The following is a 57671-nucleotide window of genomic DNA, read 5'->3' as shown; positions in this document are numbered from 1 at the left end:
TTCTGTATAGAACCGTTTGTATTCTTCCACCGCTTGTAAATAATGAGTAGAGAAGGGAGGGAGCTCCTCCTGCTCTGAGTAAATCTCAGATTCCTTAATTTGTGGCTGTATTTTCTCTATAACTTCAACTTCTTTCGGCATATACGTTTTTCCATCCTCAAGCTTGGAAGAAACTTCAACTGAATCAATTAAAAATTTATGTAAAACGGTAATATGGTTATCCGTCAAAACAGTTTTTGCCGGCATGATCGGACGACCTGATTTTCCTAGGACATTCTGCATTAGTATACAACCTTCAATTAATTGTGACGGATGTACGCGCATGCCTTCACCTCCAACATAGAAATGGGAAAAGTGACTCAAGTCAAACGAGTTACGTTAAACATGAGTCACTTGAAAGCTTGATTATTCCTCTATATTTTCATCTGTTTCTTGGACGTCAAGTTCCTCTGCTTCTACTTCTTCGTCCAACTCTTTATCCTCTTCCACTTTGGCAACAGTTGCTACCGACTCTTCATCCTGTAGACGGATGAGTCGAACACCCATTGCACTTCTTCCAGTTTGAGAAATTTCTGCTACTGGGATACGAATCAATACACCAGCAATCGTGATCAACATCAAATCTTCTTCTCCAGAAACAGCTTTAACAGTAACAACTTCTCCTGTTTTATCCGTCACTCGACAAGTAAGTACACCTTTACCGCCTCGATTGATTCTACGGTATTCAGATTCTGGTGTTTGTTTACCATAGCCTTTCTCCGTAACATGAAGAATATTTGAACCTGGTTCAATAATTTCCATCGATACTACTTCATCGTCATCACGTAAGGAAATACCTTTCACACCTGCAGCAGTTCTTCCCATCGGACGAATTTGCTCTTCCTCAAAGCGGATGAGGGATCCTTGTTTTGTAGCTATCATCATATCTTTCGTTCCATCAGTTAAACGAACAGAAATAAGCTCGTCATCATCCCGTAAATGAACAGCAATGAGACCACCTTTACGTATGTTGGCAAACAGGGACAAGGAAGTACGCTTAGCAATTCCGTATTTCGTCGTGAAGAATAAGTAAGCATCTTCGTCGAATTCTTTCACCGCAATAAGGGCATTGATCCATTCATCATTTTCCACTTGCAGTAGATTGATGATCGGAATTCCTTTTGCCGTTCTGCTGAATTCTGGAATTTCATAGCCTTTAAGCTTATATACCTTACCTTTATTCGTAAAGAATAACAGTGTATCATGGGTCGAACAGGAACCTAAATGTTCAACGAAGTCATCTTCATTCGTACCCATCCCCTGAATACCCCGGCCACCGCGACGTTGTGTACGGTAAGTTGAAGCTGGCAAACGTTTAATATAGCCTTGGTGGGTGAGGGTGATTACAATATTCTCCTCTGGGATTAAATCTTCATCCTCGAAGAAGCCAATCCCACCTGCAACAATTTCCGTACGACGGTCGTTGCTGAAGCGCTCTTTAATTTCCGTCAACTCTTCACGGATAATCTCCAATACCTTTTCTTCATCCGCTAAGATAGCTTTTAATTCAGCAATCAGAGCCATCAATTCACTATATTCATTTTCAATTTTCTCCCGCTCCAAACCGGTCAAACGCTGGAGTCGCATATCGAGAATTGCTTGGGCTTGTTTTTCCGATAACTTAAATCGTGTCATTAATCCTTCACGAGCAATTTCCGTTGTTTTGGAATTACGGATCAAGCTGATCACTTCATCCAAGTTATCCAGTGCAATCCGCAAGCCTTCTAGAATATGGGCACGGGCTTCTGCTTTTTTCAATTCAAAAGCAGTACGTCGTTTGATTACAACTACTTGGTGATCAAGATAGTGTTCGAGACATTGTTTAATATTTAAAATCTTTGGCTGTCCATCTACAAGGGCTAGCGTATTTACACCAAAGTTCGTTTGGAGGGCTGTAAATTTATATAAATTATTTAAAATCACATTCGCATTTGCATCTCGACGGACTTCCATCACGATACGCATACCTTCACGACCGGATTCATCCCTTAAGTCGGTAATACCTTCAATTCTTTTATCACGGACAAGTTCAGCAATTTTTTCTACAAGTCTTGCTTTATTCACTTGATACGGCAACTCTTTAACAAGGATTGTCGATTTACCGTTGGCATGTTCTTCAATTTCCACTTTTGCCCGCATCGTAATGGAGCCTCTTCCAGTTTCATAGGCTTTCCGGATTCCACTCCGGCCAATGATAATTCCGGCAGTAGGGAAGTCTGGACCTGGAAGATATTCCATAATTTCCTCAATTGTAATATCTGGGTCTTTTGACAAAGCAAGTACCGCGTCAATCGTTTCCCCAAGATTATGAGGAGGAATATTCGTCGCCATTCCGACCGCAATTCCTGACGTTCCGTTTACAAGCAGGTTTGGAAAACGGGCAGGGAAGACTTCTGGCTCCCGTTCAGAACCATCATAGTTATCACGGAAATCAACCGTATCTTTATTCAGATCACGGACGAGCTCCATTGAAATTTTTGAAAGCCTTGCCTCTGTATAACGCATTGCTGCCGCTTGGTCTCCATCGACAGATCCGAAGTTTCCATGACCGTCTACAAGCATATGGCGGTAGCTGAAATCTTGCGCCATCCGTACCATCGTTTCGTAAACTGCAGTGTCACCGTGTGGGTGATACTTACCGATTACTTCCCCAACAATACGGGCAGACTTTTTATATGCTTTATCCGGATGCATTCCTAAATCATTCATCGCATGGATAATTCTGCGGTGTACCGGCTTCATGCCATCACGAACATCCGGTAAAGCCCTTGATACGATAACACTCATTGAATAATCAAGGAAAGATGTTCGCATTTCATTACTAATATTCACTTCTTGAACATTTTTACGTTCTTCGGCCATTCTGTTACCTCCTAGTCGGGAAAAAACAAAACTCCCTATACAGACGAAATGAAAAGAGGGGAATGACCCCGCTCCTCATTTACAAATAAATTAAAATTTGTTTTTCAAAACATACAATCTCATATTCAACGATATTTAGAACTAAATATCTAAGTTTTGTACGTATCTTGCATTTTCTTCAATATAGTTACGACGTGGTTCAACTTTATCTCCCATCAGCATATCAAATACTTGATCCGCTTCGATGGCATCAGTTAACTGGACTTGAAGCAATGTCCGGGTTTCCGGGTCCATCGTCGTATCCCAAAGTTGTTCCGCATCCATTTCACCAAGCCCTTTATAACGCTGAATCGCTGGCTTTGGTGTGTCCGACATATTAGAAAGAGCCTGTTGCAATTCCTCATCACTATACACATATTGCAACGATTTACCTTGTTTGATTTGGTAAAGCGGCGGTTGTGCGATATAAATATAACCATTGTCAATAAGCGGTCGCATGTAACGGAAGAAGAACGTGAGCAATAATGTACGAATATGGGCACCATCAACATCCGCATCTGTCATAATGATGATTTTATGGTAGCGCGCATTTTCTATATTAAAATCTTCACCGATTCCAGTACCAATCGCTGTAATCATCGAACGGATTTCAGCATTGGAGAGAATGCGGTCAAGCCTTGCCTTTTCAACGTTTAATATTTTACCTCGAAGCGGCAAAATTGCTTGGAAATGTCTGTCCCTTCCAGCTTTTGCAGAACCACCGGCAGAGTTACCTTCAACGATGTATAGCTCACTGATAGCAGCATCTTTAGAAGAACAATCCGCAAGCTTACCAGGAAGGTTGGAGATTTCCAACGCACCTTTTCTTCTCGTCAGTTCTCTTGCTTTTTTCGCTGCAACACGAGCACGGGATGCCATCATCCCTTTATCTACAATCGTTCTTCCGATACTTGGATTTTCCAGTAGAAATTTTTGAAAAGCTTCACTGAATATTTGATCCGTAACGGTACGGACCTCACTGTTTCCTAATTTGGTTTTCGTTTGACCCTCAAATTGCGGGTCTGGGTGTTTTACAGAAACGATTGCTGTCATACCTTCACGGACGTCATCACCCGTTAAATTATCATCATTATCTTTTAAAATATTGCTTTTACGTGCATATTCATTAACGACACGAGTCAATGCTGTACGAAAACCGACTTCATGAGTACCGCCTTCGTACGTATGGATATTGTTCGCGAAGGAATATAAATTCGAAGCAAATCCATCATTGTATTGAATCGATACTTCGACTTCAATACCTTGATTGCTTCCTTGGGCATAAAACGGCTCATGAAGCACTTCTTTATTTTGGTTAATATATTCTACGTAGGATTTAATCCCACCTTCGTAATAATAACTGATAGGTTCTCGGTCATCTCGTTTATCTTCCAACGTAATCGTCAAGCCTTTATTTAAAAATGCCAGCTCTCTAATACGCTGTTCCAATATGTCAAAATCATATACGGTAGTTTCAGTGAAAATTTCTGGATCTGGTTTGAAGTGAATTTCTGTTCCTTGGCGGTCTGTTTCACCGATCACTTGAAGTTCATCCACTACTTTTCCACGTTCAAATGCGATGTAGTGGATTTTTTCATCGAGATGCACTTTTACATCAAGTTGAGATGATAAGGCGTTAACGACCGATGCCCCAACCCCATGTAGTCCACCTGAAACTTTATATCCGCCACCACCGAATTTTCCACCGGCATGGAGGACTGTCATGATGACTTCTACCGCAGGACGACCTGTTTTCTTTTGAATACCAACAGGAATTCCCCGCCCATTATCTCTTACGGTGATACTATTGTCTTCTTCAATGATGACTTGGATATGGTCACAGTATCCAGCTAAGGCTTCGTCAATACTGTTATCGACAATTTCCCAGACAAGATGGTGAAGACCTTTTCCACTCGTTGAACCGATGTACATTCCTGGACGTTTCCGTACAGCCTCCAAGCCCTCAAGAACCTGTATTTGTTCCGCATCATAGGATTGGTTGTTTGTTACTTTTTCTTCCATATTTCTTTCACACTCATTTCTTTTATTAAAGAATCATTCTCGATAAACAAATTAGCTTTCTCTTCCATCTGTATGTCCATTCTTGTCCTGTTGCATGAAAACTACATTCACTTGAGAAACTAATTAAAGAGTATTAATATAGTCGATCAGCATACATATTTATAAAAACAATTTATATTAAACATCATAAAGATGGGAATCATATTCCGAGTAGTCGTCGATATGTTTGATTACTGATTTGATGCTCGTGCGTTTTTTCAGTGTTGCGATGGATAGGGTGCTGAAATAGGTTTCTTCTGTTGTAACGACCATGGATTTTACATATCTCCGCGGACCTTTGATATTTTCTTCTTCTTTTTCTTGGTTCACCATCTCTTGTAAAAGTCCTGAAGATGATATTAATTCATAATCGATCATAGCAACAATGGTGGAGGTTTGAATGACATTTCCATTACCAATATCAATAAACATGTAAAGACTCAACCCCCTTTGGTTTTCTCTGTGGTGACCGTTCCCTTTGTGACTCGAAAAATTTCAGCTTTGTTCAGTGTTTCATGATGTATGCCATCTACACTGGTCGTCGAAACAAAGGTCTGGACTTTTCCTTGAATCGTATTCAATAAGTGGGATTGGCGAAAATCATCCAGCTCACTTAACACGTCATCCAATAGCAATATCGGGTATTCTCCAATCTCACTTTGAATCAATTCAATTTCTGCAAGTTTCAAAGATAAAGCAGTTGTACGCTGCTGACCTTGCGAACCATAAGTTTGCACATTGATTCCATTCACGTAAAAAATCAAATCATCACGGTGGGGGCCAGCTAAACTTGTACCACGATCGATTTCCTTGTCTTGGATGCTTGCGAATTTTTCCTGAAAGCGCAGCATGATTTGTTCCGTTGTGTCCTGCTCATCCACATCAATACTCGCATCATACTTTATTTCAAGCTCTTCCAATTCTTGGCTGATTTGGTGGTGGATGGGGGCTGCCCATTTCCGTAATAATTTTAAAAAATGGAATCGTTTATGAAGAATAATGACAGCATGTTGGATCAATTGTTCGGTAAGGATTTCCAGCATGGTGACATCTGTAATTTCCCTGCGTTGTAATTGTTTCAAAAGAGAATTTCGTTGCTTTAATATTTTTTGATATTGTGCTAAATGATAAATATAGGTTGCTTGAATTTGACCAAGCTCCATATCGATAAATCGTCTACGTGTTTGGGGAGGACCTTTTACTAAAGTTAAATCCTCGGGGGCAAACATAACCACATTAAGTGCACCAATAAAATCACTTAGTCTGCGTTGTTCTAAATGATTTAATTTTGCCTTTTTCCCTTTGGATGAGATGGTCATTTCAAGTGGAACGGTTTGATTTCGTTTTTTTACTCTACCTTCTATTTTAGCATACTCTCGGTCCCATTGAATAAGTTCTTTCTCTTTTGGAGTACGATGGGATTTTGTGAAAGCTAAACAATAAATTGCTTCCATGAGGTTTGTTTTACCTTGAGCATTTTCGCCGATAATGACGTTCACCTTATCGTCAAACGTGATGTTGAGCTCGTCATAGTTTCTAAAGTTGGTCAGGATTAACTGTTCAATATGCATGCAGTTAATCCTCGGAACCAACGATATAGGCATTACCTTCTAATTCAACGGTATCTCCGGGGTAAAGTTTGCGCCCGCGGCGATGCTCAAGCTCCCCGTTAACAACAGCACCTTGCTCTTGTAGATATGCTTTTACCATTCCACCCGATTCCAGTACATTCAGAACCTTGATAAATTGACCTAATGTAATATATTCCGTCGATATTTTTACTTCTTCTTGCATGTCATCACCAGTTTTCTTAATGAAAATATTTTATTATTTTGTCTCATGACTGCTTAATAACAGTATTTACCGATAAAAACTCTATAAACCTATTTTACTAAAGTTTTTGCAATTATGAAAGGTAAGACCCTAAAAGTATCGAAAAACTTCTCTCAGGGGCTTATTTTTGTTTATTTCAGCATTCGAGATTCCATTTCCCCTTTGACCAAAAAAATAATGAGAAAGAAAAAACAAGTTTTGATGTTCTTTTTGGATGTAATCCACAGCGGAAAACTTAATTTTCATATAATCAATACAGAAAAACTCTTATCCACATGTGGACAAGAGTTTTCTTGCGTGTATCCAGGAAATTAAATTAATAAGTTCTTACAGGCAGGATTAATTGCAATATGGAATCATCTTCTTTTGGAACAAGTACGAATGGACGCATTGCTCCAGTAAAATCAATCGTAATTTCATCATACTCTATGGATTTTAATGCATCCATCATGTATTTCGAGCTGAAAGAGATTTTCAAATCTTCACCTTCAACGGATTCCACAACAATTTCTTCATGGACATTTCCAACTTCTGGTGAATTACTTGTAATTTCAACAACTGAATTTCCTTCTGTCGTTAATTTGACCACGTTATTTCTTTCTTCTCTAGCAAGTAATGAAGCACGATCGATTGTATTTAATAATTCTTTTGTATTTACAGTGATACTAGTTTTCTTTTCTTCCGGAATCAAACGAGATGTTTCCGGATAATTACCATCAAGTAAGCGTGAGAGGAAGCTTAAATGTTTGGTACGGAATAAGATTTGGTTATTCGTTACACTGATTTCAACTGTTTCTTCTGCATCATCTAAGATTTTACTCAATTCATTCAAACTTTTACCTGGGACAACAACATTATGAAACTCTACTTCAGTTGCTTCGATCGTTGTTTTGCGCATTGCCAATCTATGGCTGTCCGTTGCTGTAAAGTTAAGGACATTATTTTCCAAATGCATATTCACTCCGGTTAAAATTGGACGTGTTTCCATAGTCGATACAGCAAAGACAGTTTGTTTAATCATATTTTTAATTAATGGTATCGGCATTTCGAAACTTTGATCCGCTTCAATTCGTGGAAGGTGAGGGTACTCCTCTGCACTTTGGCCCACAAGTGTGAATTCAGCTTTTCCTGAACTGATTTGAACTTGATGATTGTCATCAACTATAAATTCCACGGTATCTTGCGGAAGTTTACGTACAATATCTGGAAAATATTTTGCTTGAAGAACGATGCTTCCAGGCTCAATATTTTCTACGTTCACATTTCCATTTTCTTCACTAGGAATAAATGATTCGATAGAAATATCAGAGTCACTTCCTGTTAATTTTATTCCATGTATACTTGCTTCAATTTTCATTCCAGAAAGAATAGGGATGACTGCTCGTGATGAGATAGCTTTCATTACATTTTGTACAGCTGCCATCAATAAATCTCGTTTGATTGTGAATTTCATAAAATATCCTCCTAATGGAAGTTCTATATATATTATTTATTATAAAAAGATAGTAATAATAGTAATAGTGCTTGTTGATATGTGGATAAGTTCCTTGATATCTTTTTCAGTATGGTTTTACACATGTTAACAATATGTTTATATGTGTAATTTGTTATGAACAGTTTACACAAGGAAAATATCACATCGATTTGATTGTTTCGATCAATTCATCAATTTCTTGACTAAATGTTGTATCATCTGCAATCATTTTTGATATTTTTTCATGAGCATGTATAACAGTTGTATGATCCCTTCCTCCAAATTCATCACCAATCTTTGGAAGAGACAAATCTGTAAGCTCCCTTGATAAGTACATTGCTATTTGTCTAGGGAAGGCAATTGATTTGGTCCGCTTTTTCGCGGCAAAATCCTGCATGCGAATATTATATTTCCGAGAAACTACTTCTTGAATTCCTTCCACTGTAATTTCCTTTGGCTTATTGCTAGGAATGATATCTTTCAAAGCCTCGGCAGCCAGGGCTGCATCAATATCTTGGTTTACTAAGGAAGAATAGGCAACAACACGAATCAACGCGCCCTCGAGTTCCCTAATATTTGTATTGATTTGATTGGCGATATAGAGCATGACTTCATTCGGAATTTCGAGACCTTCCGCTTTTGCTTTTTTATTTAATATCGCAATTCTTGTTTCAAGATCTGGCGGGGTGATATCGGTTATTAGGCCCCATTCAAATCTGGATCGCAATCTGTCTTCTAATGTCGGAATTTCCTTTGGAGGGCGATCACTAGAGATAATAATCTGTTTACTTTCCTCATGTAATGCATTAAAAGTATGGAAAAATTCTTCCTGCGTAGATTCTTTTCCGGCGATGAATTGAATATCATCTATTAATAGAACATCTATATTTCGATATTTATTGCGGAAAGCATTCGATTTATTATCCATGATTGCATTAATGAATTCGTTTGTGAATTTCTCTGAAGTTACATAAGCGACTTTGGCATCTGGGTTATGTTCTCTGACATAATGGCCGATTGCATGCATTAAATGTGTTTTCCCTAAACCAACTCCCCCGTAAATAAATAAGGGATTATACGCTTTGGCAGGCGCTTCTGCTACAGCAAGGGAAGCTGCATGAGCAAAACGGTTTCCAGCTCCGATAACAAATGTATCAAATGTATATTTTTCATTTAACATTGATTTTGGGAAGTCATTGTAAGTTCCTTGAGGTTGTATTTCCTTTGTAACTTCTTTTGTTTCCTCCAGCTCTTTGGAAGAATCAGGAATGATGAATTTCGTTTCTAGTTTTGAGCCAGTTACTTCTTCAACTACTTCATTGATGACTTTTGTATATTGGTTTTCCAACCAGTCTCTCGCAAATTCATTAGGTGCAGAAATGATTAATGTATTTTTACTTAAATCTACAGCCTTTGTATTTTTTAACCATGTATCATAACTAGGTTTACTCACTTTTTCTTCAATCTTTTCTAAAGCAGCTTGCCAAAGCTCATCAATATTTTCCAAACGGGAAGTCACTCCTTTCTAATGGGATGATTATTACACATAGTGTTGTATTGTAGGGTTATTTGTTTTCCACGCTTTATGTTTAATGAAAGACAGAAAAAAGCCTCCCTCGATCAGTCGAATGGAAAAGGCGTTTAAAGTAAATTCCATAATAGGCTGTGGATGAAACGTATGGAGTCTTTCAAGTTTAACATGATTTATAAACTCTATCCACAAATCTGTGGAAATTTTAATAAAGAAGCTGTGAATTGATATCCACAAAACTATCCACAGGTTGTGAGTAATTTTTAAACTGAATTAGTTTTCCACAAGCGAAACACTATAATAATAACAAAGATAAGCTTATGATGCAACGTGTTTATTTTAGTTATCCACATTACTATCCGTTTGTTTACAAAAAAATATTCACACCCGTTTATGATGTGAGTAAGTTGTCGATAGATGTCGAATAAGTGACAACGGTAAAAAGTGCTACTGTGAATAAGTATATGATAACTTGCTTTCAGGATTTTCTGTTATAGAACAGAGTTAAGGTGAGTTTGGATGATTGGTTATAAAATTTTCATTTCTAATAAAGTGGAGACTAAAAAACTGGGTTGACAGGAGGGTGGAGTTTTACGTATAATTATTGAGACTGTCTACTGGATAAGTTAAAAAATGATATTATATATTAGATCCCATAGGGAGGTGCAATAAATGAAAAGAACATTTCAACCAAGTAACCGTAAGCGTAAAAAAGTACATGGCTTCCGTGCACGTATGGCTACTAAAAACGGTCGTAAAGTATTAGCTCGTCGTCGTCAAAAAGGAAGAAAAGTACTATCAGCATAAGCCACTGAACAATCAGTGGTTTTTTTTCTATTCTAAATACGAAAAGCTGAAGCACGTATAGGGATGACTAAACTGGACTGCGGTGAAAGAAGATAAAGGAAACACGGTGAGTAACGAACCGATGTTGATTTACCGATTGGAGGAGCAGGAAGTTTTTAGTGTTCCTGGTCAATTGAGCTAGATAATACGAAAAGCTGAAGCGTTCGGTTAGGGACAATCAAACTGGATGTTGGTCCAGGGGGATAATGTTCCAACAAGAAAGATCCCATAGACGATAAGCAGTAAAGGTGAAAGTAATGAAAAAAGCTAATCGAATTAAAAAGAACGAAGAATTTCAATACATATTCAAGCACGGAAAATCGTTTGCAAACCGGCAGCTTGTTATTTACTATGCGGAAAAACCGGGACAAGAACATTTTCGGATTGGATTATCTGTTGGCAAAAAAATAGGTAATGCCGTAAAAAGGAATCAAATTAAACGGTATTTGCGCCAAGCTTTTCATGAGATGCAATCTGACATCAGACCGGACATTGATATAATTATTATTGCTAGACAACCGACAAAAAGTATGGGCTTTCATGAAATGAAAAAGAGCTTAAGCCATTTACTATATAAACAGCAATTGCTTGTTAAAAAATAAAACAAGTTAAATATAGAATCTTATCTGCAATTAGGATAAAATAGCTAATAGAGTTTCAAGGTTGACGCTAAGGAGGAAAAATTTTGCGTAAAAAATATGTACTGCTATTTGCGCTAATCGGTTTAGCTCTACTACTCGCTGGTTGTACGGAAATTAACGAACCGATTACCGCAGAGAGTGAAGGAATTTGGAATACAATCTTTGTTTACCCGCTTTCTTGGGTAATTACAAAAATAGCCGTGTTTTTAAATAATAGTTATGGTCTTTCAATTATCATTGTAACGGTACTTATTCGCCTTGCAATTTTACCATTAAGTGTTAAACAAATTAAAAGCTCAAGAGCGATGCAGGAAATTCAACCAAAGCTTCAAGAGCTTCAAAAGAAATATAGTTCCAAAGATGCGAATACACAACAAAAACTGCAACAGGAAACAATGGAACTTTTCCAACGTAATGGAGTTAACCCATTAGCAGGTTGTCTACCGATTTTTGTCCAAATGCCAATTTTAATTGCAATGTATCACGCGATCATGCGTACGACAGAAATTAGTAATTATCAATTCTTATGGTTCGAGCTTGGTTCGCCGGATTACATCTTACCGTTTTTAGTTGGTGGTTTTACATTCTTACAACAAAAACTGATGATGTCATTCCAAAATACATCAACACAGAACCCGCAACTTGCAATGCAGATGAATTTAATGCTTTACATGATGCCGATCATGATCGGTGTTATGACGTTCTTCTTCCCAGCAGCTCTAGGGCTATACTGGGCAACTGGTAATATCTTTATGATTTTCCAAACGTTATTGATCAATAAACCGATGATGACGAAAACCAATACTGGGGGAGACAAAAAGTGAGAGAAATAACTGCTAGCGGTTCGACAGTTGAAGAAGCTGTACAATCAGCTTTACAGCAGTTAAACACGACTGAGGACCGGGTTGATATCGAGATAATTGATGAAGGTAAAAAAGGAATTCTCGGCTTAATCGGAGCTAAACGTGCAATTGTGAGAGTGAAGAAAAAGAAGGATCCGGTTAAAGAAACGGAGAAATTCCTCCGTTCAGTTGTAAATCAAATGAATGTCGAAGTTGATATTAAAACAACCGTTGAAGAAAACCATGTGACATATGAAATGGATGGAGAGAATATTGCCATCCTCATCGGAAAACGTGGCCAAACACTCAATGCCTTACAGTATTTAGCTCATCTAGCAATAAACAAACAAAAAGGAACGTACTATACGGTGACTCTTGATGCAGAAGGTTACAGAGAACGCCGCAGAGAAACACTCGAATCTCTCGCGCATAAAATGGCAGATAAAGCTAAACGTATCAACAAAAAGGTAGCACTTGAACCTATGCCAGCTTATGAAAGAAAAATAATCCATAGTGCGTTGCAAGATGTAAGTGGCGTATCAACTTATTCTGATGGACAAGAGCCCCATCGTCATATTGTTATCAAACCTTAATAAAAAAATCACTCCTTTCTTTTTAAGGAGTGATTTTTTTATGTTTAATTAGGATTAAATATTTTGTTCAAAAGTAATGTATCTTTTAAAATCATACTATCCACATGTGGATAATCTAGTTAAAATGCAATAGAGAAAAAGCGTGTGGATAACTTTATTTTTACGGTAAAATATGTTATTCTTTTTTGTTAGTGACGTTTTAATTATAACATATGAAGAAGATATAAAAGTTGGAGGTGTAGCAATGACAACAGATACAATTACTGCGATCTCAACACCGATTGGTGAAGGTGCAATTGCAATTGTTCGTTTGAGCGGACCTGACGCAATCAGCATCACTAATGAACTATTTACAGGAAAAAACCTTCACGATGTACCATCACATACGATAAACTACGGAAAAATCATCGATCCCGAAACAAACGACATTGCAGATGAAGTAATGGTTTCTGTTATGCGGGCACCGAAGACATTTACTCGTGAAGATATCATTGAAATAAATTGTCATGGTGGCATGGTAGCAGTAAAAAGAGTGTTGGATATTATCTTGTCAAAAGGAGCACGTCTGGCAGAGCCTGGAGAATTTACAAAACGTGCTTTTCTTAATGGGAGAATAGATCTATCGCAAGCTGAAGCGGTAATGGACCTTATCCGAGCCAAAACAGATAAAGCAATGTCAGTTGCAGTGAAGCAAATGGATGGTCGATTATCTAAACTCATTACTGAATTGCGTCAAGAACTTTTGGAAACAGTAGCACATGTAGAAGTAAATATAGATTATCCGGAATATGATGACGTAGAAGAAATGAGTCATGAGATGATGCGGACAAAAACTAGAGAGGTTCACCAACGTATCGTTGAATTACTTGAAGTTGCCAAACAGGGGAAAATACTCCGTGAAGGAATCGCAACTGCAATCATCGGACGTCCAAACGTTGGTAAGTCTTCGTTGATGAATACCTTAGTGCAGGAGAATAAAGCGATTGTCACTGATATTCCAGGTACAACCCGGGATATTATCGAGGAATACGTCAATGTGCGTGGTGTGCCGCTTCGATTAGTTGATACTGCAGGAATCAGGGAAACGGAAGACCTTGTTGAGAAAATTGGTGTGGAGCGTTCACGTCAAGTCCTTAAGGAATCGGATTTAATCCTTTTTGTTTTAAATTATAATGAAGAGTTGACGGAAGAGGATAAAAAGCTCTTCGAAACGATTGAAGGTTTGGATTATATAGTCATCGTCAATAAGACGGATTTAGAACAAAAAATAAATCTTGAAGAAATAAATGAGCTTGCAGCAGGCCGTCCTGTCATTACAACATCCCTAGTGGAAGAAGAAGGGGTGGATGAATTGGAAAAAGCCATTGCAGCTACGTTTTTTGAAGGAGAAATCGATACAGGGGATTTGACTTATGTTTCAAACATTCGTCATATTCAACTGCTTAAGAAAGCGAAGCAGGCCCTTGAAGATGCAATGAATGGAATTGAACTCGGTATGCCGCTTGATATCGTGCAGATAGATGTTACGAGAACGTGGGAATTTCTAGGAGAGATAATAGGGGATACAGCGAGCGACAGCCTCATTGATCAACTGTTTTCTCAATTCTGTTTAGGAAAATAATCGTGTGTATAGCTCTAGTAAATGATTCAATTGTCAATATAGGGATTGGTTATCTCCAGTTCCTATATTGAGCATAGAAAGGGTGAAAATGATGAACTTTAACGCAGGAAACTATGATTTAATCGTTGTTGGTGCTGGGCATGCGGGAATAGAAGCGGCGGTGGCTGCTGCCAAAATGGGTGTTAAAACGCTTATGTTAACACTAAACATCGATATGTTAGCTTTTATGCCTTGTAATCCTTCTGTCGGCGGACCTGCAAAGGGTATTGTAGTCCGTGAAGTCGACGCACTTGGAGGCGTTATGGGCAAGATTATAGATAAATCAGCGATTCAAATGCGTATGTTAAATACAAGAAAAGGACCTGCTGTACAAGCATTGCGTGCACAGGCCGATAAAACTGTTTATATGAAAGAAGCAAAAAGGGTTGTAGAGAACCAAGAAAATCTTACCCTTCGTCAAGGGATGGTCAATTCCTTGATTATTGAAGATGGAGTATGTAAAGGGGTAGTCACTGAAACGAATGCGGAGTATCATGCAAAAGCAGTGATCATTACAACTGGTACATTTATGCGCGGGAAAATTTTAATGGGTCACCTAGAATACGAAAGTGGTCCAAATAACCAGCGTGTTTCTGTTGAACTGTCGAAGAACTTAGAGGAAATCGGCTTTGAACTGAAACGTTTTAAAACTGGTACACCTCCTCGAGTAAATAGCCATACAATTGATTACTCGAAAACAGAAATTCAACCAGGGGATGAAAATCCACGTTATTTCTCTTATGAAACGACAGAAGAACTCGTTGAACAGCTTCCATGCTGGTTGACGTATACGAATGATAGAACACACGGTATCATTAATAATAATTTAACATTATCTTCAATGTATTCAGGTGCGAAGCGAGGAACCGGTGCTCGTTATTGTCCATCGATTGAAGATAAAATTGTTCGATTTGATGATAAACCACGTCACCAAATCTTCTTAGAGCCAGAAGGAAGAGATACGGAAGAGGTATATGTTCAAGGTTTATCTACATCTTTACCGGAAAATATCCAATATGAAATGATTAAAACGATACCAGGCTTGGAAAATGCTGAAATCATGCGTCCAGGTTATGCGATTGAGTACGATGTAGTCACTCCAACACAACTTTGGCCGACTTTAGAGACGAAGAAAATCTCAGGTCTTTACACTGCTGGACAAATCAATGGAACTTCGGGTTATGAAGAGGCAGCAGCTCAAGGAATTATGGCAGGAATTAATGCTGCAGCGAAAATACTGGGCAAGGAACCGATTATTTTGGATCGCTCACAAGGCTATATCGGTGTTCTTATTGATGACCTCGTGACAAAGGGGACCAATGAGCCATACCGTTTATTAACTTCCCGTGCGGAGTATCGTCTACTTCTCCGTCATGATAATGCAGACATGAGATTGACAGAAGTCGGCTATAAAGCAGGCCTCATTTCTGAAGAGCGGTATACGAAATTGGTGGAAAAAATCCGTCTCGTAGAAGAAGAGAAAAAACGTCTTGAAAAAATTATCATCAAACCTGATCAAGTAAACCACTTATTGGAGGAAATTAATTCGACTCCATTAAAAGAAGCGATTAAAGCTTATGATTTATTAAAACGACCGGAAATCGATTATGATTTCATTGATCAAGTGATTGAAACAAATGAAGCGCTAGATAAAGAGGCCCGTGAACAAGTTTATATCCAAGTTAAATATCAAGGTTACATTAAAAAAGCGAATGAACAAGTAGAGCGAATGATTAAAATGGAAGATAAGAAAGTCCCTGAGGATATTGATTATGATCAAATCAATGGTTTAGCTTCTGAGGCAAAAGAAAAGTTGAAGAAGATTCGTCCGTTATCCGTTGGGCAGGCATCCAGAATCTCAGGAGTAAATCCAGCAGATATCTCTATCCTGCTTGTTTATATTGAACAAGGCAATATTGCAAGAGTTGCTAACTAAATGATTTGAACATGTGTTAAAGGAGCCTATTTATATGAATCCAGAACAGTTTCGACTCGCTCTAAAGGAAAAGGGGTTCGAGTTGACGGATGTACAAATGAACCAATTTGACACTTATTATAAGACTTTGGTGGAATGGAATGAAAAAGTGAATCTTACTGCAATCACAGAAGAGAACGAAGTATACTTAAAACATTTCTATGATTCCATCACACCAGCTTTTCACCAAGATCTTACAGGTGAACTAATGGTTTGTGATGTAGGTGCAGGAGCAGGTTTTCCAAGTATTCCTTTAAAAATTGTATTTCCAAACTTGAAAGTTACCATCGTAGACTCCTTACAAAAGCGGATTGTATTCTTGAATCACCTTGCAACAGCTTTAGGTTTGGATGGCGTATCCTTTTATCATGATAGAGCAGAAACCTTTGGAAAAAACGCCAACTTCCGAGAATCATTTGATATCGTTACAGCACGTGCTGTAGCAAGAATGTCAGTCTTAAGTGAGTTATGTCTGCCTTTAGTAAAGAAAGACGGTATGTTTATAGCTCTGAAAGGTGCTCAAGCAGCAGAGGAGTTAGAGAAAGCTAAAGACGCCATTGAATTATTCGGTGGTGAGATAACAGGGGAAGAAACTTTTACACTTCCACAAGAAGATAGTGAACGTACAATCTATTGGATTAGAAAACGCAGAAAGACACCTAAAAAATATCCACGAAAACCAGGTGTCCCGAACAAAAATCCTATTGAATAATGTTATAGCCCGCTATTATCGATGTAGCGGGCAATTTTTTTTGTTGCGGTCTATAAGAGTTTTAAAAGTAATGAGGAACAAGGATTTTATAAATTGCTTGTTTGTCTTTTTAGAAATATAATAAGGATAAATTATTTTTCATTGCACGACCTGAAATATCTGGGTAATTAGCTACTTTTATTATGTAAATATGGTAGAATATTATAAGATAGAGAGAGAATAGAGACTCATAGAGAGAGAAAACTTAAAATGTTCCACGTGAAACATTTTTTATTATGAAGCTAGAAATGCGTAAAAGTTACTAAGGTGGTGTCAACTAGTGGTGAGTCCTTTTAATCGGTTTTTTGGAATAGGGGATAAGTCGAATTCAGAGGCTGAGGAGCCAGAATACCATCCAAATGAAGTTGTTGAAATAGAAGTAAGTAAAATTGAGCCGAATCGATTTCAACCAAGAACCATATTCGATGATGAGAAAATCGAAGAGTTAGCGCAAACCATTCATACCCATGGGATGATTCAGCCTATTATCGTTCGTAAACTGGAAGACGATCGTTACGAGTTGATAGCAGGTGAACGGAGATGGCGCGCTGTAACATCATTGGAGTGGGAACATGTTCCAGCTATTATTCGAGAGATGAACGATAAAGAAACTGCTTCTGTCGCTTTGATAGAAAATCTTCAAAGAGAAGAATTGACCGTCATTGAAGAAGCGAAAGCATATGCCCGCTTACTTGAATTACATTCCTTGACTCAAGAGGCATTAGCGCAACGTTTAGGTAAAAACCAATCAACGATTGCCAATAAATTGAGGTTGTTAAAGCTACCAGAGCCTGTGCAAGAGGCTTTGCTACAAAAGATTATTACGGAACGACATGCAAGAGCACTAATTAAGTTAAAAGATGAAATGAAGCAACTGGAGATTCTTCAACTTATTATAGATCAAGATCTGAACGTTAAACAAACTGAAGAAAAAATTGCTTCACTCGATGCGAAAAATGAAACTCCAAAGAAAAAAAGAGCACAGTTAAAAGGAATCAATAAGGATATTCGTATTGCAATGAACACTATCCGTCAATCTCTATCCATGGTTTCTGATACTGGTGTCAAGGTAGAATCTGACGAAAAAGAGCTCGATGATTACTATCAAATCACTATTAAAATACCAAAAAATAATAAATAAATACGTTCTTATCATTATGTTTATCATTTTATTATGCCCATCTTTGCTATAAGAGATGGGTATTTTTCACAATGGTTTTTTAATGGATACGTTTGGATGTAGTTAGTATTCAATTATTTTTGTTATTACTAGTAAGTTCGAATCAATTTAATATAGATTACAAATTTCATAGTCTATCACATGAAATTAATGATAAAATAAAAAGTATAATTGTTAGGTAGGTGTCAACATGGGAAAAGTAATGTCCATCGCAAATCAAAAAGGTGGCGTCGGAAAAACTACATCTTCAGTTAATTTAAGCGCGGGACTAGCTTCATTAGGGAATAAGGTCCTTCTTATCGATACAGATCCTCAAGGTAACGCAACAAGTGGTTTAGGTATAAATAAAGCGGATGTAACTTATTGTATTTATAATATGCTTGTTGAAGAGGTAGAAGCAGAAGATGTTGTAGTTTCCACTGATACAGTCAACTTAGATATAATACCTGCAACCATTCAATTAGCTGGTGCGGAAATTGAACTTGTGCAAATAATGTCCAGAGAAATGCGGCTGCGCAAGGCATTAGAAAATCTTCAGGATGAGTATGATTATATTATCATCGATTGTCCACCATCATTAGGTCTTCTTACACTTAACGCTTTAACCGCCTCAGATTCCGTCATTATTCCAGTGCAATGTGAGTATTACGCTTTAGAAGGTCTAAGTCAGCTTTTAAACACTATTCGACTTGTTCAAAAGCACCTGAATAAGCAACTCATGATTGAAGGAGTATTATTGACGATGCTTGATGCAAGAACGAATCTAGGGATTGAGGTAGTGGAAGAAGTGAAGAAGTACTTCCAAGATAAAGTTTATAAATCAATTATTCCACGTAATATTAGGTTAAGTGAAGCACCAAGTCATGGACAACCTATTATTAATTACGATCCAAAGTCTAAGGGAGCAGAAGTGTATCTTGAATTAGCAAAGGAAGTGATGCAGAGTGGCGAAAGGGTTGGGTAGAGGTCTCGAAGTTTACTTTCCTGATATGGGTGAACAAGAGGAACAAGCTATTGAAGAAATTTCTATTGATGAGCTTAGACCAAATCCATATCAACCAAGAAAGACATTTCATGCGGATGCTATTGAAGAATTAAAAGATAGTATATTAGAATACGGTATTATACAGCCGTTAGTTGCACGGAAAAGTATCAAAGGCTATGAAATTGTAGTGGGGGAGAGAAGATTCCGCGCTGCAAAAGAAGCTGGATTAAGAAGCGTCCCCGTTGTCGTACAAGAACTTTCTGATGAACGGATGATGGAGCTGGCTTTACTGGAGAATCTGCAACGTGAAGACCTCACTCCAATTGAAGAGGCTCAAGCATATCGTAATTTAATGGACGAATTAAAGATTACTCAAGAGGAATTGTCTAAGCGATTAGGTAAAAGCAGGTCACATATCGCTAATACTGTTCGCTTACTTTCTTTACCTGATCAAGTGGTAGCTTATATAAACAACGGTGAACTCACCATGGGGCATGGGAAAGCACTTATTGGGTTGAAGGATAAAGAAAATATAATTCCACTCGTGAACAAAATTAGAAAAGAAAAGTTAAACGTAAGACAGGTAGAAAGTCTTGTAATGCAATTAAATGATAAAAAACCTAAGCAAAAGGAACAAACGAAAAAAGATATCTTTATTCAAGAACGAGAAGCGATACTTCGAGATCGACTAGGGACTGCAGTTTCAATTAAACGTGGTAAGAAAAAGGGGAAAATTGAAATTGAGTTTTATAATGATGATGACCTGCAACGTCTCATTGAATTTCTTGATAAATAATAGGAAGGACTAACATTGAAATGTTAGTCCTTCCTTGTACATTTACTAAATGTTCCACGTGAAACATTTCAAAAAAGTTCCATGTGGAACAATATAACAATTACATATAACGAAGAAGTTGCTGAAGGAGAAGGCTATGGTATTATTCGGAACAATTGTTAATGCTCTATTAATCTTATTAGGAAGTCTGATTGGTTTATTTTTCACGAAGATACCAGAACGTTATAAGGAAACAGTTATGCACGGAATAGGATTAGCAGTTGTGTTGATTGGATTACAAATGGCTTTCTCAACAAACAATATGGTGCTAGTTCTTGTTTCTTTAATGTTCGGTGCAATAGTAGGGGAGTTTTTGCGTATTGAAGATTTCCTAAATGATTTAGGGAACTGGCTCGGTAGCAAGTTTACAAATACAGACGATTCGACAAGTGTATCCCAAGGATTCATTACGGCGACAATGATATTTTGTATTGGTGCAATGGCTATCATTGGTTCATTGGATAGTGGGATCAGAGGAGACCATGAAGTTCTGATTACGAAGGGAATAATTGATGGTTTTACAGCACTTGTTTTAACGACAACGTTAGGGTTTGGTGTGATGCTTTCTGTTGTACCCCTAGTCTTATATCAAGGACTCATCACTTTGTTTGCAACTCAAATTGAAAATTGGATACCAGAATCTATATTAAATGGACTAATTCTTGAAATTACTGCGGTAGGTGGCTTACTCATTGTAGCGATAGGAATGAATCTATTAAAAATCAAAACTATCAGGATTGCTAATTTAATGCCCGCTTTGCTATTAGTAGTTTTATTTTATTATATAAGTGATTTAATACTATAAAGTAAAATCTAAATCCAAACCCTTAAAGGTTTGGATTTTTTTATTATTTGAATAGGCGATGTGTGAACTCCTAGATAGTCTTTTTCTTGTGCGGATAGTCTCTCAGTATAGCAGGGCGGATAAAACTTGGACTTAGTTGCTGATCCAGTAAATCAAGCGACTCTGAGATCTTTTCTGCCATATCCATCACAATAGATAATCTTGTGCTCTGCAATACAGCGTGATCCATAAAACCGCTTGTATTGACGACTCCAGTGATATGAATATCACCAACCTCCGGAAGCGACTTTTTTAACGCTGCTCCAGGTTTAACTGGACCAACTCCAGCGATTAAATGGCCAATGGATGTATTCCTTCCTAAACAAGCATCAACAGCAATGACAAATGGCTGCCTGTATTTTTTGCTTATCTCATCCATATAGTCTGTTAAATTTGTAGCATGGACTGGGTTATGGAGGGTGCCATAAATGTTCAGGTGCCTTGGTTTCTTTGTTGTTAGTAGTGTACCGACTAATGGGCCGAGGGCATCGCCGGTAGAACGGTCCGTTCCGATACATACTACAACATATTCTCGAGGAAGCCTTGGAAACCAAGATATAATATGCTCACTAAGATTATTAACAGCTTGTTCATCCTGATACTGTACCCGAAAAGTTGTTAAATCTTGCTCAGAAAAATTATTATGATTCATAGCTTATCCTCCAAAAACATATTGGTATAGTATATGGCATTTTTCTGAAAACTATACATGCCAAGTGGAGGAATCGAGATGTTTCGAGCGGGTATGAAAAACATGTTTCTCATCACTGGTGCGGTGATGGGGGCAGGCTATGCTTCTGGAAGAGAAATATGGCAATTCTTTGGTGCTGGAAGTGGACTAGCTATTGTATTGTTTACCATCTTATTCACGATCTGCACCACAACCATATTAAAAATTAGTTATCGGCTCAGTAGTACAAATTATTTACCAATCTTGCATCAGCTGACAGGTAAGCGAATAGCTGCTATCTATGATTATATGATCCTCATCTATCTGTTTTGTGTGACAGTGGTGATGATTGCCGGTAGTGGAGCAACGTTCGAGACAATTGGGATGCCTTTTTGGTGGGGAATCATTTTTATTTTTATTGGGCTCATTATTATCTTTAGTAAGGGAATTGGTGAATTATTAAATGTAAACCAAGTATTGATGCCTATGTTGATTATTGCACTTTTTTTTATTCTCGTTTTATTTATTAAGGATGATTCTGTATCACTCGTAATGGATTGGGACAACCATACTAATTGGATGGCGGCATTTCCATTTACCGCACTGAATATTCTTCCATTAATCGCTGTATTAGGTGCTGTTGGTAATCGAATTAAATCAAATGGCGAGATATATATTACCTCAATCTCAAGTGGCTTGATCCTTGGTATCATCACTTTACTATATAATTCAAGCTTATTACATATTGGAGCTGAGGCAGAGTTACCGCCGATCCCTCTATTTGCAATTATAAATAATTATAATGCTGTAGTTATGGTTATTATGATGGTTATGCTATGGATAGCGATTTATACGACTGCTGCAGCGACATTGTTAGGGATGGTAACGAGAATTAATAAGAAATACGAGATGCCCTTAATAAAGATAGTTATCATTTCGTTATTCATTATGGTTCCATTTAGTGGAATAGGTTTTAGTCAATTAGTTGCTTTTCTATATCCTCTGTATGGCATATTAAATTTATATATATTAGTTAAGTTAATCATTTATCCAATTTATAATAAAACGTAAATATATTAAGAATATTTGATGTATTACTCTGTGAATGATGCTTAAATAGATTGTCTTTTAACATAAATCGCAGGTATAATAATGATAGAACTTATTTTTTATTCTTATATTAATTTTAATAAGGAGGATCGTAATGGTTGATAAAGAATTCGCTTTACATGATGTAGTAGAAATGAAGAAACCTCACCCTTGTGGAGAAAACCGCTGGAAGATCATTCGGATGGGCATGGATATAAGAATCAAATGCCAAGGGTGTGACCATAGTGTCATGATCCCCCGCCGAGAGTTTACGAAGAAGTTGAAAAAGGTACTGGAAAAGGCAGAATAACTTGGGACAAGTGATAAAGTTACTTGTCCCTAAATTTTTGTTTAAAAATTCTCTGATTTGATAAACTAACCGTATAAATAGTATGATAATAGTAGAGTGTAGCCAAGGAATATAATAATAAACTCAAAAACATCAAAAATAGGTCCATTTACAATACCTATTTTATTTTTTTATGCCTTTGTCTTTTTACAATCATATATACTATAATTGGAATAACGAACGCGTTCAGATGAATGTAATCCTTAAGGAGTGGAACAATAATGGCTTTAACAGCAGGAATCGTAGGACTTCCCAACGTCGGAAAGTCTACTCTTTTTAATGCAATTACCCAAGCAGGAGTTGAAGCTGCGAACTATCCTTTCGCAACCATCGACCCAAACGTTGGAGTTGTGGAAGTACCTGATACACGCTTAAATAAATTGACAGAACTAGTAAAACCAAAGAAGACAGTACCAACAGCATTTGAATTCACTGATATTGCAGGTATCGTGAAAGGTGCGAGTAAAGGAGAAGGGTTAGGAAACCAATTTCTTTCCCATATCCGTCAGGTGGATGCCATCTGTCAAGTGGTACGTTGTTTTGAGGACGAAAACATTACCCACGTCTCTGGGAAGGTCGATCCAATTGATGATATCGAAGTCATTAATCTGGAACTGATCCTCGCTGACCTGGAAACGGTTGAAAAGCGTTTTACCCGTGTACAAAAACTTGCCAAGCAAAAGGATAAGGATTCACTTCAAGAATTTGAGGTATTATCCAAAATCAAAGATGCATTGGAAAGTGATAAACCAGCTCGTGCTGTCGAGTTTAATGAAGAACAAGAGAAAATTGTAAAAGGATTGCATTTGCTTACTAGTAAGCCGATGCTATATGTTGCCAATGTAAGCGAAGACGAAATTGCTGATCCTGATTCCAATGAAAATGTCCTTAAAGTAAAAGAATATGCTGCTGCGGAAAATGCAGAAGTAATCGTTGTTTGTGCAAAAATAGAAGAGGAAATCTCGGAGCTTGAACCAGACGAAAAAGAAGAGTTCCTAGAAGATTTAGGTATCACAGAGTCAGGTTTGGACAAGCTCATTAAAGCGTCCTATAACTTACTAGGTTTAGCAACATATTTTACTGCCGGTGAACAGGAAGTGCGTGCATGGACGTTCCGCCAAGGGATTAAAGCACCACAGGCAGCAGGAATTATTCATACAGACTTTGAACGTGGATTTATCCGTGCAGAAACGGTATCTTATGATGATTTACTGGAAGCAGGATCCATGGCTGCTGCAAGGGATAAAGGAAAGGTTCGTTTGGAAGGGAAAGAATATATCGTCCAAGACGGTGATGTCATCCATTTCCGCTTTAATGTTTAAACGTAAAAAAAGGATCTCGAAGACTTGTTAAATGTAGAAAAGTTTGCTATAATGTCTTATCGTGAGTAATTACATTTTATGAAATTGCTCCTTGCTTCTAGTTCTTAACTGGAAGCCGCTAAGACCAAAAGGAGGTGTAACGGATGAGAAAATACGAAATCATGTATATCATCCGCCCAGACATGGAGGAAGAAGCGCAAAAGAGCTTAATTGAGCGTTTCAACAAAATTCTTACTGATAATGGTGCGGAAATCGCTAAAGTTGATGAAAAAGGCAAGAAACGTCTTGCTTATGAAATCAATGACTACCGTGATGGATACTATGTTGTTCTTAACTTCACAAGCGGCGAAGAAGCTGTTAACGAGTTCGATCGTCAAGCGAAGTTCTCTGATGACATTATTCGTCACATGGCAATTCGAGATGAACAATAATAAGGAGTGGTTCTGATGTTAAATCGTGTCGTATTAGTTGGCAGGTTAACAAGGGATCCTGATTTACGTTATACACCAAACGGAGTAGCAGTGGCTAATTTCAATATCGCGGTGAACCGTCCTTTTTCAAATCAACAAGGTGAACGTGAGGCTGATTTTATCAATGGTGTTGTATGGCGCCGCCAAGCGGAAAACCTTGCAAACTTTATGAAAAAGGGTAGCCTCATCGGTGTGGATGGCCGTTTGCAAACACGTAGTTATGAAGGTCAGGATGGTAAGACCGTCTATGTAACAGAAGTTGTTGCTGATAGTATTCAATTCCTGGAAACAAAAGGTTCTTCCGGAGGAGGATCCGGTTCATCAGGATACCAACAAAACCAGAACCAATATCAAAATCCTAATCAAAATCAAAACCAATTTGGTGGACAAGGACAGTTCCAACAAAGTCCAAATCAGAACCAAGGCCAATATCAAAATCAAGGATCTCAATCGGAAGATCCATTCCGAAATAATGGAGAACCAATTGATATCTCGGATGATGATTTGCCATTCTAACTTTTAATCATTTAGTTCATACAAATGAACATCGAATATAATACATTTCAGAAAAGGAGGTAATTGTTATGGCAGCTCGTCGTGGACGTGGTGGTAGACGCCGTAAAGTATGTTACTTCACAGCTAACGGCATTACCCATATCGACTATAAAGATGTTGATCTTCTAAGACGTTTCATTTCTGAGCGTGGAAAAATTCTTCCTCGTCGTGTAACTGGAACTTCTGCAAAATATCAACGTAAACTTACAATTGCAATCAAACGTGCTCGTCAAATGGCACTTCTACCATTTGTTGCTGAGTAAGAAGAAAACTCTCTCCAGAGCTGGAGGGAGTTTTTTCATGTTGTAGTAAAGATATAGAAAGAATATAATGTTGTGTTGAACTATTCGTTTTTACAGTGATACAATCATCTAACATAATGGAAAGAAGTTTAAAAAACAATATTGATGACAAAAATGCCCGTACAGGAAACTGTACGGGTACTTAATTAAATCATTTTCTTTTCACTTTGATTAAGGAAATCTCCATGTCCTATCCTTATCAAGATTCCTGTTTTTTTACTTTTCGCTTTGGATACTTCAATATCATGGATACTAGAAGAATTAGAGAATAAATGATTGCTAGAAATAGATAGCGATCACTAATCGGAAAATAAGATGAAAGCAACATATAAATAAGGAAAGGTACCGTTGTAGTAAATGCAATCAGCTTCCAAACAATTTGGTAGCGTAACTTCCTTTCCATCAGTTTAGCAAATCCAATTCCGATATAAGCTAGAATGGAAATAAATATGAACACGGCTATCGTGAGTGGCAGATAGTAAAACATAAAGAAATAAATAAGTTTTAGGATAAAGGGCAATCCTCCTGCCAGTCCCTCGGATATTCGTAATTGGATTATTAGTTGTGGTAGTGTGACGATAAATAATAAAATAAATAAGTAAACAACGACAATATCCATACCTATCCGATTCAATTTGAACATGGCAGTTTTATTCGGTAGTTTTAAACTATTTATGAATGCTTCTATGAAGATCATTTATTTCATCCTTCATCATTTAATATTCTATTTCATTATAGATGAAATATGGAAGAAATGCTTTATTTGAAGATAATAACCATCAAAATTCGACTTAATTATTGATAGGAAGCTTGATTACACATTTTTCTGAATCATAAACCCTTGAAAATATTACCCGGGAAATATAATTATCGCAAATATCGACAAATTCGAGAGTACGAAAGGTTTATTTTTGATTAACAAGTGGAATATTAATTATTAGCTCCTTTTGTATGTTATTGATGTCATACGAAAGGAGCAATTTTTTGCTGTTCATTCCATTGAAAAACTATGGAATAACAACGTTATTCGCGGTAAGTTCATACGTTTCATGTTATGATAATAGGACAACAGAATTCGAAATAAATTGAGGTGCAACGAATGAATCAATCTAAAACGCTAAAAGAAGGGGCGATATTTACTGCAATCTACTTGGTGCTCATACTGGTTACATTTTTTCTACCAATATTAGCTCCGATTGCAAGCTTTCTACTCCCCATTCCATTTGTCATCTATACATCCAGGCAAGGAATGAAGCCAGGCGTATTCATGATAGTTGTGACAGCTATCTTATCAACAATTTTATTCACCCTTATCTCACTGCCATTTACACTGCTGATGGGAATCGGTGGTTTACTAATAGGTCATGCTATTTTCAGAAAACGTTCAGCTTATGAAACTTTAGGCTATGGTATATTAGGGTTCGTTGGAGGGCTATTAATTTCGATTGCATGTACACAGCTTATATTTGATGTGAATTTCCAACAAGAGTTTGAGGCAATTGCAACGGAACAAATGCAAACTTATACATCCTTTATGGAGGGAATGGGTTTAGAGTCTGACGAAGATGGAGGACTGGAAACAATCCTGAGAGAACAAATCCAGCTCTTTCTTAATTTAATACCGGCATTCATTGCCATTTCAGCTGTGATTTTGGCTTTCCTCGTGCAATGGATCAGTTATAAGATTTTAAATAGAAAGGGAAAAAATAACTATCGTTTTCCGCCATTCCGTAACTTGAAATTACCAGCATCGATCATATGGCTATATTTAATCGTGATCATCGTCTCCTTTATAAACCTTGATCCTAATGGAACGATGTTTATTGCAATACAAAATGCACTCATCATTTTGGAAATGCTCCTAGTTATTCAAGGGTTTTCCTTTATCTTTTACTTTACCCATTACAAGAAATGGTCAAAAGCAGTACCAATCATTAGTATTGTGTTGACAATCGTGTTTCCAATATTTCTCCTTTATTTCGTAAGGATCTTAGGTATAATTGATATAGGATTAAATTTACGCGAGCGGCTGCAAAAAAATAAATAGCCTTATTTGTAAGCAAAATTGGAGTGAACGTTATGCCGGAACTGCAAAGGAAGCGATTATTAGAGAGTCATCTATGGACCATCTACATATTAGCTGCTATTTTGCTTGCCATCTTATTTTATTACGAATGGAGAATAGGGATTGCAGGGAGCTTCATTTACCTTATTTCCTTGTTTTATAGTATTCGTTATGAAATTAGACGACGGGAAAAAATACAAAATGAAATAAAAATGATTTCGACTCGTGTCAAGATGGTAGGGAAAGAAGCTTTAAGTGAGCTTCCTTTTGGAATTGTCCTCTACGATGAAGATTATAAAATCGAGTGGGCAAATTCTTATATGCGCCAATTTGATACGGATGAAACGGAACTCATCGGTTCTCACCTCAACATTTTGTCAGAGGAATTGGTCACTGATATTAAAGAAAATAAACAAGATACTGGCCTTGAGTTAGAGGATTATTATTTCAGGACGTTGATTAATAGGGATGAACGGTTAATCTATTTCATTAATGAAACAGATTATGCTCGGTTAAAGACGAACTATGAAAATGACCAGACCGTATTATTCATGATCTTCCTTGATAACTATGAAGATATCACGCTCCCGATGGATGATACTTCAAAAAGTCAGCTTAACTCTGAAGTAACAGCAATAATTAATGACTGGGCCAAGAGGAATGGGCTTTATGTGAAGCGTACTTCCCAAGAACGTTTCTTGGCAATTGGTACGAGGGAGATTTTAAGACAGATAGAAAAAGTGAAATTCGATATTCTTGATGAAGTACGAGAGATTACTGGGGACCAAAGCACGAATGTCACGTTAAGTATTGGTGTTGGTCATGGGAACGTACCACTGCCGAAGCTTGGTGAGTTGGCGCAGTCGAGTCTTGACCTTGCGCTTGGACGAGGCGGTGACCAAGTGGCTATCCGTGATGAATCAGGAAAGGTGCGTTTTTATGGCGGAAAAACCAATCCTATGGAAAAGCGGACCCGGGTAAGAGCACGAGTGATTTCCCATGCAATGGTTGACCTTGTGAAAGCAAGTGACAATGTCATTATTATGGGGCATAAAGCACCGGATATGGATTCTGTTGGTTCAGCCATCGGAATATTAAATATCGCGAAGACAAATGGTGTGGAAGGATATATAGTTTTTGACCCGAATGATGTGGATACAGGGGTATACCGCTTAATCGAAGCAATCCGGGCAGATGAAGAGCTGTGGGAACGTTTTATAGAACCAAGTGTTGCGGAGGATATCATTACGAATCAAAGTCTAGTCGTAATTGTGGACACCCATCGCCCGGCCATGGTTGTACAGCCTGAATTGCTTGAGATGACGGATTACAAAGTGGTCATTGACCACCATCGTCGTGGTGAAGAGTTTATTGATAATCCAACACTTGTATATATGGAGCCCTATGCCTCATCTACTGCAGAACTAGTGACGGAGCTTTTGGAATACCAGCCAAAATCAACCAAATTAAAAATGCTTGAGGCAACAGCCTTATTATCTGGTATTATAGTAGATACGAAAAGTTTTACACTTAGAACGGGTTCTAGAACATTTGATGCAGCATCATACTTGCGGGCTAAGGGCGCGGATACCGTATTAGTCCAGCAATTCTTGAAAGAAGATCTCAATCTCTATTTAACACGTAGTAGATTAATTGAGCGGACAGAAATATATCGGGACTCTATAGCAATTGTTGCAGCCGAACCTGGTGTAGCCTATGGATCTGTACTTATCGCTCAGACCGCAGATACATTACTCGCCATGACTGGAGTTACAGCTTCCTTTGTGATTTCGGAGCGGGACGATGGAAGGGTCGGTGTAAGTGCGCGCTCTCTAGGCAAGATTAATGTCCAAGTCATTATGGAACGGATGAATGGCGGTGGGCATCTAACTAATGCTGCTACTCAAATTGCAGATACGACAGTAGAAGAAGTTGAATTGCTGCTGAAAAATATTATAGATGAATATTTTGAAGGGAGAGAAACGGAATGAAGGTAATTTTTCTGAAAGATGTTAAAGGAAAAGGAAAACAAGGTGAAGTGAAAGATGTTTCAGAGGGGTACGCAAGAAACTATCTCTTGAAAAATAAATTGGCAATTGAAGCAACACCGGGGAACTTAAAAGCATTGGAAGCTAAGAAACGTAAAAATGCACAGCAAGAACAAGAAGAAAAAGAAGAAGCAATTGCATTAAAAGATAAATTAGCTGATCTTACCGTAGAAATGAAAGCTAAATCTGGAGAAGGTGGCCGTTTATTTGGATCCATTACAAGCAAGCAAATAGCCGATAAACTAGCTAAGGATCACGGATACAAAATCGATAAAAGAAAAATCGAACTCGCCGATCCAATCCGCTCTCTAGGCTATACTACCGTACCAATCAAACTACATCCGGAAGTATCCGGCTCTGTTAAAGTCCATGTGACGGAACAAAAATAAAAAGACATGCATATCTAGCAGGTCTTAAACATGTGGGAATGAAAGGATCAATGTCCCAGTGGCTCACGACTTCTGTGAGTCCTTTTTTACTTCATTAGTTGTATACATCCTAAGAAAGGGGGAGGCATCTTGAGCCAAGTATTGAACGATCGTGTACCACCACATAATATTGAAGCGGAACAGTCGGTGATTGGAGCCATCTTTCTAGATCCGGAGTCTTTCTCCAGTGCTGCAGAAATATTAATGCCTGATGATTTCTACCGTGCGAGCCACCAGCGGATTTTTGCTGCGATGATGCATCTTTCAGATCGTGGTGAGCCAATTGATATTGTTACCGTAACAACATATTTAAATGACCGTAAACAGCTCGAAGAAGCAGGTGGGGTAACTTATCTGACGCAGGTTGCTGAAAGTGTACCGACTGCTGCGAACATTGAGTACTACAGTCGAATTGTGGAAGAAAAAGCATTGCTAAGACGCTTGATTCGTGCCGCCACCGATATCGTAACCTCAGGATTCGAACGGGAAGACGAGGTTGAGGATGTTTTAAATGAAGCGGAGAAAACAATCCTAGAAGTTTCCAGCAGACAAAATAGTGATGGCTTTAAAAATATAAAAGATGTCTTGATTGATGTTTATGATAAAATTGAGCAACTTCATGAACATCAAGGCGATGTTACTGGAGTACCAACTGGTTTCAAGGAACTTGATCGGATTACGAGTGGCTTCCAGCGAAATGATTTAATCATCATCGCCGCCCGTCCTTCCGTTGGTAAGACGGCATTTGCTCTGAACGTTGCACAAAATGTTGCTGTAAAAACAGATGAAAATGTTGCCATCTTCAGTTTGGAGATGGGAGCCGACCAGCTTGTTCAACGTATGCTTTGTGCTGAGGGAAATATCGATGCTCAGCGATTGCGGAGCGGACAACTCCAAGCGGACGATTGGGGCAAGCTGACGATGGCTATGGGGTCTTTATCCAATGCAGGAATATTTATTGATGATACTCCAGGGATTCGTGTCAGCGAAATTCGTTCCAAATGCCGTCGTTTAAAACAAGAACATGGTCTCGGTATGATTATGATCGACTACCTGCAACTCATTCAAGGTAGTGCGGGATCAGGGGAAAACAGACAACAGGAAGTATCAGAAATCTCCCGTTCCTTAAAAGGATTAGCGAGGGAATTGGAAGTGCCGTTAATAGCACTGTCCCAGCTGTCCCGTGGGGTGGAATCCCGTCAAGATAAGCGTCCGATGATGTCCGACTTGCGTGAGTCAGGAAGTATCGAGCAGGACGCCGATATTGTAGGATTCCTTTACCGTGATGATTATTATGATAAAGAATCAGAAAAACAGAATATCATCGAAATCATTATATCCAAACAACGTAACGGTCCTACTGGAACCGTAGAGTTGGCCTTTGTTAAGGAGTATAATAAATTCGTGGATCTCGAATATCGTTATTCAGATTCAGATATTCCACAAACAGTGCAAGCATAAGCACGAGCATTAGTCTCGTGCTTTTTTTGATAGAGTTTTTATCGTGGGGAATAGGGGGCATAGAACAGTGCGAGATAAATTCCCATATTCTATCAAAGTTCCATAAATGGGATTAGGATCATATGTCCGACCTACGACCTACACTGTTGAAAAACCTTTATAGCTACAGACATATTACCGAAAATACGTTAAAATAGAATAAAGTTCTACTTGAAAAGGATGTGCCAAAAAATGAACTATAAAATACTAGTTGTAGATGATGAACAACCTATTGCAGATATATTAAAATTCAACTTAGAAAAAGAAGGTTACCAAGTTGTAGTAGCAAATGATGGGGATGAGGCAATTAATTTGGCTGAACAGGAAGATCCCGATCTAATTCTATTAGATATTATGTTGCCGAATAAAGACGGTAATGAAGTGCTCCGGGAAATCAGAAAAACGAAGAATATGCCAATTATTATGCTTACCGCAAAGGATTCAGAAATAGATAAAGTGCTTGGTCTGGAACTTGGTGCGGATGACTATGTAACGAAACCATTCAGTAATCGTGAGCTGATTGCCCGCGTGAAAGCGAATCTTAGAAGACAACAAGTTCCTGAAGAAACGGAAAAGCCGACGAAAAATATCGTTATCGGCAATCTTACTGTCTTTCCAGATGCGTATGTCGTCTCTCGTGACGGTGAACAAATTGAACTAACTCATCGGGAATTTGAGCTGTTGCATTATCTGGCCCGTCATATTGGACAGGTCATGACCCGTGAACATTTATTAGAAACCGTATGGGGTTATGATTACTTTGGAGATGTGAGAACCGTTGACGTTACCGTAAGAAGATTACGGGAAAAAATAGAGGAGAACCCAAGTAATCCAACATGGATTGTTACACGCCGTGGAGTTGGTTATTATTTACGTAATCCTGAGCAGGAGTAGTTGTGATGCATAAAATCGGATTTTTTCGTTCGATTCAACTAAAGTTCATAATTATATATATTCTGTTGTTGCTTCTGGCCGTTCAATTGATTGGAACATTTTTTACAGGACAGCTGGAAAAGAATCTAAAGGAAAACTTTGACGATACGATCTCCAGTCGAATGGAGCTGCTGACCTACAATATTGAGCTTGTATACAACAATGATCGCAGTGAAGGTGATGAAGGACAGACTCGCGAATCTGAAGTCGCTGAAATTGTAACTGATCTCAGTACGGATGATCTTACTAATGTCATAGTTGTAAACAGTCAAAGTAGGATTATTGGAACCAACAGCAACGCGGTGCAGATTGGCCAGCGGATGGCAAGAGATATTGTACAGCAGGTACTATCGTTTGGGATGTCAAAGGATGGTAAGTTTGTGAATCAAGATACGGACGAGCATGTCTATGTCCGTGTCGATCCTGTTATTAATAACAGTGGAGTGATAGTTGGTGCCATCTATTTAGAATCATCCCTAGAGAGTCTGTATGATCAACTGGATGAGATCAATAAGATCTTTTTACAAGGTGCACTTCTTGCCATCACCATATCGGCTATTATTGGTGTACTTGTTGCCCGAACAATAACCAAGCCAATCCAGGAAATGACGAAGCAGGCACAAGTGATGGCGAAAGGTGACTTTACACAAAAAGTTAACGTATATGGAAAAGACGAAATCGGTCAACTCTCGGAAGCTTTCAACGACTTGAATAGTCGTCTGAAACATTCCTATGCAACGATTGAGGAAGAACGTTTTAAGCTGAGTTCCGTACTTTCCAATATGTCCGATGGCGTTATCGCAACCGACCAAGAAGGTTCAGTTACGCTGATGAATGAGGCGGCAGGAATTCTGCTCGGAGAAAATCCTGATGATATGATTGGCGATGATTTGATAGATGTCCTTCAGCTTGAGGAAAAACTGACCGATATATCTGAGCTTAGGGAAAACAGCTCGATGATTATCGATTTCAGTGATGATAATCAGCCATTCCTTATCCGGGCAACATTTTCCACTGTAAAAGATGATGAAGATGTCATTACTGGTTTTATTACTGTTTTGAATGACGTTACAGAAGATGAAAAGGTCGAACAAGAACGCAGGGATTTTGTATCCAATGTTTCTCATGAACTTCGGACGCCGTTAACAACGATGAAGAGCTATCTGGAAGCATTGGCAGAGGGTGCCTGGGAAGATAAAGAAATCGCACCACGTTTCCTTGAAGTGACACAAAATGAAACAGAGCGGATGATACGCATGGTAAACGACTTGCTGCAACTTTCGAAAATGGATTCGGATGAATATCCAATTCATAAAGAGGAAGTTGAATTCGTTGACTATTTCCATCATGTGATCGAACGTTTTGAAATGCATCTCCCAGAAACGACCACGATTAAACGGGAGTTGCCTAATAAGAAATATATGGTCTGGATTGATAAAGATAAGATGACTCAAGTACTTGATAATATCATCTCGAATGCAATCAAATATTCTCCAGAGGGTGGAAGAATCATCACCAGGGTAGAAAACAAACGCCATTATCTTCTCATTACCGTTCAAGATGAAGGTATGGGAATTGCCTATGATAAACTGGAAAAGATATTTGAACGTTTTTACCGTGCTGACCGGGCGAGAACGAGAAAGCTTGGTGGTACAGGTCTAGGGCTTGCTATTACAAAAGAATTGGTCGAAGCTCACCATGGTCGAATTTGGGCAAAAAGTAGAGAAGGCCATGGGACGTCCATTTACTTTACACTCCCGCTTATTAAAAGGAAGCGGAGGGATACGAAATGAAATTAGAGACCGTGAAATCGTTTATCCTCATTGTTTTGATCGGTATCAGTATTATCCTCTCCTACACGTTATGGAGCTATCAGCCGAACTCCAATCAGACGATCGGTGGAGAGATCGCCGACAATGAAATGAATGCTGGAGGCCGTGATGATCTAAAGAAGCGGGAACTCATTAAACCTAGCGATATCATTTTCCATATGGAACAGGACCATTATGGTTTTAGCGATGCAAGAGATCGAGATAGCTTGTTTGCAGAGATGCAGAACTGGATCATATCTGATTTTGAAATGTACAGCGATGTATCAGTATCAATCGAGCGCTCTCCGCAGGCGATTGAATTAATCTTTCCAGAGGAAATTCCACTGGAAGTATTGGATAGTATATTTACATTTAGTCTCAATGACGATGATATGGAGCCAAGTGGCTCCATGGAGCGGGTGATGATTAGTTTCATTGCTGACAGTAAATCATTACAGTTGGAATTTATCTCGCCTGAAATGGATCAGTTAGCGGTAGCTTTAGTTAATGATGCAAAAACTTATGAATATATGGTGGAGAAAATCGCTGATTTACAAAAGAGCGAATTAACGGAGTACCTCGTGATTAACGAGGATATAAATCCGGTATATTTTCCAGCAGGTAAGATGGATTTGCAAAAATACTCGATAACACCAACTGAAATTAATCCTTCATTATTTGTCAATATCTTGTTTACCAATCCGTCTGTTGTAAGAGAAACAAGATCGCAGACAATTGGGCAAACATATTTCACGGATAACCGGCAGATGAATGTCTATCAAGACGGAATGCGAATGGAGTATATAAGCCATGTTACGCCAACAACTGACGGATTTAACCGGATATCAGAAGAAGGATTGCTGGATCAAAGCATTGCAAATATTAATAGTCATAGTGGTTGGACACAGGCAGAACGATTGAATCAGGAATACCGTCTGGAAGAGATTGACTCGGATTCAAACAAGGTTTCCTTCCAAATGTACTATCATGGTTATCCGGTCTTTAATAATCTTGGCTTGGATACGATTGAACAGGTTTGGGGAGTAAATCAAAATAATTTACAGCTGATAGAATACAACCGTCCGCTCTTCAAATTCGATAATCAATTCTTTCCTAGGACAGTGGATGACTTTCAGTCTGGAGAATTCATCCTATCCTACCTGGAGTCAAACGAGGATATTTCCATGGAAGACATTCAAGATGTTACAATTGGGTATGAGTTGAAATATCAGCGAGATGATGAAGCGAGTGAATACATTGAGATGGTTCCAGCTTGGTATAAAAAAGAAAATAATATATGGCAAAAGTTGTATATCACGGATGAAAAAATTCCAAGAGGAGGGAACTAAGGATGCAATGGGGACATATTAAAACGTTATTTATCCTTAGCTTCCTGATCTTAAATATATACTTAATCTCTGCTTTTATTGATCGCCAGCAAGATGTAGGTTACCTTGATAACCAAGAATTGCCGATCGAGGACCAGCTTGCTTCTGAAAATATAACCTATGAAAACATCGATGAAAATGTGAGTCAACTACCATATATCTCGGTCATTCAACATGAATTGTCTGAAGATGAATTGGAAGAACTCGAAAATGTTGAGGGTCAGACAACGGAAGTTTTTAATAATAATCTGGTCGTATCTGAACTTGAAACAGCAGTTCAAATATCACCGGATATGACTCCGGAAGCACTTGAAGCTGCAGTTCAACCTCTCGTCCTTTACGGTGAAGATTATTCTTTTTGGGAATGGAATGAAGAATTGAATGTATTGGTCTTCTTCCAAGAAAAAGAAGGCCGTACGATTTACTATAATGAAAATGGATTATTGCTCGTATTCTTAAATAAAGATAATGAGATGACGCATTATGCCCAAACCATTTTAGGTGAGTCGGAGGTACAAGGTGATCTCGTCCAACTCAATCAACCTCCTCAAGTTATCGGCCAACTTTTTAATGCCAACTACTTCAATCGTGGTGATGAAGTGACCGATGCTAAGGTCGGCTATTACTCCCGCATAGCAGCGGATGGTGTTCAAGTGTTTGCCCCGACATGGAAAATAGAGGTTAATGAAGAGCGAAATCATTTTGTCAATGCGATTGAAGGAATCATTTACGACAATGATCCAGAAGAGATGTTGTTGAATTTTATTAGTGAGCACTTGTTGTTGCGGATAAACGCATTAGAGGAAGATAACGGGCTTAGAGAAACATTGTTGCCAATTTTGGAGAGAAGACTAGAGTTAGAAAATCGGAGTGAAACGGAATGAGTTTACGTTTTAGTGTACTCGCATCAGGGAGTACAGGAAATGCTTTTTATATAGAGTCGAATAAAGAAAAAATATTGGTGGATGCAGGGCTCAGTGGAAAGCAGATTGATCTTCTATTTGAAAAGGCCAATCTGGACCCACGACAGCTTTCTCGTATTTTAGTGACCCATGAGCATAGTGATCATATTAAAGGATTGGGTATCATTGCGAGAAAGTATAATTTGCCTATTTACGCGAACGAAAAGACATGGAAAGCGATGGAGAAATCATTAGGTAAACTTACCACGGACCAGAAATTTATTTTCAACTTGGAAGAAGTGAAAACGTTTGGCGATATGGATGTACAGTCTTTTGGAGTCTCCCATGATGCAGCTGAGCCCCAGTTTTACACTTTTTACAGCGGTGGAAAAAAAGTTGCCCTCGTCACGGATTTAGGTTATGTGTCCGAGCGGATTAAGAAAACTGTCGAAGATGCGGATGCGTATATTTTTGAGGCTAATCATGATGTTAATATGCTACGGATGGGAAGGTATCCGTGGAGCGTGAAACAGCGGATATTAGGTGATTCCGGCCACGTGTCCAATGAAGATTCTGGCCTTGCCCTTGCTGATGTCATCAACAATAATACGAAGCGTGTCTATCTCGCGCACTTGAGTCTTGATAATAATATGAAAGATCTCGCCCGTATGTCGGTTTCTCGTATCCTGGAAGAACGCGGAATCAACTTGGAAATTTGTGACACCGATCCGAAAGAACCTACACCGCTTTATGAAGTCGTATAGAAAAGAGTAGTATATTTTTTTCAAATTACAGGGTGGACGACGGAGTGTCCAAGCTCCGTCTCTAACCTGGAAATAACCCATCCCCCTCATTTAACACCTCACATAGAATTGCTATCGAGTTCACCTCTGTTCTGCTTTTCCATTTTTAGTTTATGTTGCTTTTATTTTTGGTAATACTATTTAATAAGAGCAGAAATCTAGGAGGCAATGTCATGGGCTATTACAGACGAAGAACACACAGAAGGTTTTATTGGCTTACCCCCCTGCTTTTAGGTGTGATTATTGGTATTTTAATTGTCTCCCTTGTCATCCCTGAACTGATGAAGGCAGGACTTATCCCTCAGGCGACTAGTGAAACCCCAAGGCAACAGCAAGCTACGAGCCAACTTCAAGACAGAAATATAACGAATACTTCTGTCAGTGTAGATGTTTCCACACAAGTTACCGAGGTGGTAGAGACAGTTACCCCGACCGTTGTTGGAGTAACAAATATTCAACGGCAAAACGACTATTGGCGTGAGCAGGGTTCTATTGAAGCTGGAACTGGTTCAGGAGTGATCTATAAAATTACAGATGGAACGGCCTATATCGTTACAAACCACCATGTTATTGAAGGCGCTGATCAAGTGGAAGTCGTTCTTTACGATGATACCCATGTCGAAGCAGAAGTAATCGGCAGTGATTTATTTTCCGATTTAGCTGTACTTCGTATGTCTGATGATTCCGTTGATCAGGCAATAGAGATTGGAATATCTCAAAATGTAAAAGTAGGTGAGCCGGCAATAGCTATCGGAAATCCTCTTGGTCTTATGTTTTCCAGTTCAGTTACACAAGGTGTCATCAGTGGTACAGAACGGACCATTCCCCAGGATTTTGATATGGATGGCAGACCTGACTGGCAAGCAGAAGTCATTCAGACCGATGCTGCCATAAATCCCGGAAATAGTGGCGGAGCACTTATCAACATTTATGGTCAACTGATAGGCATCAATTCCATGAAGATTAATGAAGCTGCAGTAGAAGGTCTTGGTTTTGCGATTCCAATCGATTATGCGATTCCGATCATGGAGGAGCTAGAAACAAAAGGAAATGTAGAGCGACCATTCCTAGGAGTGGAAGTATATTCTCTGGATGAAATTCCACATAGGGAATGGGAAAAAACATTATCTTTACCGAATGACGTAACAGGTGGTGTTTACATTTGGAGTGTGCAGCCAATGTCCCCTGCAGATCAAAGTGGATTACAGCGCTTGGATGTCATCATTGAATTGGATGGCGAACCGATTGGCAATATTATAGACTTAAGAAAAGTTCTATTTCATGAAAAGGAAATTGGCGATCAGCTAGAGATAACGTACTATCGTAATGGTGAAATCCAACAAACGGAAGTAACCCTTACCGCTCAAGAATAGGGTATAACATGCCATCTCCCGCTTTACTGGAAGATGGCATATTACATTATCCACAAAAAATTAAAGTTATTCACATTCCGTGGATAAATAATTTATTAAAATCAATATATAGTATTGTGAATTAGTTGGAGCACAAAATAAATACGAACATTTGTGCATATGTGGATAACTTTGGGGATAATCACAGAGTTTCCACTATATTTTTCCGCTTATCCACGATTTATCCACTATAATCTCCTTTAAATCGTGAATAACTTCTAATTTATCCTCTACATTCTATAACAAGTCGTTGAAGCGACTTTCACTTATACACAGTTCGGAATTTATATCTTGAAACTCCCATCAACTAAGCCTATACTTTTTACGGAGACAAAAAAATAGGAAAAGGAAGTGCATTACGTTGATTCGTCGCTTTTTTTCATATTATAAGCCACATAAACGGCTATTTATTGTGGACTTTACTGCCGCAATCATTGTGGCTATTTTAGAACTTGCTTTTCCATTGGCCGTACAATGGTTTATTGATGATTTACTTATGGGGGATGACTGGGGAATTATTCTTACAGTAGGTATCCTGCTTTTAACGGTGTATATTATCAGCACCCTCCTTCAGTATGTAGTTACTTATTTCGGCCATAAGCTTGGTGTAAATATAGAGACAGACATGCGTAATGAATTGTTCCACCACGTACAGAAGCAGTCTTTCCGCTTTTTCGATAATACGAAAACAGGACATATGATGAGCAGAATCACTACAGATTTATTTGACCTTGGTGAACTCGCCCACCATGGTCCAGAGGATTTCTTCATTGCAATCATGACTTTCTTTGGTGCCTTCTTCATTATGTTCATGATCAATCCACTGTTGGCATTGGTAGTATTAATCGCAATTCCTGTACTCATTTTCCTGATTTCTTACGGAAATATGCGTATGAATCGTTCGTGGAAGAGAATGTACGAAGATATTGCAGACGTGAATGCGAGGGTGGAGGATGCCGTATCGGGAGTACGTGTTGTCCAAGCTTTTACGAATGAGAAGTTTGAAATGGAGCGTTTCATTGAGAATAATAAAAAGTTCCGCCTGGCGAAATTGGGTGCATACAAAGTAATGGCTACGGTACATTCCAATATTTATTTACTCATGCGCTTAATGACTTTATTCGTACTCGTGTTCGGTGCTTGGCTTACCTTCCATAATCGTTTGTCATATGGTGAACTAGTGAGTTTTATCCTCTTAATGAACGTGCTCACAAGTCCAATCAATAAGATTACTGCCCTGCTTGAAATGTATCCAAAAGGAATGGCCGGATTCAAACGATTTACGGAGATGCTGGATGTCGATCCGGATGTGAAGGATAGGCCAGATGCGATACATGTGAACACCCTCGAAGGGAATATTGAATTTAAAAATGTCACCTTTGGTTATGAAGAAAATAAAGCTCCAGTTTTAAATAATATTAGTTTTAACATTCACTCTGGAGAAACGGTGGCCTTTGTTGGACCTTCTGGTGCTGGGAAGACAACGATTTCTTCATTGATTCCAAGATTTTATGATGTGAATGACGGTAGTATCTTTATTGACGGGCTTGATATCCGTGATATGACGAAAGAATCGTTAAGAAAAAATATCGGTGTCGTCCAGCAAGACGTCTTCCTTTTCACTGGAACGTTAAAAGAAAATATTGCTTATGGAAAATTGGATGCAACAGATGAGGAGATATATGAAGCTGCTCGACGTGCTCATATGGAAGAGTTCATCAACGAACTCCCAGATGGATATGAGACACAAATCGGAGAACGAGGATTGAAGCTGTCTGGTGGACAGAAACAGCGGATTGCAATTGCCCGGATGTTCTTAAAGAATCCTCCTATTCTCATTCTGGACGAGGCTACATCAGCGCTTGATACGGAAACAGAGCGGATTATACAAGAATCCCTTGACGAGTTGGCGAAGAACCGTACGACTCTTGTGATTGCCCATCGCCTTGCAACTATAAAAAATGCAGATCGTATTATGGTTGTGACAAAGAAAGGTATCGAGGAGCAAGGTACCCATCAAGAATTAATTGCCCAAAATGGGATTTTCGCAAGGCTTCATAATATCCAAATGAGTTAATAAAAAGGATATCCATCTTCATTGAAGTTGGATATCCTTTTATTATTCTATAAGCATAAATATTCCTGTGGAACACAACCTATAAAAAAGGAGTTGATTGCCATGTGGAAGTTTATTCTCATTGCTTCTCTAAGTCTTTTTCCAATCCTATCTTATATTACGCCGCAAATAAGTACTGAAATCTTTCAAGATAATGTACCACCCTACGCAAAGTGGGGCCAAGTAGCTATGCAAGTGACAAAGGAAAAATACCCTGATGCCGAGATCATCGATTACTTGCATATAGGAGCAGTTGATAATAACGGTACCACAACAGAAAGGTTCAAGCTTTGGTTACGTGGCGATACTCGAGAATTCGGTGTTTTTATAGATATTCATTTTAAGACAGAGACTGAGGAAGTCATCGAAATCAATTTTCAGGAAACAGATCGATAGTTGTTGGTTATTACCTGTTCCCAATGGCCTGAGATCCTTAAGTATCAGCATTTTTGGTGGTGGAAAGAATGTTTTTTATCTCCACTCGGATCGTAATAACCCATATACGGCATGGTCGACAAAATGGTCATATAACCACTCGGCTTGACGAACAACCCCCTCATGTTTAAAATTCAAGCGCTCAGGGATTGCACGGCTTTTGGAATTTTCGACCGCTGCCCTAATTTCAATCCGATTCAATTCCAACTCGTAAAACGCGTATTCAATAAGGCCACTAACAGATCTCGTCATAATGCCACGACCGACAAAATCCGTTGCCAGCCAGTAACCAACTTGTGCATTCAAGTTTTGCCAATCTATGCTATTAAAACCTGCCATGCCACAAAGCTTTCCCCTGTAGAAAATCCCGCAATTCAATGCTTTTTTAGCTTCATATGAATTTAATGTCAATCGAATAAACGTCAATGAATCCCGTTTCGATTTTGTTCCATCTACCCAAGGTAACCATTCCCTCAATTCCTTCCTCGATTTATCTGTAAGCCGGAACAGTTCCTCGGCATGGGATTCCTGTATTTGAATCAATGTAATTTCTTCATCAATATCCAATCTGAACAACTCTCATCCCCCCCTACTTTATTTATATATTCTTCATCATACAAAGTTACAGCTTAAAAAGATAGCCCAAATTGCGGGTAGTCAGGATAAAAAAACACATTTTATTTTATTTTCATGCAATGCTAGTTTATTATGGAAGTAATAAGCATTTTTAGCTAAAGGAAGGAATCTGAAATCGTGGACAATGATAATATTACGCGGTTGGAAATAAATGGAAAAGAAATCATCCTGATTGGAACGGCACACGTTTCGAAGCAAAGTGCCGAACAGGTAAAGGAAGTCATAGAACAAGAAAGACCTGACTCGGTGTGTATTGAACTGGATGAACAGCGTTATCAGTCAATCACGGACGGAAATAAGTGGCAAGAAATGGACATTTTTAAAGTTATCAAGCAAAAGAAGGCCTCTTTGTTACTGATGAATCTTGCCATATCTTCTTTCCAAAAACGAATGGCGAAACAATTTGGCATCAATGCTGGCCAAGAGATGATTCAAGGGATTGAGTCTGCAAAAGATGTAGGAGCGGAATTGGTTCTTGCTGACCGGAATATCCAGATAACGTTTGCAAGAATCTGGGGAAATATCGGTCTAAAGGGGAAAGCGATGCTCCTTACTCAAGTTGTTTATGGCATATTCAGTAAGGAAACGATCACAGAGGAAGAATTAGAGAAGATGAAGCAAAAAGATATGATTAATGCGATGCTTCAAGAAATAACAGAGAGCTTCCCAAGATTGAAAAAGCCACTCATTGATGAACGAGATCAATATTTGGCACAAAAAATCAAAGATGCACCAGGAGAAAAAATAGTTGCCATACTAGGAGCGGCTCATGTACCTGGAATCACGAGAGAAATACATAAAGAACAGAATTTAGAAGCACTGACGAAAAGACCACCGAAGTCAAAAGCACCGAAGGTCATCGGCTGGGCTATTCCAATTGTAATCATCGCCCTCATTGCCATGACATTTTTTCAAAATCCAGACGCGGGTGTTCAGCAAATTTGGAGCTGGCTATTATGGAATGGCTCGCTTGCTGGAATCGGGACAATTATAGCTCTCGGACATCCACTCGCCGTACTCACTGCAGTTGTCGCAGCACCGTTTACATCATTGAATCCATTTCTTGCAGCAGGCTGGTTTGCTGGGTTCGTACAAGCTTATATGAAAAAGCCAGTAGTACGGGATTTTGAAAACCTTGCTGATGATGTCACTAGTGTAAAAGGTTTTTGGGATAATAAAGTGACCCGAGTGCTGCTCGTTATGGTTCTTGCCAATCTCGGCAGTTCTCTTGGTACGTTTATAGCCGGTGCTGATGTCGTTCGACTATTTATTCAAAACTTGTTCTAAAACTCAAAGAAAGCACCTTCCCTGAGGGAACCGTGTTTTCTTTTCTTTACCTACTGAAACCATGTATTCCATGAAGGAGGAACCGTTTGTGATCATTGCGATCATTGTAATCCTATTCTGTCTATCCATCTTTTTCTCCGCAAGTGAGACTGCGCTTACATCCCTGAATCAAGTGAAGCTGCAAACACAAGCAAAATCTGATGATAAACAAGCAAAGAAACTTCTCAAATTAACTGAGAATCCGAGTGAACTATATACAGTTGCCGTAATCGGCAATAATATCGTTGACCTGAGCCTTGTTGCTCTTATTGTTTATTATACTTTGGATACCAGTTTTGACACGATCTTTGCAGTAGCATTGACAATTACTGCCATCATCATTTTTGCAGAAATCATACCTAAGGCGGTTGCCCGGTCAATGCCGATGGAGATTGCCTCTATTGTGTCACCTCTTATTCAAGGGATGATTAAAATTTTAAAACCAATCATTTGGTTACTAAATAAGCTCGTCACCTTTATAACGAGTATATTCAATAAAGATGGAGAAGAGGAGCTGTCTGTGTCAAAGGATGAGCTACGTACCCTCGTTGAGCTTGCTGGAATTGAGGGGACGTTTCAGGCAGATGAATCACATCGAATTAAAGGTGTGCTTGATTTTTATAATTTAAATGTCCGTGATGTTATGAAAACGCCACGTGTGGATATCGTTGCTTTACCAATTGATTCCACTTATGAAGAGGTTAGAGATTTTGCGATTGATAACCGATTTACCCGTTATCCGATTTATGATGAGGATATTGATCATATCGTTGGGATCATGCATACAAAATATCTCCTCTCCTGGTCGGTAAATCCGGAGAAAAAGTTAGAAGAATTCATGGATGACGATCCACTCGTCGTTTATGAATTCCAGCCAATTGAAGAAATATTCCACAAAATGACGAAGGAACGAAGGCACTTGGCTATCGTTCTTGATGAATATGGTGGTACAGAGGGGATCATCAGTCATGAGGATATTATTGAAGGTATGATTGGTCTGGAGATCCACGATGAAATGGACGAGGAAACGGAAGTCCTCATCGAAAAATTGACCCCGACTCAAGTGATTTGTGACGGAAAGGTCACCCTCCATCGTTTAAACACGATTTTTCAAACGGAAATACCCGAAGATGAAGATGTGTTGGCTGCTTATCTATTGAGTGAGTTTAAAGACTTTCCAAAAGCCGGTGACGTGTTAGAGAGGGATAATTTAACATTTAAAATTTTATCTGTGGAAGATCGATATATTCGGAGAGTACAGATAGTAAAATAAGAAACTGATGAATTTAAAACCCGAACAAGCTAAATGGCCTGTTCGGGTCTTTTATTTTATTCACGATTGATGGAGAACGAAATGGTATGGAGCCACTTAACTTTAATAATGTTTATTCTGGGTGACTGTAGCTAGTTGATTAAGCAGCTTATCGAGCTCTTGGGAGATTTGTATTAATTCATCATTATCTACTTTATTTTCATATGCTTGATACATCATCGCTCGCATCTTTTCAATTTCGCCCCTCAACCCTTCTTTACAGGTCTTAATACAATCACCACTCCTTCACAATGATACATTTATATATTATCCTAATTTTCTTCATTTTAAACTAAAATGACAATTTTTAGGTGCAATATACACCTTAATATTATCCTTTTTTCCTTAAAAGCTAGTTAATAGTAAAAGTTTCTATTTATTTATTTGCCGGAATGTTTTATAATGACCATATCAATGTTCGTGATTTTGTTGTTTTTAAGTATAAATAATAGTTATAAGTTGTATTTTATAACTGATTTACGAACATAATTATTGTGTTAAGGAAAAACATACGTAATTATACGAGTCGCAAGTCTATTAGAAACTTGGAGGGTGTAAAATGAATAATAAGTGGATTCGTGCGGTACTTCAGCATTGCTCATTCATTGCAGTATTGGTACAGTTTATTGTTGGTCATTATTTAAAGCGGATATTGCCAATTATATTGGGAGTTCTCTTGGTGAAGTGGAATGGGCGTTCAGCTTGGCTATATTTGTTCTAGGAATGTCTGCAGCGTTTGGTGGAAGACTGGTAGAAAAAGATATCCATAAGTCCTCTTTACTTGCTATGATTTTTTTTGTCGTTGGTATGGCAGGGACAGGATTTTTCATTTATCAGAAGTCATTGCTCGGTATTTATGTTTCCTACGGGATCGTAATGGGGATTGGCTTAGGGATCGGCTATTTGACACCGGTGAAAACATTAATGTTATGGTTTAAAGAACAAAAAGGACTAGCGACTGGCCTGGCGGTTGCAGGCTTTGGTTTAGCAAAAGTAATTGCAAGTCCCTTGATGGAAAGTCTGATGGGTGCAAGGGATAATACTGGTATGTTGGTTGACCCGACCAGTATATATACGATGTTTTATATTTTAGCAGCTATCTATTTTGTCATGATGTTTATTGGACATCTAACATTGAAGAAACCGTTCGGATCAGAAGAAGAAAATATGGAAGGCCAACATTTCAGTTATATAAAAGTGTTGAAAAACAAAACTTTCATCGGTATCTGGCTCATGTTTTATATTAATATCACATGTGGCCTTGCCTTAATTTCACAAGAAAAGGGCATGCTCGCATTTATCGGTTTTAGAGCAATTGGTTTGGTCAGCTCTTTGACTGCCATATTCAATGCAGGTGGAAGAGTAGCATTCTCTTCATTAGGAGATCGATTAAGCGATCGAAATTCAATATATAAAATCATCTTCTTTTCATCCATCGCTGCAATCTTGGCGACAATCGTGTTCGATGGCATGAATAATGCATACGCAATTTTAATCATTGCACTGCTCTGTATTGTTAATGCAGGATATGGTGGAGGATTTTCATCACTGCCCCCTCTCTTATCCGATCGTTTTGGATTAGACAGTATTTCCACCGTTCATGGATTGACACTTTCTGCATGGGCGTTTGCAGGGTTATCTGGCAACCAGCTGAGTACATTCATTCTCGAGCAGACCGGGTCTTATGACATTATGCTGTATGTCATTCTTGCTATGTTTGCTGTTGCTGCTTTAATTAGTATATTTGTTGTTAAGCCTGGCATCGTTAATTTAGAGAATGAGGTAAGTAATGGAAAAAAAGAAGTAATAGCAAGCTGACTCAAAGAAGGATGTCTCATAGAGACATCCTTTTCTATTATAGTCGTGATTTATTTATCTTATCAGATTATTTTACCAATATATTCTACTTTTAAATCTAGATAATTCGACCGATAAATATATAGACTAGTTCTTTAGTTGAGTATATGAATTGGCTATATTTCTGAAGGAATATGAAAAGTGCGATAGATAGAGTGGGAAAACTGAGTTAGGGGGACCATCTTGATTTTCTATAAAGAAGGATGTGATTAGATTCACGATGTTCGGTTGATATATAAAGCACCTTTCATCAAAATAGCAACGATGATACACCTTAAGGCTAGTAAATTAGTAATTTATCTTATCGGTTAAAGGAGAAAAGAGTGAAAATGAGTTTTTTGAACTTCAAAAGCATTAAGCATAAAATAATATTTGCATTTTCGATTGTGATTTTATTAGTATTGATCACTAATATTTATAATTACATTACAGTCAACCAAAACAATAATACAGTGGAGGAGATTGTGGAAGAGGATCTTCAACGGTTAATTGCCTATAAAGGGTTGGAAACAACGATGGCCAACCGGATTTCCACTGCACGTGGTTATGCCTTAAGTGGGGAAAGTGATTTTAAGGATCGTTTTGACGCATACACACAACAGGGAATAGAATTTGAAACTCTAGCTAGAAGTGTCGGAGTGAGCGAGGAATTTGAAGATGTGTTGAAACGGACCGTAGAATGGCGGACTGCTATTAGTGAGGATGTATTTGCTGTCTACGATCGTGGCGATGTCGACCGAGCGATGGATAATCTGAATGAATTAACTCCGGTTGTTCGAGAAATCATGGATGGTTATGAGGAATTAGCGCAGGGTGCTACAGATGAAATCAATCAAAGTGGTGAACAAATTGTTTCAGATGGAGCGCGTTCTCTATTAATCATTAGTATCGTATCAGTGGTCATCGTCGTATTGAGTATTGGGGCAGCACTCTTTACAGCACAAATTATTTCTAAGCCAATCAAAATGGTGATGGAACGAATGAAAAGTATCGCAAGTGGTGATTTAAGCCAAGAAGACCTGACAATCAATTCGAAAGATGAAGTTGGTCAGTTAGTTGGAGCGACCAACCAAATGACTGCTAAAATTCGTGAAATACTTTCGGATATTAATGTTGTTTCTGAAACAGTTACAAGTCATAGTGAAGAGTTGACTCAATCAGCTAATGAAGTAAAAGCTGGTTCTGAACAGATAGCAACGACTATGCAAGAATTGGCTTCAGGTTCAGAAACACAGGCAGAAAGTGCAGGAGATCTAGCTTCCATTATGGGTACATTTGCAGAAAATGTACAAGAAGTAAATGAAAACAGTGAACGTGTACAAGAGTATACAAAAGATGTAATTGGCTTGACTACTAAGGGTAGTGAGTTGATGACATCTTCAACAAAACAAATGGCGAAAATTGACCAAATCGTTCAAGAAGCGGTTACAAAGGTGGAAGGATTGGACCAACAAACACAACAAATCTCACAACTTGTCGCTGTTATTGAAGGGATTGCAGATCAAACGAATTTACTTGCATTAAATGCTGCAATTGAAGCGGCTCGAGCGGGTGAGCAAGGAAAAGGATTTGCAGTAGTAGCGGATGAAGTAAGGAAGCTTGCAGAGCAAGTGGCAGTTTCGGTTAAGGACATTACAGGAATCGTAGGAACGATCCAGAATGAATCTAGTGTTGTTGCTGAATCATTGAAGGATGGTTATAAAGAAGTAGAAGCAGGAACAAGCCAAATCATCACTACTGGAGAAACATTTGATGAAATTAGCCAATCGATATCAAATATGGTGCATACGATTGATCAAGTATCCGATCATATAGCTGATATCGCATCGAAAAGTCAGGAGATGAATGGCAACGTTGAAGAAATAGCTTCTATCTCCGAAGAGGCGGCAGCTGGAGTGGAAGAGACCTCTGCTGCTACAGAACAAACGAGCAGTTCCATGGAAGAAGTTGCAGCAAGCTCCGAGCAATTAGCAAGACTTGCTGAAGAACTAAACGGTTTAGTAAGACGATTTAAACTTTAAAATGAAAATAATAGAGAGCTGGTTAAGACATTTTAGATGTTTTCTTAATCAGCTTTTTTTGTTTGAAAGCAAAGACTACAGCTTTCTCTTCTTCAATCCGTAAATGAATTTAATACATGTTTTCTTTACAACTCAGTTGCCATGTGTTATATTGACAAATATTTTGATTGATTTAATGGAGGTGACAAAATGGAACATGGAACAGCTTCCATTGTCTCTTTAATGATTGTAACGGGTGTTGCTTTTTTCATTCCAATCATGCTTCAACGATTGAAATTAAAAGCAATACCGATTGTCGTAGCAGAAATAATAGCCGGGATTATTATTGGGAAAAGTGGATTGGACCTTGTAGACGTAGATAATGCATGGCTTACGCTATTATCCAGTTTAGGCTTGATTTACTTGATGTTTTTAAGTGGTTTAGAAATTGATTTCTCATCTTTTAAGTTGAAAAAAGAAAAGAAACCAGGGAAAACGAAACAAATCAATCCTTTTCTCATATCCATAGTTATTTTTCTGTTTATGCTCATTTTGGCTTACGGTTTTTCTATGATACTAGTATATTTCGGAATGATCGATGATCCATTTTTCATGACGATTATTCTTTCAACCATATCTTTAGGCGTTGTTGTACCGGTATTGAAGGAGAGAAAAGTGATTAATACCGAACTGGGACAAACGGTATTGCTTATCGCAGTTATTTCCGACTTTGTCACGATGATATTATTTGCTTATTATTTGGCATTGAAAAATGGCGATACGACGATTGTATGGTGGATAGTTCTACTTTTGGCACTAGTATTTTTACTGTATTATGTATTGAATTATTACAAGAAGAAAAGCGATATGCAATTATTGGAGACGTTGAAAAGAGGAACAGCACAGATTGGTACACGGGGAATTTTTGCACTCATTCTTCTCTTCGTAGCCTTATCGGAAACAATGGGAGTGGAAAATATCCTTGGTGCGTTTTTAGCAGGTGTGGTTGTTTCCTTACTTAGCCCAGGCAGAGACTTTGTCCATCAGCTGGACAGTTTTGGGTATGGATTTTTAATACCGATTTTCTTTGTAATGGTAGGAGTAGGTTTTGACTTTGCATCTTTATTTGAAAATCCTGGAATTCTTGCGCTGATACCGATTGTTTTAATCTTCCTCTTTTTAACAAGAAGTTTACCGACCGTGTTGATGAAACGGTGGTTCTCTTGGAATGAAGTAGTAGGTTCGGGGATGTTGCTTACATCGACCTTGAGTCTTGCGATTGTTGCTGCTACCGTGTCCTTGCAAATGGGGATAATTTCGGAGGGTATGAATAGCGCAATCGTACTTGTATCGATCTTGACGTGTTTCATTTCACCGATTTTATATGCTAGAATCTCCCCTAAAGTGGAAGAAAAGAAGCATAGTTTAGCTATTATTGGTGCCAACCGTGCAGCGCTTCGTGCGAGCATCAACTTTCAAAAGAGTAATTATCAAGTGACGATCTTTTCAGGGAAACAAGCAAAGATTGAATCTGAAAATGATAATGAATTCCCGATTGTTGAATTAGAGGAATTATCACTGGAGAGACTGATTGAAAGGCAAATTTTTGAAACCTTTGATCGAGTAATCGTTACAACTAGTGATGATAACTTCAACATCGAATTAGCTAATTATTCAAGGGAAATTGGATATGAAAATATGATTGTTCGTATTGAAGATCCTAAATTGAATAAAAAGTATAGCGACATGGGAATTACAGTATACTCTGATGTCTATGCTAGTGAAATGATTCTAAAAGCGATGGTCCACAGCCCAAGTCTTGTACGATTCTTAACAGATGAGGATGAGGCAATCAGGGAGTTTGTTCTAGAGGATGTCAGATATGATAACCTACCACTGCGCAAGCTGCCATTCTTAGGCGATACACTTATTTTATCAATTTATCGAGGCGACCGAGCCATTACGCCAAATGGTGATACGATTCTACAGACAGGGGACCGTTTGATTATAAGCGGTAGTGAAGAGTCAATGGCAAAGGTAGCGAATAATATTTGAAGGATCAAGGAGTGCCATAGGGGGGCTGAATTACAGCTATCCCTGTGGTGTTTTTTATTTAGTATGGAGAAACCTATAAAATGGTAGTTCCATGTGGTACACTGTCTAAAAATAGACTCTTAAAGGAAGATTCGATGAAGATCACGATTATATCTGTAGGTAAATTAAAAGAAAAATATCTCAAACAAGGAATCCAAGAATATTTAAAACGCCTTTCTAGTTATGCAAATGTCAATATTGTGGAAGTCGCAGATGAAAAGGCGCCAGAAACATTAAGTGATGCGGAAATGGAAACGGTGAAGCGAAAAGAAGGGGAACGGATCGTCAGTAACATTCAACCGGATACATTTGTATTTACGCTTGAAATTGAAGGAAAGATGCTTACCTCAGAGCAGTTTGCAGCGAAACTGGACGAACTTGCAACATATGGGAAAAGCAAAATTGCATTTGTTATTGGGGGCTCATTAGGAATTAGTGATGAAGTGAAGCAGTGCAGTGATTACGCATTATCGTTTTCCAAAATGACATTTCCTCATCAGGTGATGCGCTTGGTGTTGTTGGAGCAGGTGTATCGGGGGTTTAGGATTAATAGGAATGAACCGTATCATAAATAGGTAATGATTTGGTTTAAAATATAAACCCTTTAAGATTAAAGGGATAGTGTTGTTAGATTTTATAATAAAGTCTTTTATAGATGTTTTAATAAATGAAGGAATCGAATTACTCGATTCATCTTCAGGTAAATGTGCAATAAAGGAAAAATGAATATGTTTTAAATTCTTCTTCTTAGCCTCTATTTTTTCAATAGATGCTACAATTAATTCTCTGAATTCTAAGGGCTTTAAATAGTTTTTTAAATCAAGAAACTCTTGAAGCTGTTGTCGGATGAAATCTTGGCTAACTGGTTTTAAAGAGGATTCCTTTTTGGAATGCTGTTCTTTTAAAGAAAAGATTTTGCGTTTGTTTTCACTTATTTCCATTCTGATTTCTTTCATTCGTTCAACAGCTTCCTCTTCGGTATATATTCCTGAACCGGTAGCCACAGAGTCTTGAATTCTTCTCTTTTGTTGTTCGAGTTTTGCTTGTTGGGCTTCCAGTATTTTAATTTCCTTCGTCTGTTCTGTGTATTTGGGATGCTGTTCAATCAAAGCATTAATTCGGTATGTGATACTTTCGATAATTGAATCAGACTGTAGGGCTTGAGTGAGTTTGTCAAATACTGTGTTTTCTAACCAATCTGCATTGATAAGGTTTGGATTACAAACGGATCTACCCTTGTTATGATACTGCCCACAAGCATAGTATCTCAATTTGGTTCCATCTTTTCTTTTTGCCCCGTATAGACTTGTCATGTAGGAGCCACACTCTGGACACTTAGCAATGCTTGTTAATGGAAATGTACCTGAATATTGACGAGGGGTACCTGTTCTTCGCTTTTTTCTTAGTTGAGCAGCCTTATTCCACGTTTCCTCATCAATGATGGGTTCATGAACCCCTTTTGATAAGATATAATCGGGGTTTTTTCCTTTTCTTCGGTCCCTTTCCCAATTTAACACTTGATTGAATCGAATGTATCCCTTATATGCGGGATTATCAAGAATAGTTGATACAGATACAATGGAGAAAGTTTTTCCCTTTTTTGTTCGTTTTCCAATTTCATTAAGGTAATTGGAAATTTTCTTTGTACCCCATCCGTCATTAACATACTTATCAAAGATTAGCTTCACTGTTTCAGCTTCTTCTTTATTAATGACCAATTCTTTGTTGATTGTATCGTAACCAAGCAATTGACCACCGTTCCATTTACCCTCTCTTGCACGTTGGGACATTCCGAATTGGACATTCTCAGCAATCTCTTCTCTTTGATACTGTGCCACCGAAGCTAAAATGTTAAACTGCAGGTTCCCGTGTGGTGTACCGTATTCGCCTTCCTTGATGCTTATAAATCTAACCTTCTCTCTATGGATCTCTTCAACAATCTTTAATGAATCAGATAGTGAACGGCTTAATCTACTAACTTTATAAGTGATAATTGCATCTATATTCCCATCAGCTACATCCTTCATCATCCGATTTAATGCTGGTCGGTCCTTTGTGTTTTTACCACTAATACCACCGTCAACATAACTTTCAATTAAGATATCTTGTCCAAACTGGCGATGTGCTTCTTTAGTGCCTTCTTCTAGTTGTGCATCTAATGAAAATCCATGCTCTAATTGTCTATTGGTTGAAACTCTGATATACAATCCTACTATTTTTTTAGTTTTAATATTCATTTTTTACACCTTCCTTTTGTTTTTTTAACGCAACACCTTTCCTAGTTCCTTTAGCATGATCCACATGTTCGAATTGGGCAAGCAATTCCAATATCTCGAATTCCCGGCTTAATTGAAGAGGATTGTATTCTCCTTCAATTATACTGATAAGTCGGACTTTTGAGCAGTGAATTTCATTTATGATTTTTAATGCGTGTGAATATTTATTGCTAATTCTACTAACACAATAGGTGATAACGGCATCTAGCTTACCTTGTTTTACATCCTTCAACATTTGGTTTCTTTCAGTATTACAATTCGGTCCCATTCCTTGGTCTACATAGAATTTTATGTCGATGAAATCTCCAAATAATTCTTTTGCGATTTGTATGGCTTTCTTTTGATGTATTCCCAATCCTAATTGTACTTTTTGTTCAATTGAAACACGATTATATAATCCAATCACTTTTCTGTTATTTTTCATAATTATGCTCCTTTTTTCTCTGGTTTATCTTCCATTTTACGTTCGATTGCTTCTAATAAATAAAAAGCAATGGTATCAAGATTATCGGAAATCTTATCGTTTGTAATTTGGGTTTCTTCATAGTGAAGGGAATTAGTTTTTGTGGAATTTTCCATAGGGGTGTTACCTCCATTTTGTTGTATTTTCTTTGATGGTGGATTTTGAAGTTTATATAGAGGGGATTGAAGACAATGGTTGAATTGTAAGGATAGAGTTAAAAAGGTGAATGACTGATCATAGATTTTTCTGAAAGAGTGGTTGTTAGAAGGTGAATATAAAGTAGAGGTTTGGATAATGTAGCAGTTTTACTTTCGACTGCATAACTAGAATATCATGAAAAATGCCCCGTGTGGTTGACGATTTGTCACCACTTTTTCAATTAGGAATTTATATAGCTTACTTAAAATAGCTAGAACAGGCTAAGACATTGAAAAGTTTTAGAAAGGTCTTGGTAGAGATATGATACGTGTATGAATAAGGCGATTATAGTTCATTATGCGAATCCCAATTTAGATTTTCCACTTTATATAGGAAGGTCGATGAGGAGAAATAAATATAGTCGGATTGGGAACAAAACTAGGTGTTAAATTCCTTGATACATAAGGTTTCATGACTTCCCAAGTCAACTAAAAGGAGGAACTTAAAAATGATTCACACATTTAAACTTATGTTTGAACTTCACTACCAGGAAGTACAAGATTTGCAAAGAAGACATAATATCAAGTACACACAGCTAAACAAATACTTTGAAGGAGTATTTCCAGGAGTAACAATGACAATATCACACTCTGGATATGGGAAGTGGATGTTATACATGGTTGTAGATGCAATAGAGCTATTAGGAAAGCCCGATATTACTGAAGACGATTATATAAATATTAAAAAAGAAATAAAATATATGCTTTGGCATGTTGTAAGACATTCTAGTCATTACCGGAACCATACTTTACTTCGAATCGACTATAGATATGATGTTTTAATGAAAGATAAAAATAATCGTATGTTGTTGATGGATCTGTATAAAAAACTAACAAGCTCTTATAGGTTTCAAAAGAAGTACCTAGGAAAGTTAGAACATGGCGTATTCCAACCATATAAAACTACAGTGTACCATTCATCAAACTCAGTCGAGAGTATGGTCTATTTAAAGGAAGAAGAGAGAATTGATAAAGGTGAAAAGGTAGCAAGTTATGAAAAAGATATTGTTCGATATGAAGTACACGTAATGCGGGACCATCTCTACTATATGGAGAAAAAAAGTACAAATGCTAGACGACCAAGAAAACTTAGAGAATATATGAAGGAAGAAGTTTATAAAGAATATTTCCAAAAGTATATGTCTCATATTTACCATTCAGGTGACTTCTACAAAATTGACGAAGCGAGAAAAAAGCTAACTAAGTCCTCTTTATCTACTCAAAACAAAATAAAGCTAATTGATTTTCTCAAACAAATTAGCAGCCACAGCGTTGATACCCCCCTTAAAAATAAAAAGATGTCAAAAGGTACTTATAATAGTCGTTTGGCATTACTTCGAAAAGAAGGCATTCATCCCGTTTTAATCCCAAAAAATTATCAACCAAAGGCCCCCTCAATTCTAAAAAATCCTTTAAACAGATTTCCACGGTAAGTAATATTTCTCACAACTTATAATTTAATACCTATCTCAAATTGAAGTTTCAAGTAGAGATAGGTATGGAAATAATAGATTGAGTATACTGAATATTAATGTGTGAATTTACCTCTTTTGACTATAAGAAATGGTATAAAAGTAATTAAGTTAGCACAAAATAATAAGTTGAAATATATGAATAGGATTTTTCTTCGGGGATACACTAATCTTGAAATTACTTAAATGATCAAGGGAGGATATAATTTATGTTGACTTCTGAGGATATCAACAAGGAGTTTGCAAAATTAGTAAATCATTATCGTGAAAAGAAAGGTATTTCCCAAAACCAATTAGCTACTGAAGCGGGGATTTCGGCATCCCTTTTGTCACGTATTAATAAAGGAACTCGTAAAGCACCAACTTTAGATAAGGTCTATAACATTGTTAAAGTTTTAGATATTCCATTAGACCACTTGTTTAATGGGTGGGATCATGATTGAGTAAGCTAGGTAGCAAAAAGGAATTTATCTTTACTCTTTATCTTAAAAAGTTTCCGCAAACCATTGAGAATTTAATAGGTGTTTCTATTGAAGGGGTTAGGACAGAAGTAAATTATGGTTCTAAATATGTAGACCTTTATGCAGTAAATCGTGATAGGAAGATAGAAGTCTTTGTTGAGAATCAAATCACACCCTCAGATAAAAGTGATCATCTGGTAGAAAAAATAACCCCGTTGATTAATAATGTTTCGGAAGGTTACTTAATCTGGATTGCTTCTAGGTTCAAACAAAATCATATTGATGAAGTTAAAAGAATACTTCGTGAAAATCCCCAGAAGTATATTAATTTCTATGCTGTGGAAATTCAAGATGAGGTGTTACACCGTATTGAATATTTGAATAATCTCTATGAATTGGTTGTTTGGGATAGTCTGGATTCCATTAATGAGATAGACAGGATATTGAAATTAGTTGATTGTCATTTACAGATGCCAATAACACATATTGGGAAGGCTCATATTGGAGAACGATGGTATGACTTCGACAGAGATGATGATATTAAGGAGTATGTTTCTGTACAGTTGTGTGAAAAGATACCATATTATTTAAACCTTCATACCCAAAAGAAGCATTTAATGAATGATAGAACTTTAACAATAGGAGCGGGATTAGGAGAGATAACTTATTTTTGCTCTGCATTAGATAGAAGCAAACGTGCAGTTGTAGGGATTCGTTTTGAATATAGTAAGCAGGATTGGTACCATTATTTTAAGCAAAATATGAAACTTTTACAGAATAATATTTCCCAGAACTTGTGTTTTAATGATAAATATAGAACCATCAGTTATTATATAGAGTCAGATAGAGAAAACATCCCTGAAGTTGCAGTTCAGATTATTGAGGTATTTGAAAGGTTTGTTTTGTTTTTTTCACCATATACTTATGGGAAAAAGGCAAAGATTTAATTAAATTCAAAGGTATCCTAAATATTGGGAAGGGAAACTAGAGGTGAAAAACGATAGAATTCCTCAAGTTGTTAAAGGTAAATGATTTAATTGGTTTGGAACAATATTTAAAAATACACGACGCTAATAAAGAAATTCATGGACAAAGTTTACTATACTAGGCTGTTTTTAATAAAAATCTGGAATTCAGCAAAATAATTATAGAGATGGGTGCTGATGTTAATCAAAAGGATCATCTTAGGAGGTCGCCTCTTTCTATTTCCTGTTTCCTTGGTTTTACTAAACTTACCAATTTATTGTTAGAAAATGGAGCAAAAATAGATGGTACATGTATGGAACGTGCGTATTATGGATGGAATGGTAATATCCAGATTGAAACTTTGGATATATTACAGGAGAAGGGGTGGATAAATCTTTATCTTGACGATCTTCGGAAAGCTCCAAAGGGTTTTACCGTAGCAAGAAATGTAGAAGAAGCACTCTCAATAATGAAACATAATAAGATTCATATTTTGTCACTAGATCATGATTTAGGGATGGATGAAAAAGGGAACCTCTTACAAACTGGCTATGACTTGGTCAAAATTATGTGCCAAAGAGGTCTAAGAGCAAATAAAATATATTTACATACCAGTAATGTAGTTGGTCGGGAAGCTATGTATGAGACACTCAGGGCTTCACAAAGAAGGGGCTTTATTGATGATGATATTAAGATCTATTTTACAGAGAATAGCTTTACTGACTGTTAGAAGGTTAACCTACAGATATAGTAAAAACTCCATCAATATCACGATGGAGTTTTCTTATGCTGCTTTACAAAATCATAAAGACAATTCGAGACAATGTCTTTTAAACGAAGATGAGAAAATCGTCTTGTACATAGCTCACTAAATTCTTCATAGATATCTTTATTTACCACTAATGACTTAGTTACACTGTAAACCCGTAATCAAACAACGCATACAAAAATGAAGCACCTCTTGCTAAGATAGAAATATCAATTGAAGGAGGTGCTTTTCTATGCCACATGAAGAACTAATC

At 37.8% G+C, this 57671-nt stretch carries 55 protein-coding genes (1 of these 55 running past the window's edge); 40 read left to right on the top strand and 15 right to left on the bottom strand.

Features of this window, described 5'->3' with window-relative positions:
- The 8 genes from ACFSBH_RS02765 to dnaA form a co-directional block, all read right to left on the bottom strand.
- A protein-coding gene (locus ACFSBH_RS02765; RefSeq protein ID WP_251512892.1) for an HD-GYP domain-containing protein crosses the window boundary here: on the bottom strand, positions 1–324 show its 5' end (the start). The gene continues 789 nt to the left of window position 1, outside the view; the window shows 324 of its 1113 coding nt (coding positions 1–324); it begins with the start codon at positions 322–324; its stop codon lies off the left edge, out of view.
- Positions 325–405: 81 nt separating this feature from the next.
- The gene (gene gyrA / locus ACFSBH_RS02760; RefSeq protein ID WP_251512893.1) at positions 406–2901 is read right to left on the bottom strand and encodes a DNA gyrase subunit A; all 2496 of its coding nucleotides are present in this window, start codon (positions 2899–2901) and stop codon (positions 406–408) included.
- Between the two features lie 141 nt (positions 2902–3042).
- Positions 3043–4962: a DNA topoisomerase (ATP-hydrolyzing) subunit B gene (gene gyrB / locus ACFSBH_RS02755; RefSeq protein WP_251512894.1), complete on the bottom strand. Its 1920-nt coding sequence runs from the start codon at positions 4960–4962 to the stop codon at positions 3043–3045.
- Between the two features lie 177 nt (positions 4963–5139).
- The gene (gene remB, locus ACFSBH_RS02750; protein WP_251512895.1) at positions 5140–5433 is read right to left on the bottom strand and encodes an extracellular matrix regulator RemB; all 294 of its coding nucleotides are present in this window, start codon (positions 5431–5433) and stop codon (positions 5140–5142) included.
- 8 nt (positions 5434–5441) lie between these two features.
- Positions 5442–6572: a DNA replication/repair protein RecF gene (recF, locus tag ACFSBH_RS02745; protein ID WP_251512896.1), complete on the bottom strand. Its 1131-nt coding sequence runs from the start codon at positions 6570–6572 to the stop codon at positions 5442–5444.
- 4 nt (positions 6573–6576) lie between these two features.
- Positions 6577–6795, bottom strand: coding sequence for a S4 domain-containing protein YaaA (gene yaaA / locus ACFSBH_RS02740; RefSeq protein ID WP_251512897.1), 219 nt, complete (start codon positions 6793–6795; stop codon positions 6577–6579).
- A gap of 355 nt (positions 6796–7150) precedes the next feature.
- Complete coding sequence (dnaN, locus tag ACFSBH_RS02735) at positions 7151–8287, bottom strand: DNA polymerase III subunit beta (protein WP_251512898.1); 1137 nt, start codon at positions 8285–8287, stop codon at positions 7151–7153.
- A gap of 181 nt (positions 8288–8468) precedes the next feature.
- The gene (gene dnaA / locus ACFSBH_RS02730) at positions 8469–9815 is read right to left on the bottom strand and encodes a chromosomal replication initiator protein DnaA (RefSeq protein ID WP_251512899.1); all 1347 of its coding nucleotides are present in this window, start codon (positions 9813–9815) and stop codon (positions 8469–8471) included.
- Between the two features lie 696 nt (positions 9816–10511).
- Here dnaA and rpmH point away from each other — a divergent pair.
- From rpmH to ACFSBH_RS02675, 11 genes are all read left to right on the top strand, one after another.
- Positions 10512–10646 carry a 50S ribosomal protein L34 gene (gene rpmH / locus ACFSBH_RS02725; protein WP_251512900.1) on the top strand — a complete coding sequence of 45 codons (135 nt, stop codon included), beginning with the start codon at positions 10512–10514 and terminating at the stop codon, positions 10644–10646.
- Between the two features lie 296 nt (positions 10647–10942).
- Positions 10943–11287 carry a ribonuclease P protein component gene (gene rnpA / locus ACFSBH_RS02720; protein WP_251512901.1) on the top strand — a complete coding sequence of 115 codons (345 nt, stop codon included), beginning with the start codon at positions 10943–10945 and terminating at the stop codon, positions 11285–11287.
- 83 nt (positions 11288–11370) lie between these two features.
- Positions 11371–12150, top strand: coding sequence for a membrane protein insertase YidC (gene yidC / locus ACFSBH_RS02715; protein ID WP_251512902.1), 780 nt, complete (start codon positions 11371–11373; stop codon positions 12148–12150).
- The gene (gene jag / locus ACFSBH_RS02710; protein ID WP_251512903.1) at positions 12147–12761 is read left to right on the top strand and encodes an RNA-binding cell elongation regulator Jag/EloR; all 615 of its coding nucleotides are present in this window, start codon (positions 12147–12149) and stop codon (positions 12759–12761) included. Before yidC ends, jag begins: the two co-directional genes overlap by 4 nt.
- Positions 12762–13005: 244 nt before the next feature.
- Positions 13006–14382, top strand: coding sequence for a tRNA uridine-5-carboxymethylaminomethyl(34) synthesis GTPase MnmE (gene mnmE / locus ACFSBH_RS02705; protein ID WP_251512904.1), 1377 nt, complete (start codon positions 13006–13008; stop codon positions 14380–14382).
- Between the two features lie 91 nt (positions 14383–14473).
- Positions 14474–16357 carry a tRNA uridine-5-carboxymethylaminomethyl(34) synthesis enzyme MnmG gene (gene mnmG, locus ACFSBH_RS02700; RefSeq protein ID WP_251512905.1) on the top strand — a complete coding sequence of 628 codons (1884 nt, stop codon included), beginning with the start codon at positions 14474–14476 and terminating at the stop codon, positions 16355–16357.
- A 34-nt stretch (positions 16358–16391) separates the two neighbouring features.
- Entirely contained in the window at positions 16392–17108 is a 717-nt protein-coding gene (gene rsmG / locus ACFSBH_RS02695) for a 16S rRNA (guanine(527)-N(7))-methyltransferase RsmG (RefSeq protein WP_251512906.1), read from the top strand.
- A 319-nt stretch (positions 17109–17427) separates the two neighbouring features.
- The gene (gene noc / locus ACFSBH_RS02690) at positions 17428–18288 is read left to right on the top strand and encodes a nucleoid occlusion protein (RefSeq protein ID WP_251512907.1); all 861 of its coding nucleotides are present in this window, start codon (positions 17428–17430) and stop codon (positions 18286–18288) included.
- A gap of 229 nt (positions 18289–18517) precedes the next feature.
- Entirely contained in the window at positions 18518–19291 is a 774-nt protein-coding gene (locus ACFSBH_RS02685) for a ParA family protein (protein WP_251512908.1), read from the top strand.
- Positions 19272–20108 carry a ParB/RepB/Spo0J family partition protein gene (locus tag ACFSBH_RS02680; protein WP_251512909.1) on the top strand — a complete coding sequence of 279 codons (837 nt, stop codon included), beginning with the start codon at positions 19272–19274 and terminating at the stop codon, positions 20106–20108. The genes ACFSBH_RS02685 and ACFSBH_RS02680 overlap by 20 nt, the downstream gene beginning before the upstream one ends.
- A gap of 136 nt (positions 20109–20244) precedes the next feature.
- Positions 20245–20952: a DUF554 domain-containing protein gene (locus tag ACFSBH_RS02675; RefSeq protein ID WP_251512911.1), complete on the top strand. Its 708-nt coding sequence runs from the start codon at positions 20245–20247 to the stop codon at positions 20950–20952.
- A 70-nt stretch (positions 20953–21022) separates the two neighbouring features.
- Here the strand turns inward: ACFSBH_RS02675 and yyaC are convergent, their stop codons facing one another.
- The gene (gene yyaC / locus ACFSBH_RS02670; RefSeq protein WP_251512912.1) at positions 21023–21643 is read right to left on the bottom strand and encodes a spore protease YyaC; all 621 of its coding nucleotides are present in this window, start codon (positions 21641–21643) and stop codon (positions 21023–21025) included.
- Between the two features lie 78 nt (positions 21644–21721).
- Here yyaC and ACFSBH_RS02665 point away from each other — a divergent pair, with 78 nt between their 5' ends.
- The 6 genes from ACFSBH_RS02665 (at position 21722) to rpsR (ending at position 25709) form a co-directional block, all read left to right on the top strand.
- Positions 21722–22732 (top strand): YkvI family membrane protein, encoded by a 1011-nt coding sequence (locus ACFSBH_RS02665; protein WP_251512913.1) that lies wholly within the window; start codon positions 21722–21724, stop codon positions 22730–22732.
- A gap of 133 nt (positions 22733–22865) precedes the next feature.
- A complete protein-coding gene (locus tag ACFSBH_RS02660) occupies positions 22866–23060 on the top strand; it encodes a DUF951 domain-containing protein (RefSeq protein WP_251512914.1) in 195 nt (64 codons plus the stop codon).
- A gap of 260 nt (positions 23061–23320) precedes the next feature.
- A complete protein-coding gene (ychF, locus tag ACFSBH_RS02655) occupies positions 23321–24421 on the top strand; it encodes a redox-regulated ATPase YchF (protein ID WP_251512915.1) in 1101 nt (366 codons plus the stop codon).
- 143 nt (positions 24422–24564) lie between these two features.
- Positions 24565–24852: a 30S ribosomal protein S6 gene (gene rpsF, locus ACFSBH_RS02650; protein ID WP_251512916.1), complete on the top strand. Its 288-nt coding sequence runs from the start codon at positions 24565–24567 to the stop codon at positions 24850–24852.
- A 15-nt stretch (positions 24853–24867) separates the two neighbouring features.
- The gene (gene ssb, locus ACFSBH_RS02645; RefSeq protein ID WP_251512917.1) at positions 24868–25407 is read left to right on the top strand and encodes a single-stranded DNA-binding protein; all 540 of its coding nucleotides are present in this window, start codon (positions 24868–24870) and stop codon (positions 25405–25407) included.
- A gap of 68 nt (positions 25408–25475) precedes the next feature.
- Positions 25476–25709, top strand: a complete 234-nt coding sequence (rpsR, locus tag ACFSBH_RS02640; protein WP_251512918.1) for a 30S ribosomal protein S18 — start codon at positions 25476–25478, stop codon at positions 25707–25709.
- A 238-nt stretch (positions 25710–25947) separates the two neighbouring features.
- On the opposite strand, the gene ACFSBH_RS02635 is transcribed toward rpsR, so the two are convergent.
- Positions 25948–26445 carry a DUF1189 family protein gene (locus tag ACFSBH_RS02635; protein ID WP_251512919.1) on the bottom strand — a complete coding sequence of 166 codons (498 nt, stop codon included), beginning with the start codon at positions 26443–26445 and terminating at the stop codon, positions 25948–25950.
- 402 nt (positions 26446–26847) lie between these two features.
- On the opposite strand from ACFSBH_RS02635, the gene ACFSBH_RS02630 reads away from it, so the two are divergent.
- The 12 genes from ACFSBH_RS02630 (at position 26848) to ACFSBH_RS02575 (ending at position 41550) form a co-directional block, all read left to right on the top strand.
- Positions 26848–27795 (top strand): YybS family protein, encoded by a 948-nt coding sequence (locus ACFSBH_RS02630; RefSeq protein WP_251512920.1) that lies wholly within the window; start codon positions 26848–26850, stop codon positions 27793–27795.
- Positions 27796–27827: 32 nt separating this feature from the next.
- Positions 27828–29804: a DHH family phosphoesterase gene (locus ACFSBH_RS02625; protein ID WP_251512921.1), complete on the top strand. Its 1977-nt coding sequence runs from the start codon at positions 27828–27830 to the stop codon at positions 29802–29804.
- Entirely contained in the window at positions 29801–30250 is a 450-nt protein-coding gene (gene rplI, locus ACFSBH_RS02620; RefSeq protein WP_251512924.1) for a 50S ribosomal protein L9, read from the top strand. The genes ACFSBH_RS02625 and rplI overlap by 4 nt, the downstream gene beginning before the upstream one ends.
- 129 nt (positions 30251–30379) lie before the next feature.
- The gene (gene dnaB / locus ACFSBH_RS02615; protein WP_251512926.1) at positions 30380–31750 is read left to right on the top strand and encodes a replicative DNA helicase; all 1371 of its coding nucleotides are present in this window, start codon (positions 30380–30382) and stop codon (positions 31748–31750) included.
- 231 nt (positions 31751–31981) lie between these two features.
- A complete protein-coding gene (gene yycF / locus ACFSBH_RS02610) occupies positions 31982–32683 on the top strand; it encodes a response regulator YycF (RefSeq protein ID WP_251512928.1) in 702 nt (233 codons plus the stop codon).
- Between the two features lie 5 nt (positions 32684–32688).
- Positions 32689–34515, top strand: coding sequence for a cell wall metabolism sensor histidine kinase WalK (gene walK / locus ACFSBH_RS02605; RefSeq protein ID WP_251512931.1), 1827 nt, complete (start codon positions 32689–32691; stop codon positions 34513–34515).
- Entirely contained in the window at positions 34512–35882 is a 1371-nt protein-coding gene (locus tag ACFSBH_RS02600; protein ID WP_251512933.1) for a YycH family regulatory protein, read from the top strand. The genes walK and ACFSBH_RS02600 overlap by 4 nt, the downstream gene beginning before the upstream one ends.
- A gap of 2 nt (positions 35883–35884) precedes the next feature.
- Positions 35885–36805: a two-component system regulatory protein YycI gene (locus ACFSBH_RS02595; protein ID WP_251512935.1), complete on the top strand. Its 921-nt coding sequence runs from the start codon at positions 35885–35887 to the stop codon at positions 36803–36805.
- Positions 36802–37587 carry an MBL fold metallo-hydrolase gene (locus ACFSBH_RS02590; protein WP_251512938.1) on the top strand — a complete coding sequence of 262 codons (786 nt, stop codon included), beginning with the start codon at positions 36802–36804 and terminating at the stop codon, positions 37585–37587. The genes ACFSBH_RS02595 and ACFSBH_RS02590 overlap by 4 nt, the downstream gene beginning before the upstream one ends.
- A gap of 212 nt (positions 37588–37799) precedes the next feature.
- The gene (locus tag ACFSBH_RS02585) at positions 37800–38999 is read left to right on the top strand and encodes a S1C family serine protease (protein WP_379595943.1); all 1200 of its coding nucleotides are present in this window, start codon (positions 37800–37802) and stop codon (positions 38997–38999) included.
- Between the two features lie 400 nt (positions 39000–39399).
- Positions 39400–41115: an ABC transporter ATP-binding protein gene (locus ACFSBH_RS02580; protein WP_251512942.1), complete on the top strand. Its 1716-nt coding sequence runs from the start codon at positions 39400–39402 to the stop codon at positions 41113–41115.
- A gap of 102 nt (positions 41116–41217) precedes the next feature.
- A complete protein-coding gene (locus ACFSBH_RS02575; protein WP_251512945.1) occupies positions 41218–41550 on the top strand; it encodes a DUF3889 domain-containing protein in 333 nt (110 codons plus the stop codon).
- A 75-nt stretch (positions 41551–41625) separates the two neighbouring features.
- Here ACFSBH_RS02575 and ACFSBH_RS02570 read toward each other — a convergent pair whose 3' ends face one another.
- Complete coding sequence (locus ACFSBH_RS02570; RefSeq protein WP_251512947.1) at positions 41626–42165, bottom strand: GNAT family N-acetyltransferase; 540 nt, start codon at positions 42163–42165, stop codon at positions 41626–41628.
- 177 nt (positions 42166–42342) lie between these two features.
- On the opposite strand from ACFSBH_RS02570, the gene ACFSBH_RS02565 reads away from it, so the two are divergent.
- Entirely contained in the window at positions 42343–43512 is a 1170-nt protein-coding gene (locus tag ACFSBH_RS02565; protein ID WP_251512949.1) for a TraB/GumN family protein, read from the top strand.
- Positions 43513–43600: 88 nt separating this feature from the next.
- Positions 43601–44824, top strand: a complete 1224-nt coding sequence (locus ACFSBH_RS02560; RefSeq protein ID WP_379595939.1) for a hemolysin family protein — start codon at positions 43601–43603, stop codon at positions 44822–44824.
- Positions 44825–44926: 102 nt separating this feature from the next.
- On the opposite strand, the gene ACFSBH_RS02555 is transcribed toward ACFSBH_RS02560, so the two are convergent.
- Entirely contained in the window at positions 44927–45073 is a 147-nt protein-coding gene (locus ACFSBH_RS02555) for an aspartyl-phosphate phosphatase Spo0E family protein (RefSeq protein ID WP_285853621.1), read from the bottom strand.
- A 349-nt stretch (positions 45074–45422) separates the two neighbouring features.
- Here ACFSBH_RS02555 and ACFSBH_RS02550 point away from each other — a divergent pair, with 349 nt between their 5' ends.
- The 5 genes from ACFSBH_RS02550 to rlmH all read left to right on the top strand — a co-directional run bounded on the left by ACFSBH_RS02550 (position 45423) and on the right by rlmH (position 51389).
- A complete protein-coding gene (locus tag ACFSBH_RS02550; RefSeq protein ID WP_379596039.1) occupies positions 45423–45584 on the top strand; it encodes a hypothetical protein in 162 nt (53 codons plus the stop codon).
- Positions 45548–46681 carry an MFS transporter gene (locus tag ACFSBH_RS02545; RefSeq protein WP_379596032.1) on the top strand — a complete coding sequence of 378 codons (1134 nt, stop codon included), beginning with the start codon at positions 45548–45550 and terminating at the stop codon, positions 46679–46681. The genes ACFSBH_RS02550 and ACFSBH_RS02545 overlap by 37 nt, the downstream gene beginning before the upstream one ends.
- Positions 46682–47049: 368 nt before the next feature.
- Positions 47050–48741, top strand: a complete 1692-nt coding sequence (locus ACFSBH_RS02540; protein WP_251512953.1) for a methyl-accepting chemotaxis protein — start codon at positions 47050–47052, stop codon at positions 48739–48741.
- Positions 48742–48930: 189 nt separating this feature from the next.
- Positions 48931–50775 carry a monovalent cation:proton antiporter family protein gene (locus ACFSBH_RS02535; protein WP_251512954.1) on the top strand — a complete coding sequence of 615 codons (1845 nt, stop codon included), beginning with the start codon at positions 48931–48933 and terminating at the stop codon, positions 50773–50775.
- A 134-nt stretch (positions 50776–50909) separates the two neighbouring features.
- Positions 50910–51389 (top strand): 23S rRNA (pseudouridine(1915)-N(3))-methyltransferase RlmH, encoded by a 480-nt coding sequence (gene rlmH / locus ACFSBH_RS02530; protein WP_251512955.1) that lies wholly within the window; start codon positions 50910–50912, stop codon positions 51387–51389.
- Here the strand turns inward: rlmH and ACFSBH_RS02525 are convergent.
- Genes ACFSBH_RS02525 through ACFSBH_RS02515 form a run of 3 tightly spaced genes read right to left on the bottom strand, consistent with a single transcriptional unit; the run spans position 51282 to position 53669 of the window.
- Positions 51282–53051: a recombinase family protein gene (locus tag ACFSBH_RS02525; RefSeq protein WP_379595936.1), complete on the bottom strand. Its 1770-nt coding sequence runs from the start codon at positions 53049–53051 to the stop codon at positions 51282–51284. The two genes, rlmH and ACFSBH_RS02525, sit on opposite strands and share 108 nt — an antisense overlap.
- Positions 53041–53514, bottom strand: coding sequence for a recombinase family protein (locus tag ACFSBH_RS02520; RefSeq protein ID WP_379595934.1), 474 nt, complete (start codon positions 53512–53514; stop codon positions 53041–53043). The genes ACFSBH_RS02525 and ACFSBH_RS02520 overlap by 11 nt, the downstream gene beginning before the upstream one ends.
- Positions 53515–53516: 2 nt before the next feature.
- Positions 53517–53669 carry a hypothetical protein gene (locus ACFSBH_RS02515; RefSeq protein WP_379595932.1) on the bottom strand — a complete coding sequence of 51 codons (153 nt, stop codon included), beginning with the start codon at positions 53667–53669 and terminating at the stop codon, positions 53517–53519.
- 530 nt (positions 53670–54199) lie between these two features.
- Here ACFSBH_RS02515 and ACFSBH_RS02510 point away from each other — a divergent pair.
- The 4 genes from ACFSBH_RS02510 to ACFSBH_RS02495 all read left to right on the top strand — a co-directional run bounded on the left by ACFSBH_RS02510 (position 54200) and on the right by ACFSBH_RS02495 (position 57379).
- Positions 54200–55183, top strand: coding sequence for a hypothetical protein (locus tag ACFSBH_RS02510; RefSeq protein ID WP_209973895.1), 984 nt, complete (start codon positions 54200–54202; stop codon positions 55181–55183).
- A gap of 248 nt (positions 55184–55431) precedes the next feature.
- Positions 55432–55665, top strand: a complete 234-nt coding sequence (locus tag ACFSBH_RS02505) for a helix-turn-helix domain-containing protein (RefSeq protein WP_379595930.1) — start codon at positions 55432–55434, stop codon at positions 55663–55665.
- The gene (locus ACFSBH_RS02500; RefSeq protein WP_379595928.1) at positions 55662–56630 is read left to right on the top strand and encodes a hypothetical protein; all 969 of its coding nucleotides are present in this window, start codon (positions 55662–55664) and stop codon (positions 56628–56630) included. The genes ACFSBH_RS02505 and ACFSBH_RS02500 overlap by 4 nt, the downstream gene beginning before the upstream one ends.
- 206 nt (positions 56631–56836) lie before the next feature.
- Positions 56837–57379: a cyclic-phosphate processing receiver domain-containing protein gene (locus ACFSBH_RS02495; RefSeq protein ID WP_379595926.1), complete on the top strand. Its 543-nt coding sequence runs from the start codon at positions 56837–56839 to the stop codon at positions 57377–57379.
- Positions 57380–57671: the final 292 nt, after the last annotated feature.

The sequence above is a fragment of the Oceanobacillus luteolus genome (assembly GCF_042678205.1).
Classification (GTDB): Bacteria; Bacillota; Bacilli; order Bacillales; family Amphibacillaceae; genus Oceanobacillus; species Oceanobacillus luteolus.
This window is presented reverse-complemented; position numbering and strand designations above follow the sequence as displayed.

Excerpts from the sequence above, each read along its gene's own strand:
- dnaN (WP_251512898.1), bottom strand. The coding sequence starts at position 8,287 with ATGAAATTCACAATCAAACGAGATTTATTGATGGCAGCTGTACAAAAT.
- ACFSBH_RS02535 (WP_251512954.1), top strand. The coding sequence starts at position 48,931 with ATGGAACATGGAACAGCTTCCATTGTCTCTTTAATGATTGTAACGGGT.
- rpsF (WP_251512916.1), top strand. The coding sequence starts at position 24,565 with ATGAGAAAATACGAAATCATGTATATCATCCGCCCAGACATGGAGGAA.
- rpsR (WP_251512918.1), top strand. The coding sequence starts at position 25,476 with ATGGCAGCTCGTCGTGGACGTGGTGGTAGACGCCGTAAAGTATGTTAC.
- ACFSBH_RS02525 (WP_379595936.1), bottom strand. The coding sequence starts at position 53,051 with ATGAATATTAAAACTAAAAAAATAGTAGGATTGTATATCAGAGTTTCA.
- ACFSBH_RS02575 (WP_251512945.1), top strand. The coding sequence starts at position 41,218 with ATGTGGAAGTTTATTCTCATTGCTTCTCTAAGTCTTTTTCCAATCCTA.
- yaaA (WP_251512897.1), bottom strand. The coding sequence starts at position 6,795 with ATGCAAGAAGAAGTAAAAATATCGACGGAATATATTACATTAGGTCAA.
- yyaC (WP_251512912.1), bottom strand. The coding sequence starts at position 21,643 with ATGAATCATAATAATTTTTCTGAGCAAGATTTAACAACTTTTCGGGTA.
- gyrA (WP_251512893.1), bottom strand. The coding sequence starts at position 2,901 with ATGGCCGAAGAACGTAAAAATGTTCAAGAAGTGAATATTAGTAATGAA.
- ychF (WP_251512915.1), top strand. The coding sequence starts at position 23,321 with ATGGCTTTAACAGCAGGAATCGTAGGACTTCCCAACGTCGGAAAGTCT.
- ACFSBH_RS02600 (WP_251512933.1), top strand. The coding sequence starts at position 34,512 with ATGAAATTAGAGACCGTGAAATCGTTTATCCTCATTGTTTTGATCGGT.
- ACFSBH_RS02585 (WP_379595943.1), top strand. The coding sequence starts at position 37,800 with ATGGGCTATTACAGACGAAGAACACACAGAAGGTTTTATTGGCTTACC.
- ACFSBH_RS02665 (WP_251512913.1), top strand. The coding sequence starts at position 21,722 with ATGTTTCGAGCGGGTATGAAAAACATGTTTCTCATCACTGGTGCGGTG.
- ACFSBH_RS02590 (WP_251512938.1), top strand. The coding sequence starts at position 36,802 with ATGAGTTTACGTTTTAGTGTACTCGCATCAGGGAGTACAGGAAATGCT.
- ACFSBH_RS02515 (WP_379595932.1), bottom strand. The coding sequence starts at position 53,669 with ATGGAAAATTCCACAAAAACTAATTCCCTTCACTATGAAGAAACCCAA.
- rpmH (WP_251512900.1), top strand. The coding sequence starts at position 10,512 with ATGAAAAGAACATTTCAACCAAGTAACCGTAAGCGTAAAAAAGTACAT.
- ACFSBH_RS02595 (WP_251512935.1), top strand. The coding sequence starts at position 35,885 with ATGCAATGGGGACATATTAAAACGTTATTTATCCTTAGCTTCCTGATC.
- rnpA (WP_251512901.1), top strand. The coding sequence starts at position 10,943 with ATGAAAAAAGCTAATCGAATTAAAAAGAACGAAGAATTTCAATACATA.
- ACFSBH_RS02495 (WP_379595926.1), top strand. The coding sequence starts at position 56,837 with ATGGGTGCTGATGTTAATCAAAAGGATCATCTTAGGAGGTCGCCTCTT.
- remB (WP_251512895.1), bottom strand. The coding sequence starts at position 5,433 with ATGTTTATTGATATTGGTAATGGAAATGTCATTCAAACCTCCACCATT.
- yycF (WP_251512928.1), top strand. The coding sequence starts at position 31,982 with ATGAACTATAAAATACTAGTTGTAGATGATGAACAACCTATTGCAGAT.
- ssb (WP_251512917.1), top strand. The coding sequence starts at position 24,868 with ATGTTAAATCGTGTCGTATTAGTTGGCAGGTTAACAAGGGATCCTGAT.
- ACFSBH_RS02675 (WP_251512911.1), top strand. The coding sequence starts at position 20,245 with ATGGTATTATTCGGAACAATTGTTAATGCTCTATTAATCTTATTAGGA.
- ACFSBH_RS02550 (WP_379596039.1), top strand. The coding sequence starts at position 45,423 with ATGAATAATAAGTGGATTCGTGCGGTACTTCAGCATTGCTCATTCATT.
- ACFSBH_RS02540 (WP_251512953.1), top strand. The coding sequence starts at position 47,050 with ATGAGTTTTTTGAACTTCAAAAGCATTAAGCATAAAATAATATTTGCA.
- rlmH (WP_251512955.1), top strand. The coding sequence starts at position 50,910 with ATGAAGATCACGATTATATCTGTAGGTAAATTAAAAGAAAAATATCTC.
- ACFSBH_RS02635 (WP_251512919.1), bottom strand. The coding sequence starts at position 26,445 with ATGATCTTCATAGAAGCATTCATAAATAGTTTAAAACTACCGAATAAA.
- recF (WP_251512896.1), bottom strand. The coding sequence starts at position 6,572 with ATGCATATTGAACAGTTAATCCTGACCAACTTTAGAAACTATGACGAG.
- walK (WP_251512931.1), top strand. The coding sequence starts at position 32,689 with ATGCATAAAATCGGATTTTTTCGTTCGATTCAACTAAAGTTCATAATT.
- ACFSBH_RS02660 (WP_251512914.1), top strand. The coding sequence starts at position 22,866 with ATGGTTGATAAAGAATTCGCTTTACATGATGTAGTAGAAATGAAGAAA.
- ACFSBH_RS02505 (WP_379595930.1), top strand. The coding sequence starts at position 55,432 with ATGTTGACTTCTGAGGATATCAACAAGGAGTTTGCAAAATTAGTAAAT.
- ACFSBH_RS02625 (WP_251512921.1), top strand. The coding sequence starts at position 27,828 with ATGCCGGAACTGCAAAGGAAGCGATTATTAGAGAGTCATCTATGGACC.
- ACFSBH_RS02630 (WP_251512920.1), top strand. The coding sequence starts at position 26,848 with ATGAATCAATCTAAAACGCTAAAAGAAGGGGCGATATTTACTGCAATC.
- mnmE (WP_251512904.1), top strand. The coding sequence starts at position 13,006 with ATGACAACAGATACAATTACTGCGATCTCAACACCGATTGGTGAAGGT.
- mnmG (WP_251512905.1), top strand. The coding sequence starts at position 14,474 with ATGAACTTTAACGCAGGAAACTATGATTTAATCGTTGTTGGTGCTGGG.
- ACFSBH_RS02520 (WP_379595934.1), bottom strand. The coding sequence starts at position 53,514 with ATGAAAAATAACAGAAAAGTGATTGGATTATATAATCGTGTTTCAATT.
- ACFSBH_RS02685 (WP_251512908.1), top strand. The coding sequence starts at position 18,518 with ATGGGAAAAGTAATGTCCATCGCAAATCAAAAAGGTGGCGTCGGAAAA.
- gyrB (WP_251512894.1), bottom strand. The coding sequence starts at position 4,962 with ATGGAAGAAAAAGTAACAAACAACCAATCCTATGATGCGGAACAAATA.
- rsmG (WP_251512906.1), top strand. The coding sequence starts at position 16,392 with ATGAATCCAGAACAGTTTCGACTCGCTCTAAAGGAAAAGGGGTTCGAG.
- ACFSBH_RS02510 (WP_209973895.1), top strand. The coding sequence starts at position 54,200 with ATGATTCACACATTTAAACTTATGTTTGAACTTCACTACCAGGAAGTA.
- rplI (WP_251512924.1), top strand. The coding sequence starts at position 29,801 with ATGAAGGTAATTTTTCTGAAAGATGTTAAAGGAAAAGGAAAACAAGGT.